Here is a 55,558-nt window from a genome sequence, read left to right as displayed (position 1 = left end):
GTCAGTTCGGCGACGTCGACCTCGACCCCGTACTTCTCACGCTCGAGCAAGCCGCTGAACAGACCGAGCGCCGCCGCCCGGAAACCGTGGATGGCGTCGTTGTCGTCAATCGTGTTAAAACGGCCTTTCCAGCGCCGCACGCTATCCATCCGCATGACGTTCTCGATGAACGTCGCGACGTCCGTCTCCGTTTCGACTTGCTCATAGAGCCAGCGGACTGACTCGAGCGGATGGTTGCGGAGCACCGCCTTCATCTCTTTGAGCTTCTCGACGAAGTGTGGCGATCCGTGTGCGACTTCACGCCGCACGAACAGCATCGCATCGAACGAATCGATCCCGTCGACAATCCGGCCTTCGAACGAATCATCCTCCGCCTCGACGAGAAAACGATAAAAGTGCGGCCGGAGCGACTGTGACAACAAGTCGACTAACCCAAGGCTCGCCGTCCGTTCCATCCGTTCGATATGTTCTTTGAGCGTCGGCTCTTTTTTCGTCCGGTGCATGATCGGGCCGGTCTGCACCTCGTTCATATCGTGGAACAGCGCCTTGCCGAGCACATCGAGCAAGTTGACGTCCTGTCCATTGTTCTCTTCATAATAGGCCGCGATCAAACTGAAGACGGCGACACGGAAGCTATGGCTCGCCGCGTTATCGTGATAGTGCGGCGCGTATTCGTCCCATCGTTGCACGTTTTGCATACGTGTCATCTTGCGGATAAACGTTCCGTTATGCATCAAATTCCTCCTTGCTTTAGACGTTCCCACGCATCGTCATGACAGACGATGTAGAGCGTGTCGTTCGGCTCAAGCGTTGTGTCGAGCGCCGTCGCGAAATCGAGACGGTCGTTGACGGCAATCAACGTGACGCCCTGGCGCAACAAGTTTTCGACAGCGTCCCGGACCGTCGCCCACTCGGGTCTCGGCGCGAGCGCTTGAATGTTGCCACCGGACTGCTTGCTGAGCAGTTGCCGGAAAATCGATGTCGTGCCCGGCTGTAACGTCGCTTTCGCCATGAGGAGCGACACCGAATCGTTCGCCAATATAAAGTCGTCGATGCGCACGTGTTTGAACTTTGAAATGTTCCGCTCTTCGCATACTTCGACGACCGTATGTAGGTCAACATTTCGTTCCGACGACAGCGCCTCGACGGCTGACGCGATCAATAGCGACTTCCCGTCGGCGAGCAACGTCTCGCTGATCCGCGCATCCGCGAAGATGGCGACCCGGCGTGCTTTCAAAATGTTCGCCTGCAGGAGCACCGCCTCATCGGACGGGTCACCGTGGACGAAATGGACGTTGTCATGATCGTACGGTTCTTCTTTCAATTGGTCGATCAAGACGATCTCCGCCTTCGGCTCATAGCTGAGCACCTCGTCGATCGCTTTCTTCGTCTTCGGCGACCAACCGATATAGACGTAATGCCCTTCTCCTCGATACACTAGCTTTCCCTCCCGTTTTAAACGTTGAAACGTCGCACCGACCTCAACGAGTTTTCCGATCAAAGCCCCGATAATCCCGATCCCGAACAGGAACAGGAAAATGCCGAGCCAACGCCCGGCAACCGTTGACGGGAAGAAATCACCATAACCGACCGTCGTCAGCGTCGTCATCGTCCACCAGAACGAATCGAACATCGACGGGAACGTCTCCGGCTCGAGCCAGTAGCCGAGGACGGTACCGGTCAAAATAATGACGAGCGATGCCAACACGACGTTCAGAAACGATAATTTCGATAACCCGCGCCACACTCGAAAAAAGATATGCACTGAAATCACTCCCTTTCTCCTATATACTAGAGACAACTCAATTGATTTACGAAACTAGTTTGCGTTCGGTTCCGTATAGAAAGAAAAAAAGAAAGGACTGACCTATGGACTCCATCGTTTTAGAATACCGACTCTATAAAAATGAGATCTCGTTCGAGCCACTTTACCATTATACATCGCTCGGGCTTGATGAAGTACTTGCTAGACGCGAATGCGAATTTTTCGTCAAAGACGGCATGACGTACAAACAACGCTCGTCCGCACTCGAAGGCGACCAATATTTCTTGATTTACGTCGACCGGTACACGGAAGGACCTGTTGATAAGAAAGCAACTGACGACATCAAAGTCGAGATTCGTACGCTCGACGACCGGTTCGACAACCCGCTGCTCGAAGCGTACTTCGTCGACCGTCACCTTGACGCGCTCGCCATGCTCGGTAGCGAGTATTTATACGTCGCCGGAAACGAATATGCGCGCGACTCGGCCGAGACGGACGAGGACCGTGGCGTCTACGTCATCTATGTCACCCCGACTGGCTATACACTGGAGGAAACAACATGAAAACAAGCAAGAAGATTTTAAGCGGTCTCTCGGCCGCCGTCTTGACAGCGTCACTCGCGGCGTGTGGTACGGACGAAACGCAACAAGCGACGTTACCGGAAGAGCCGACCGGCTATGAGTGTGACGACTGGGAATGGGACGATGAAACGGAATCATATTACTGCGACGACAGACGGTCCCCGCACTTCGGGAGCTTCTTCTTACTCGGCAGTCTGTTCAATTCAAAGAGTTCGCTAAAAAACTCGTCCGCTTATAAAAACTACCGCTCGAACGGTGGCGCGAGCAGCATCACGCCGAACCGGTCGAATTCAGGGTCAAACTCGGGACTCGGCAGCGGCTCAAAAGGCGGCTTCGGGGGATGAATCGGCATGACTTGTTCGGCCAAATCCCTTACTTTTGGCCCGACTTGAACGATGAAGAATATGCACTCTACGATTGCCTCGTCTACACGCAAGACGAGGTCGATCGCATCCAGGAAGCGACGCGCGCCGTCGACACCATCTTCCGGAAAACGAATCGATTGTTGCGGACGCTCCCAGACGAGACGCTCCGTCTGCTCGGTTATCCGGAGGCGAGCTTGCCGTTCTTGCGTGACAAAGCGCTCCCGCAAGAGACGATCATCGGCCGGTATGACTGGATTGTCAAAGACGGTGTGATCAAACTGATGGAGTTCAACGCCGACACGCCGACGTTCATCAAAGAACTGTTCGATGTGAACCGGTATGTGACGACCGAGTTCGGGCTGAACGACCCGAACGCGGACGCGACAGCCGAGCTGAAGACCGAACTCCGTAAAGCCGTCATCGCGGCGTGGCAACGATTAAATCGCGACGGGACACCAAAAATCGTCTTCACGTCACACGACGACAACATCGAGGACAAATGGACGACCCGCTTCCTCCAAGAGACGCTCGACTTGCCGTCAGAGTTCGTCCCGCTCAATCAGTTGCTCGTCGACGTGGACGGCGTCTATACCCCGTCGGGCGAACGGATCGACGTCTTGTACCGCCAGACGTATCCGATCGAGCACTTGGTCGACGACCGGGCGCCGAACGGCGACTTGATCGGCATCCGGCTGCTCGAGTTGAATCAAGCGAAGCACGTGTCGCTCCTCAACCCGCTGTCCGCGTTTCTCATGCAGTCCAAAGGCGTCCAAGCGCTCATTTGGGAACTGTATGAGACGGATACATATTTTGACGAAGCGGAGCGCGACATCATCCAGACTCACTTGTTACCGACTTATCTCGAGGCGGACCCATTTTTAGGCCAGAGCGCTTACGTGCAAAAACCGGCCTTCGGACGTGAAGGCGACTCGGTCATTTTGTATGCCGAAGACGGCGTCCCGTTCCATAAAGAAGTGCTGCAGACATATGCCGCAGAAACCGCGGTGTATCAACAATTCATCGAGCTGCCGACACGAACGACGAACACGGTCAACGGTCCGCTTGCGACGCACTACATGATCGGCTGCTTTTGTCTGAACGGCCACCCGTCGGCGCTCGGCGCCCGGGCCGGAAGCATGATCACGAACAACCAGTCCTACTACCTAGCCATCGGCACACCAACTCACGAAGGAGATTAACACATGACATTTATCACGCTCGATTCAATCTTGAGCTTCCTGGCTCACCTCGGTACCGGGTTCGGACTTATTTTAGCAGGACTCGTCGTGTTCGCCCTGACGACAAAATATTCAGAACGCAAACTCATCAAAGCTGGCAACGTCGCCGTCGCCCTCAAACTTTGGGGCAAAGCGCTCGGCCTCGCCATCGTCATCTACACAGTGTGGGCGAACAGCGTCAACCTGCTCGACGCCTTCATCTGGGGACTCGTCGGGATCCTCGCCCAAGTGCTCGCCTTTTGGACGTTCGAGTACGTGCTCACGCCTGGCGTGAACTTGGAGAAAGAAGTCGAAAACGGCAACCTCGCCGTCGGTGTCAGCCTGTTCTCGGCCTCGCTCGTCGTCGGCATCATCGTCGCCGCGAGTTTGACGTACTAAAAAAACCGCCGACATCTTATCGGCGGTTGTAAGACGGTTGCTGCGGCAATCGTCTTTTCTTATGCTTTGGCGAGCACGGCCGATGGACCGAAGAACTCGTAACGCGCTTGTGGAATCGTTTGGACGACCGTCTCCATCATCGCGGTCGGGCCGCACGTATAGACGTCATGACCGTCGACATCGAGTGCTGTAAGCTGTGTCGCGCTCATGCAGCCAGACACCTCATCGATGTGTGTGATGAGCTGAAGTCCCTCATTCACGAGTTCGTCGAGCTCTTCACCGAGCGGACGGAGGTTCGTGCTGCGGACGGCGTGTAATAGTGTGACCGAGCGACCTTGACGGAGCGCCGTCTTCGCCATATTGAACAGCGGTGTGATACCGATCCCGCCAGCGACGAGCGTGAGCGGACGGTCCGTGTCTTCCATCGTGAACTCGCCTGCTGGCGCACTCATCGGAATCTCTGTACCGACTATTTGCTCGTGAAGCCAGTTCGAGACGAGCCCTTCCGCTTTCGGCGCAATCCAGTAGCCGTCTTCTGTCGTCTCGACGACGCTGTATTGACGGTGGTGTAGAATATCTTCACCCTCGATGCGGGCTTGGACTGAGATGTACTGGCCCGGGATGGCCACACCAACGACACCGTCGTTCGCGACAAGACGGAACCGTTTCACTTCCGGCGTGTCTTCGATGACTTCAGCGACCGTGAACGGCTTGAAGCCGACCCATGGTGCATCGGCGTACATTTGTTTCTCGAGCGAGATGAAGACGTCGGCGATGACACCGTACGCTTTTGCCCAAGCTTCGATGATCTCAGGCGTCGCCGCCTCTCCGAGAACGTCTTGAATTGCGCCGAGCAAGTTAGCGCCGACGATCGGATAGTGTTCCGGGCGGATGTTCAAGCTTTTATGTTTATGAAGCGCCGGTTGGATCGCCGGTAAGATCGCTTCGAGACGGTCGATATGGACGGCGGCCGCGTAGACGGCGTTGGCGAGCGCTTCTGGCTGGCGGCCGCGTTGTTGGTTCGTATGGTTAAAGAACTGACGAACTTCTGGATTGTTTGCGAACATGCGCTTATAGAAATGACTTGTGATGGCGACACCGTGGTCTTTCAAGACCGGTGCCGTCGCTTTGACAATTTCAATCGTTTGTTGATCTAACATAAATAGTTCCCCCTTTTTGAAAGTACACATTTATTATGTGAGTTTCATCACGCCAAAAGCAATATATAAAATACTTGTTTAAAACGAAGTTCAACTTTTCGCCTCGATTTCGCCACGTTTTTTTCACATCTCCGGACATCGCGCTTTCGAGGAATGTCCTGTACAATGGACGGATAAGAGGTGAACGATCATGCGGCTCACGCAAACGTGCGACTACGCACTCCGAACATTAATGTACAGCGCCACCTTCTCCCATCGTCTCGTGACGATCCAAGAAGTGGCTGACCAATATCAAATCTCAAAGAACCACGTCATGAAAGTCGTCTATGAGCTCGGCAAACACGGCTATCTTGAATCGGTCCGCGGCCGCGGCGGCGGTTTCCGGCTCGCCCGCCCAATGGAAGACATCAACGTCGGTGACGTCGTCCGGACGATGGAGCCGCTCGAGCTCGTCGAATGCTTCGGCGAAGGTCGCTGTGTCATCGCACCGGCGTGTGACCTCCGGAGCGTCTTGAACGAGGCGATGCTCGCTTTCCTGCACGTGCTCGACCGCTACACGATCGCCGACCTTATGGCGAACCGGACGAATGAACTCGCACTGCTACTTGGCGTACAAAAGCCGACGGACATTTAGTCCGCCGGCTTTTGTTGTACAGGTGACTCTCAAACGTGACTGCGCTTTGTATAGTGGTTACCACCATCGCTTCAAGATTTTTTGGGCATATAGCTCATGTGACGTCATCTTGATAATCTATCCGCTGTTCGAAGACGCGTTCCCTACCTACCCGATTTACGCGCTCGCCTCGACGCTCGTTTACATGGCGACTTGAATCCGTGTCTACACGACGTAAGGAATTCACCTCGAATCCCTTTTTTTGTGTCGATTTTTCGTCGAGTCGGGCGTCTTGATTGCCAATTTTGTCTCGTCGTGCTTATATATAACTAAATGGTTATATACTAATTTGTTGAAGGAGTCTTGTCTTGTGAAAACCGTCGATTTGACGACCGGACGTGTGCAGAGCGTCATCTTGGCGCTCGCTCTTCCGCTCGTCGGCAGTTCGCTCTTACAGTTCACGTATAGTCTCGTCGATATGTTTTGGGTCGGTGCGCTCGGTAGCGACGCCGTCGCCAGTATCGGTGCGGCCAGTTTTTATATTATGCTTGGCCAGGCGATTCAGTCGTTACTTGTCGTCGGCGCCGGCATCAAAGTGTCGCAAGCCGTCGGCAGGCGGGACCAACAGTTGATCCAACGCTACGTCAAGGCCGGAAAACGAGGTAACCTCGTCCTCGGCCTGTTCTTCTTGACGCTCCTCGTCGCCTTTGGTCAGACGCTGATCGGCTTTTTGAATATGAACGCCCCTGACGTCGAGCGGCTCGCTTACAGCTACTTGCTCGTCAGCGCACCGATGCTATTGTTCTCGTTCTTCAACTTGCTGTACGCCCGCATATTCAGCGGTTTCGGCAATACGACGACGGCGATGCGGATCAACGCGACCGGGGTCACGCTCAACATGATCTTGTCGCCGCTCTTCATCTATCCGCTCGGTCTCGGCGTGCTCGGGGCCGGTCTGGCGACACTCGTCGCCAACGCCGTCATGTTCGGCTTCTTCTGGCATCGGGCTCGCGCGCTCTTTGACTGGGACGAGACGGTCGAACCCGTTCGCGCGGACTATACAGAGATCGTTCGCCTCGGCTTCCCGATGGCGACACAACGCGTCCTCTTTACCGTCATCAGCATTCTTCTCGCCCGCATGATCGGATCCTACGGGACGGAAGCGATCGCCGCCCAGCGCATCGGCCTACAGATCGAGTCGATCGCCTACATGATGATCGGTGGACTGAACGGGGCGATCGCGAGCTATACCGGCCAAAATATCGGCGCCCGACAGATTGAACGGGTGCACGAAGGGTATCGCGTGACGACGCACCTCGGTATGCTCTATACCGGGCTGATCACGCTCGTATTTCTCTTCTTCCCGGACGTGCTCATCCGCGCCTTCGTCGATGATCCGACTACGATCGAAATCGGGGCCAGCTATTTACGTATCATCAGCGTCTCCCTCATCTTCGCCTCGCTCGAGATGATCGGGAACGGTTATTTCTCAGGACTCGGGCTACCGAAGATCCCGGCGATGATCTCTATCGTCTTCACCGTCGCTAGGATCCCGCTCGCCATCCTCCTCGAGCCGTATCTCGGCATCGACGCCATCTGGTGGAGCATCGCCATCTCGAGCATCGTTAAAGGGCTCGTCTCGGCACTATTTGTTCGACTAAAGAAAAAGGAAGTGACTTCACTTGCAGAAGCGATTTAAGCAATTATCCAAGCAACTTCTCACGAGCGGACGGTTCGCCATCGAACGCGAAATGCTACGTGTGACAACAGACGGGACGCTCGCCGTGACGAAACATCCGTCACGTCTCGGTGACAAAGCGACGCACCCGTATATTACGACCGATTTTTCCGAGAGCCAGATCGAACTGATCACGCCGACGTTCCCGACCGTCGAAGCGGCACATAACTTTTTAGAGACGCTGTATGACATCACGGCGCTAAATATCGGCGACGAGCGGCTTTGGCCACAGTCGATGCCGTGCCCGTTGCCGGACGGCGGCGTCATCCCGCTCGCCGACTTCGGCAGTTCCGGTATTGAGGCCGGCCGTTACCGTGAACATCTGCTTCAAAAGTACGGGGCGAAAAAACAGCTCATCTCCGGCATCCATTTCAACTTCTCGTTCTCGGACGAGTTGATCGCCGCGTTATATGAAGGGTCGCCCAAGCAATATGACCGCTTCAAAAACGAGCTCTATTTGAAGCTCGTCCGCAACTATTTGCGCCTGCGCTGGCTCGCCGTCTACTTGCTCGGCGGAACGCCCGCCGTCCATACGAGCTACGAGGAACGTTGCGTCAGCCAAATGCAGGCGTTGAACGAGGACGTCTACTCGAATACGACGGCACTGTCGTACCGGAATAGTGACTGCGGTTATACGAACGTCGAACCGCTCTATCCGAACTATGCGACGCTCCCAGACTATGCGAGTAGCGTCCGCCGTATGATCGCCAAGGGCGACATCGCCAACCCGAACGAGCTGTACTCGCCGATTCGACTGAAGACGTCCCGCGGCGGAAATGACCTCGACCGGCTCGAGAAGAACGGCATCGATTATATCGAGATTCGCAACATCGACCTCAATCCGTTCGAGAAGACCGGTATCGCACTCGATGATTTGCGATTCCTGCACGTCTTCTTGCTCTATTTAGCGTTGAAAGACGAGACTGACTTTGCGGACTGGCAAGCTGAGGCGTTCCGTAACCAACAGCTTGTCGCCAAAGAGGGCCTATCGCCGTCACTCGTCCTCGAACGTGATGGCGAGCCGGTCGCGCTGCAAACGTTCGCCCGTGACCTCGTCGCTGACATCGAGTCGTTCAACGCGCAACACGACCTCGGTTTTTCTGACGTCTTCGCGTCCGTCCGGGAACGGATTGACAACGTCGAAGCGACCTACTCGGCCCGTTTGACAAAAGTCATGACCGACGAAGGCTACACGACCTGGTCACTCCGCCAAGCCGAGACGTATTATGAAGATGCGTTCGCCAACCGGTTCCGGATGCACGGCTATACGGACATGGAACTGTCGACGCAAGTTTTGATGAAGTCGGCCTTAAAACGAGGTTACGCGGTCGATGTCGTCGACCGGGACGACCAATTTATCCGTCTTCGACACGGCAATCGGGTCGAGTACGTCAGACAAGCGACGAAAACGTCGAAAGATAACTACGTGTCGGTGCTGATGATGGAAAACAAGACGGTGACAAAACATGTGCTCGCCGAACACGGCATCCACGTCCCTGGGGGTGTCGAGTTGCGCAGTGAAGACGACTTGCGTAACGTCTGGTCCGCGTTTTCCGCTCAGCCGATCGTCCTGAAGCCGAAATCGACGAACTTTGGGATCGGCATCCACATCTTCAAAGACGGGACGACGCTCGACGAGGCGCTCGAGGCGTTCCGTCATGCCAACACGTTCGACGACGTCGTCTTGCTCGAGACGTTTTTACCGGGGAAAGAATATCGTTTCCTCGTCATCGGTGATAAGGTCGCCGGCATCTTGCACCGCGTCCCGGCGAATGTGACCGGGGACGGTGTCTCGACGATCCGCGAGCTCGTTGCGAAGAAAAATGAGGACCCGCTCCGCGGCAAAGGCTATAAGACACCGCTCGAGAAGATCGAGATCGACGACATCGTCGTGTCGTTCCTGCGTCCGCAAGGCAAAACTCCTGACAGCGTCCTCGCTGACGGCGAACGCGTCTTCTTGCGCGAGAACTCGAACATTAGCACAGGTGGCGACAGTATCGACTATACGGACCAAATCTCTGACTTTTATAAACAGGTCGCGGTCGATTCGGCGAAAGCGATCGGTGCCACGATTTGCGGCGTCGATATGATGATCCCGTCGCTTGACGCAGAAAATGACTACGGCATCATCGAATTGAACTTCAACCCGGCCATCCATATCCATTCCTTCCCGTACGAAGGGAAAGAACGTCCCATCGGCGAGACGGTGCTCGATTTGTTGTTTGACTAACCAGGTTGGAAGGATGCTCAATTCGGGAATAAGGACTACATCGTTTCAAGTCGGTGTACCGTACTTTCTCTAGAGAGGGGTCTGTCAAATGGGAACGGTCAAATCGCACATCGAAGGCTTCACGTCACAACTCGATCGTCTCAACGCCCTCGTCTCGAGATAACCAAAACCGCCCGCACCTCGGTTGAGATGCGGACGGTTTTTTGTTAAAACAGAAAATAACTGACGATCAAGATGAGTGTGAAGATGAACACCATCCCGATGGCGAGCGCGACGAGGCTCATCTTCGCCGACTTGAACTGCTGCGAGTTGATCGTGTGTACTTTCTTCAAGTACGACCGTGTCCCGACGAGGATCGTCGCGATACCGAAGATGATCGACAAGATGCCGATCGCCGTGATCAGTTGATGCTCGGCCCCGCTCAAGTTCTCACTTCGATAGTAATGAAAGTTCGTCACGAGGAAGCCGATCCCGATGACGGTGATGGCCGTCCGGATCCAGGCGAGGAACGTCCGCTCGTTGGCGAGGTGTTGTTGAATGTACTGTGAATCGACCGTCTTCTCTAAATCTAGTTTCATAACTTCCCCTCTTTCTAGCCGTCGTAGTCGATCAACCGATTTTTCAACGCGAACTGGACGAGCTCGTGTCGATGCTTGATTTGAAGTTTCTGCATGACGCGTCCTTTATGGTTCTCGACCGTCTTCGGACTGATGCCGAGTTTCTCTCCAATCTCGATATTTCCGTAACCGAGCGTTGTCAAACGTACAATTTCCGACTCACGCCGCGTCAGCACCGACTCTGTCTTTTGCGATGCTGCTTTCTCGATAAACGCTTCCGACAGAGACGTCGCATAGTAACGCTTCCCTTCCATCACTTGCTTGATGCCGTCGACGAGCTGGGCCGGATCACTATTTTTGGATAAATAGCCGGGCACACCGAGCTCGAGCGCGCGTTTGATGTAAAGCTCCTCATCGTGCATCGTGAGCAGGATGACTTTGGCGGTCGGTACTTCTTGCGCTAACGCTTTTGCCGTCATAAATCCGTCGAGTCCGTTCGGCATCGTGATGTCGAGCAAGATCACGTCCGGTATCGTCCGCATCGCTTCCTGGATGGCCGTCGTCCCTTCGGCCGCTTCCCCGACAACGTTGATGTCTTTATAGGGACGAAACATCAACTTCAATCCACGCCGGACGAGTTCGTGGTCATCGACAATCAGCACATCAATCGGTGTCATAGCGACCTCGCTCAATCGGAACGGACACTGAAATTTCAGTGCCTTGTCCGATGACTGATTCGAGTGTAAACGTACCGTGAATCGTTTTCGCCCGTTCTTCCATATGACGAAGCCCTAATCCTTTCGCCACTCGTTGTTGATCGAACCCGTTCCCGTCATCTTTAAACAGCACATCGATTTGTCCGTCATGCTCGACGATGCGGCAGTCGATCGTACTCGCCTGTGCATACTTCATGCTATTGACGAGCGCCTCTTGGACGATGCGATACACGTTGATTTCGATGACGCGCTCATAGCGGTCAGCTAAACGAATGTCGGTCCGAAACGTGACGAGCGGGTATCTGGTGGCAAAACTGTCAACTAACACGTTCAACGCCGAACCGAGCCCGAATTGATCCAGCTCGATCGGGCGCAGTTGTTTCGAATAGCCGCGCACGTTGTCGATCAGTCGGCCCACTTCGGCGAGTACGGATTCGATGTAGTCTTTCTTGTCTGGGTCGGATACATCGGACTGGAGCGCACCGAGGGCGAGGGCGATGCTGAACAACGATTGACCGACCCCGTCGTGGAGTTCTTGGGCGAGCCTTTCGTGCTCTTCCTCCCGGGCTCGAATCAATTCCCGCACCATCTGTTCGCGGAGCGCATGCGCTTCCCGGCGCTTGCGTTCCGTAAAATCGCGAAGCACGAGCAAATAGTACGTCGCACCCGATAGCGGATCGTTCAAGATTCGCGCCGTATTCATCTCCACGTCGACCATCTTTCCCGAATATGTCGGCATCTCTGACGTGAAGTACGGGGAACGCTCATGTTGAATCAAGTAGCATCGATCTTCGTCCAGACCGATTTCACGTCGTTGACAAAATGAACAGTACGGGACAGGTTCTCCTAGCCGCCACCCGGTCAATTGTTCGGCCGCCTCGTTCATCGTGATGATGTTTCGATCATGGTCCATCACGATGACCGCGTCTTTTAAGACATTTAAAATCTGGCGTTCAAAATCTTGAAGTGCCAATCCGCCCCCTCCTTTCTGTCTGCTTTCTCATTTCCTCCATCATACCCCCGTGGGTAATCATTGCCAACTATTTGATCATACAAAAACCGGACGTGATGCATTCACGTCCGGACCGGTTCATTATTTTTTTGTTTGTTCGGACAATACTTCGACCGTCGCCTGCATATACTTGAGGCCGTGCTGGACCGATGGCTCTTTCAGCCAACGAACGAGCGAGAACAACGTGATGTTGCGGTCGTCGCGTTCGGCCCGTGCCCGGATTTCGGTGAGCATCGTGCGCGTGGCGTCGGCTTTCTCTTTTACCGGTGCGACATATTCATCGACCCGTTGACCGATCAGTTCTCGTGTCTGCTCGTCCCCGTAGACGTCTTGTGCGAAAGCGAGCACTTGTTCAAGCTGGTTCGTCACCTGGAGCAACATCGGCAACTTCTCGGCGAGCTTGACCGCCGCCTCGAGCGTCTCGACCTGTAAATTCGATGAGTCGAGGAGCGTATCGACTTTTTGTCTCACTTGCTGGTCATTCATCGTCGCCATCCCGAAATCGACGGCATCTTCGAGGCGGCGAAGCGACTTCTCAATCTCGGGCAATCGTTCGACGAGGGAGACGAGCGCTTGCTCGACGTCCGGCCGCGTCAACACAGATTCTAATGTCTGTTCTTTCGTTGTTGTACGTTCCATCGTCTTCTCCCCCTTTCTCACATCGTCCCTTTCAACATCCCGTTCCAATACATGACTGGAAGAAAGTCTTTTTTCAAGATGTACATGCTGTGGCGTTCTTTCGCCTGATTGAACGGCATCGACTCTTGTGGTACTTTCTCGTAATCGAACTCGGCCAAGATGAGCTTATTGTAGCCTGTGACGATCGGGCAAGACGAGTAGCCGTCATACGACGCGACCGGAACTTGGCCATACATGAGGTCACCCACATTTTTAGCGACGACGGGTGCTTGTTTCCGAATCGCGGCCCCGGTCTTCGATGTCGGTACATTCGTGCAGTCACCGAGTCCGAAGACGTTTTTATACTGTTTATGTTGAAGCGTGTACATATCGACATCGACCCATCCGCCCGCATCGGCAAGCTTGCTTTCTCGAATGAATGTCGGTGCTTGCATCGGTGGCGTGACGTGAATCATGTCATAGCCTACCTCGAACGTTTCACCGCTATCTAACTGTTCAAAGACAGCGACTTTGTCGTCTGCTTTAATCTCAATTAAATTGACACGGAAATGTGTGTCAATCCGTTTTCGTTCGAGTACTTTTTCGAGCGCCGTCCGATATTTGGCAACGTCAAAGATAGCCGGATTGGCCGATCCGAAGACGATTTTACTATTATCGCGGACACCTGTTTTCACAAAGTAGTCTTCCGCCATATACATAATTTTTTGCGGGGCCCCGCCACACTTCACAGGTGATGCTGGGTGCGTGAACAACGCGGTACCGCCCTCAAAACCCCTAAGGGTATCCCACGTGTAGTCGACGTGTTGATACGAGTAGTTGCTACATACTTGTTTCGTCCCAAGCGCTGCTTCCAACCCTTTGATCCGACCCCAATCGATCTCAATCCCCGACGCGACGACCAAGTAGTCGTAATAAATCGTCCCGTTGACAGCCGTCTCGACTTGATTGGCTTCCGGATCGAAGCTGACTACCTTGTCCTGAAGCCATTTCGCACCTTTTGGGATGAGTGTCGCCATGTCTCGCTCCGACTCTTCTTTTTTCGCGGCACCGGCTCCGACAAGCGTCCAAAGTGGTTGATAGTAGTGTTTCTCTTCAGGGTCGATCAGCAAAACCTCATCGGCTAAATGATGTTTTTCACGAAGCAGGCGAGCAGCGACGCTAATCCCTCCGGTGCCGGCTCCGACGATGACAACTCGATAATGAGTACGCATAAAGCAATTCCCCTTTCGTTTCCGTAGATGACCGACAAAATTATGTCAATTAAGTGAACTTACCCACGCCTTCAGCATAGTTGAAAGCGCATACAACTTATATAGGGGAAGTCCCTCAATTTCTCCCGGACTATAGGACGCAACTATGATCGTCGTCATCTAGTCATGAAGTCCCCCAGTTGTTTTCCCAGGCCAACCTGTGAGTTAAATCACTTCGCCCGACATGATTTCCTCATCAAAACGGCATAGGGGATTCCCCTCATTTGACGAGGAAAGTATTGACTCCATTATACCATAGGGGGTATAAATTGGTTATCTGATTTTTTTAGGAGGACTTTTTCACAATGACACAACGACCTTATCATCCGCTCTACTTCTTATCAGCACTCGGTAACGGCGGGCTCGCCGTCTCGTTCTTTATGTATTTCATGTTTTTGATTCCGCATCCGGATTCACCACTCCCCCATTTCGATCATTTGCGGGCCACGTTTGAGAAAGGAGGAACTGCGCAAATTCTCGTTGTCGCTGTCTCCTTCATCATCTTGGCGCTCGCGGTGAACCATTTCCGCCTGCTCATTTGGAACGTCCGCTCGTTCCACACGTACAAGCGAACGTCGGCTTATCAGGCTCTCAAAGGCACTCCGGGTGAAGTGGCGGTCATGGCCGAACCGCTTACATACGCGATGAGCGTCAATGTCGTGTTCATTCTCGGCGCCTTGTTCGTCCCTGGACTATGGGCCAACGTCCAATCACTCTTCCCGTTCGCCTTGCTCGCATTCTTGGCAATCGGCGTCTACGCGCTCGTGCTTTATGTTCAGTACATCTCCAACGTTATGGCGCACGGTAAATTTCCGGTCGACAACTTAAATCAATTCGGACAATTTTTAGGAGCGTTCGCGTTTGTCATGGTCGCTGTCGGTTTAGCGAGCCCTGCCGCGATGTCGACGACACCATGGGTCTATGTCACATCGACGGTCGCCTCCCTCTTGTTCTTAGCGCTCGTCAGCGGTATCCTCCTCTTCTTCGGCGGTATGAGTTTACGTGCCGTATTGGCGAAAGGTCTGGCCAAACCTGGCGCACCGACCGTCTGGTTACTGATTCCGATCTTCACGCTCACTGGAATCACGTTCGTTCGAATCTATTCGATGGTGTCGCACCGGCTACTCGAGACACATGTCAACACGGCGCTACTGTTCGTCGTACTCGGCTTCCTGTTCATGGCGAGCACTGCCGTCGGCTTGATCGGATTCCGTGTATTGCGTCGTCTAGACTATTTCAACGAACAGCCTGATGGCGCGGCGAGCTTCGGCCTCATCTGCCCAGGTGTCGCCTACGTCGTCCTCGGCATGTTCTTCGTCCACTGGGGACTCGTTCAAAACGACTTCATCACAGCGCACAGTCTGATGCACTACGTCATCTTGTCACCGCTCGTATTCGTCCAAGCGAAGACGATCCAATGGCTCATCACACTGTCGGTCAAACACCTTTCACTACGAAAAAACGCATCCAAACTTGAGGCTGCATAAGCATCGTTCCTCAACAAAAGCCCTGTCGAAACGATTGTTTCTTCAGGGCTTTTGTTATTGTTGATGGGAGAGTACCTCGAACAACTTGTCGAGCCGAGACGTATCGATGTCTAAAAATGCATCCCCGACACTGATCTCGGTCGAACAATAGCCGTCATGTGGCACGACGTACCCAGTGATGCCGATGCCTGTCTCCGTTTGAACACGTTTAATCCAATTCGAGACGGTTTCTGCGTCCCCGTTCATGTGAAGATGGAACATGTTCGTCACCGGCACATCCGGCGTCGTCCAGACGCCGTCGAGCGCATTGAACCGGGTTGCGAGCGCTTTGGCATGTTCGTAGTACGTTCCCATTCGGTCTTTCCTGAGCTCATAGTAGTAGTCGGCCGGGATGATGTACGGGTATAAGCCGATCAAGTCGCCGCCATAGCGCCGTTTCCAGATTCTTGCCTCGTCACAGAACGCTTTCGGTCCGGCTAAAATCGCCCCGGCGACACCGCCGATCCCTTTGTAGAACGAGACGTAGACGCTATCGAACAAGGCGCACACTTCTTCGGCCGTCTTCTCATAATATGGCAACGTCTCGAACAGGCGGGCCCCATCGAGATGCAGATGAACCCCCCGCTCCCGGCAGTGCCGGCTGATCGCTTCAAGCTCATCAAACGGCGGCAAATAGCCGCCGAGCTCACGTTGCGGCAACTCGACCAACAGGCAAGCGACGTCCGGCAACGCCTCCACTTCTTCAAGCGTCATCAAGCGGTCCGCGCCCCCAATCAAAAGCGGCTCGAGGTGATGCAGCTGTCTCAGTCCGTCTTGTTCATGAATCTCCAAGTGACAGAGCGGGTGATAGGCGACGCTTCGATTCCCTGTCTCGTCCGACCAGATGCGTAAGGCGATCTGTTGTGCCATCGTGCCGCTCGGAAAGAAAACGGCGGCTTCCGTCCCGAGCCGCGTGGCGAGCTTTTGTTCGAATTGTTCGATGACCTCGCCCGTCCCATAATGGTCGCTCGTTTGCTCCGGGTCGGCTTGCTCAAACGCGCGCTGTAAGACGCCGACGTTCCGTTTCCCGTGCCCGCTCAGTTGATGCGTCGTCTGTTGATACGACGTCCGTAAATCCATGCCATCCCCTCCAAAAGAAGCCCCTTGCCACGAGACAAGAGGCCAAGATTTAGTCGCGTACGCGGACAATCAACTTGCCGCGTACTTTCCGCGTCTGGAGCTGTTCGAGTCCGTCTTTCAAGCGGTCGAACGGCAACACGTCGGTGACGAGGTCGTTCAGTTCACCCGTTTCGAGCAGTTTCATCAATTCCTCGGCCATATACGCCAAGTTGCGAATCGCGCGCTCGTCTTCGCTCGCATGGGCCGCACCGAGGGCGACTTCATGGATCGATGGTGACAGCGTGAACCCTTTCATGTTCGACATGTCAGGCGGACCGGCGATATGAGCGAGCTGTCCGCTGAAGGCGAGGCGATCGAGATCGGCTGTCGCCACGTCGCGGCCGACCGTGTTCAAAATTAGATCGACACCACGGCCGTCCGTCAGTTCCATGATTCGTTCCGTCACGTCCTCGACGTTGTAGTCGATTGCGACGTCGGCACCGAGTGATGTGACCCAATCAAAGTTTTCCGGCGATGCCGTCGTGAATACTTTGAGACCGAGCTTTTTCGCGAGCTGAATCGCGTAGCCGCCGACCCCGCCCGCTCCGGCGTGGACGAGAATCGTCTCTTTGTCGCGCGTGTTCAGCTTCTGCATGACCGCTTCATACGCCGTCATGCCAGCACAGAGGATGGCTGCTGCCGCTTCGTCGCTAACGTCTTGCGGTACGACGGCACAAGCACGGGCGTCGACGACAGCGTACTCGGCGAAGCCTCCGTTGTTCGCGAGACTCGTATGGACGGCGACGCGTGAGCCGGTGATGATGTTGGCGATGCTCGAGCCGACTTCGACGACTTCGCCGACGAGGTCGACGCCGAGGATGTGCGGGTATGCCCAGTTCGGGTTGCCGTTCGTGCCGACTTTATAGTCGACCGGGTTCAAGGCGACCGCTTCGACTTTGATGAGCAGTTCGCCCGCTCCCGGGGTCGGTCGTTCGATGTCCCCGAGGTTCATATTATCTAGGCCAGGTTGTTCAAGTAGCCATGCTTTCATGATTAGTACGCTCCTTCCGAATATGTCAGTTCATACGAATGCGAGTAGATCTCGACGAGGTTGCCGAACGGATCTTCACAGTACACCATCCGGTACGGCTTATCGCCCGGGTAATACTCGCGGATCGGCATCCGTTGTTTGCCACCGTGGGCGACAATCTTCTCGACGAGCCCTTCGATGTCTGGGTCTTGGACGCAATAGTGGAAGATGCCTGTTTTCCAAAACTCGAAATTATTCTCCGGTTTCTCGTTGTTCGGGAACTCGAACAGCTCGATGCCGATCTTGTCACCGGTCGACATGTGGGCGATGCGGAACTTGCCCCAGCCCGGGCCGAACACGTCGGTGCACATGACGCCGATCGGTGAGTCATCCTCAACGACGTCCGACGGTTGCATGATCGTATACCAGCCCATCACGTCTTCATAAAACTTCACTGCTTCCGTCACACTGGGGACTGATAGCCCGATATGTGAGAATGTACGTGGATAAGTCAAATTGATCCGCTCCTTTTTGGTTGCTCATTTGGGTCGATAACGATAAGATACCTTCATCGTAGCAAGAAAAAAAGTACGCACATTGAAGTAACTACCCGAAAGCGAGGCGAACTGAACATGACGACCCCGTTCCCCGTCAACAAGGCGCTCGACATCATCGGCGGTAAATGGCGTCCACAAGTGTACTGCACGCTCGAGACCGGCCCGCGCCGCTTCTCGGAGATTCAGCGCGCCATCCCCGACGTCAGCCGCAAAGTGTTGACCGACCAACTGCGCGAACTCGAACAGCTCGGCATGGTCCGACGCGACGACTATTCGACCGACAAACAGCTCCACGTCGAATACTCCCTCACCGAGGAGGCGTTTAGCCTGCAACCAGCGATGAAGGCGCTCTGCTCTTGGGGCGAAACCCGAGACGAATAAACCCTCGCCAAGTTTTCCGGCGAGGGTTTTGTCATGACGCGAATAGGCTGATGAGGTTCCCGTCCGGATCGACGACGATGGCGTAACGTTGTCCCCAAAACGCGTCCCACGGCTCACGATGAATCACGTATCCTTGTTTGAAGATAGCTTCAAACAGTGTATCGAGCGCTTCACGGCTGTCGCACAGGAAAGCGAGCTCGACCCGATGCCCCGATGCCGGTTTCCATTCCCCATACACCGACTCCGCCACCTCGACTGTGTCAAAGACGAGCCGGACGCCGCCTTCGTCAACTTCAACGTGCGCTTCCCCGTTCATTGATGCTGGAATCGACAGTCCGAGCAGCCGATAGAAGTCGAGCGCTCGCTTCATATCCTCGACGACGATGCCGACCATATCTAGTTTGATTCCCATGTGGTCACCTCACTTCTTGAATTGATGGTACTATCGAAAGTGTAGCACCTATCCATCCTTTTGAAACGAGGAAATCACTATGACATATAAGTTCGCTTTGATGACACAAGCGCAGGCCGAAATGATCGCCTTCAGTTGGCATTACGAAGGAAAGTATGCTTTTTACGATATGGAGGCTGACGAAGACGACTTGGCCGAGTTTTTAGACACCGAACAACGAGGGCAATCGGTATTCGCCATCACGAACGATGGCGAACTGGTCGGTTTTGTTAGCGTGCATCAAACAGACGCCGATACGATTGACCTCGGTTTAGGCATGAAGCCAGGTCTGACCGGAAATGGGACCGGACGAGCGTTCGTCACCTCGATTCTTGATTTCATCGAATCTACGTTCGACCCAAATCGTATCACCTTGTCGGTTGCCACGTTCAACGCGCGGGCGATTCGCGTGTATGAAGCTTGCGGGTTTCGACAAGTGGCTTCGTTTCAACAAGACACGAACGGGAGTACGTTCGACTTCATCGCATTAGAACGCAAAAAGCGCCCTCAGGATAGATTCTGAGGGCTTTTCTGCTGCCCGGTGCCTTTGTCGACCAAGAAGATATGGCCATTTCCCGTCTCATACCAAGACGGTCACACTTCATCGTTCGGGCAAGCACGGAGCTGCTGTTTCACACGTGAATCGTTCCCCCTACATGGTGTGTGATGTCCGTCTCCGTCGGTTCGAACACGCCCGCTTCGGTGATGAGTCCGGTGATCAGTTCAGGCGGTGTGACGTCAAACGCCGGGTTAAAGACGGTGATCCCGACCGGCGCCGTCGGTTGTCCGCCGATATGGGTCACTTCTAGCGCGCTCCGCTCCTCGATTTGAATCACATCGTCCGCCGTTAAATCAAACGTCGAGTGCGGGGCCGCGACGTAAAACGGGATCCCGTAATGTTTAGCCAGGACGGCGAGCTGGAGCGTGCCGATCTTATTGGCGACGTGACCCGTCCGTGTGATGCGGTCAGCGCCGACGATGATGGCGTCGACTCCTTTCGCCTGAATCGTCCAAGCGGCCATATTGTCGGTGATGAGCGTGACGTCGATGTCGGCCCGGTCGAGCTCCCAGACGGTCAGGCGTGCCCCTTGGAGGAGCGGCCGCGTCTCACAAGCGAAGACGTTAAACGCGATACCTCGCTCTTTCCCGACGTAAAACGGCGCGAGCGCAGTCCCGTAACGCGACGTCGCGATCGCCCCGGCGTTACAGATCGTCAAGACGTTCCCCCCTGCCGGCAGCACCGTGAGCGCATGCTCCCCGATGGCCCGATACGTGTCGACGTCTCGCTCGAACAGCGCGATGGCCCGATGTTTGATGTCAGTCGCGATTCTTTCAAAGTCGTCTCCGACGTTGAATCCGAGAAGCGACTCGATCACGTTTTGCAGATTGACCGCCGTCGGACGGGTCGCGATCAATCGACGGCCGACGAGGTCGAGCCGGCGTGTGAAGTCCGGGTCATCCTGGAGGCGGACCGCTTCTTTCGCGAGCACGAATGCGCCGAAATAGGCGATGGCCGGCGCGCCTCGGACTTGTAACGTCTCGATGGCGTGCTCCGCCTGTTCGAGCGTCGCGATCGTCACGTACCGCTCTTCATGGGGCAGTAACGTTTGGTCTAAAATGACGAGCTCGTCCCGGTTCGGGTCGAAGCGAATGTTTTGGACTGTCATACGCGTACCCCCGCTAACAGCGTCACTAATTCATCGATTGTCCGGACATCGTGGCGCTGTTTAATGAGCGTCGTGCCGAGCGTGAGCGCTTCCCGTTTCCGCTCGAGCCGGACCGTTTCCGGTAACGTCTCGAGGTCAGCGACTCCGGCGAGACCGATGGCGCGGCGAATCAGTTCGCATCCGGCATAGCCGATCGTGTCGCTAAAGATGGTTTGAAGTAGCTCATCGACGAATCCGTCCGTGTTGAACGGTTCGACCGCCGTCTCAAACTTCGTCCGGAACGTCTTCTCAAACGTCTCCCATACCGTCAATACGTCCGTGAACCGTTCGAACCGTTTGAGTGGGTCATGGAACGTCGATAGCGTCAAATGGGCGACGATTTGCCCGATGTCAAAGCCGAACGGTCCGTAAAAAGCGAACTCCGGATCGATGACTTTCGTCTCTTGTTGCGTCGCGAAGATACTGCCTGTATGTAAGTCTCCGTGCAAGAGCGCGTCGTGTTTCGTGACGAAACCGACTTTCAGTTTCGTGACCTCCACTTTCAATTTCTGGTCACGCCAAAGCGCTTCGACGTCCTGACGGAGCGCGGTTTCGATGTTGTTCGATTCGGCATCTTTGTACGGATCGGTGAAGATCAGTTTTTCAGTGATGTCGCACAGTTCCGGGTTGTAGTAATCCCGTTCTTTCCGCTTCTTCTCAATCGGGCCGGCCGTATAGTCTGACGTCTCAAACAACGTCTGTCCTAAAAACTCACCGATGTGACGGGCGAGTTCAGGATACGTTTTCCCTTCCAAATAGCCCGTCCGGACGATATCAAAGTCGGACAAGTCCTCTAAAATCGTGTAGGCGAGCGTCCGGTCACTGCCGAGAACGACCGGGACGAAACGCGGGACGACGCTAGCGAATTCGCGCAACGCGAGCTGCTCGATCCACGCCCGTTCAAGTGTGAGCGGCCAACTCTCTCCGACGACTTTCGCATACGGTAGCGCCTGCTTGACGATGAGGCTCGTTTCGCCTTGACGGATGCGGAAGACGAGGTTCAAGTTGCCGTCCCCGATCTCCTCGCAATGCGCGATGCCCCCATCTTCGAGTAACCCTAACGTTCTGACGTGCTCGACGACTGTCTGTTCTGTAAATGGTTGATAAGCCATGTCTGTTTCCCCTTTCGGTATATTCCCCACAAAAAAAGCCCCTTTCTCCGCGAGAAAGAGGCACAGCCGTAACGGTTGTTCCTCTCATCTGTCAGACGTATGTCTGGTGGATGTAGCACCGTGCCTACTGGTCGGTTGCTGCGGCGTCATCGGGCCAATTCCCTCTGCCAACTCGCGATAAGAGTGTCATATTCGATTGTGTGAACTTGTTGTGATGAATGTTACTTACTCGAGCACCAAGTTGTCAACGTCAATTTTCGGACCCGGTGTTGTCTTTTCCCGGGCATATATAGAAACAATGAATTCAACTATTTTTTCTCAAAAAAAGGAATTGACGAACCGGATATTGTGTGACAAAATTCAATTAAATTTCACAACTTCAAAATACATTCTTATCAAGAGCAGACGGAGGGGACAAGCCCGATGATGTCGCAGCAACCGACCCGATTGGGCACGGTGCTAATTCTTGCAGCGTAAGCTGAGAGATAAGAGTTCATTTTTTTATGATGACCTCTTGCCTCGGCATGGGGTCATTTTTTGTTTGACCGGAAGGAGGAACGAACATGAGTATTACTGCCACATATGAAATCAGCCGGACGAACCGCGTCGCGACTGTCGCCGAGAAAATCGCCCTTGAACTGACCGTCGGCACATGGACGGAACTGCCCCACCTAGAGCAAGAACAATTAAAGGCGTATCGGGGCGAGGTCGTCTCAACGACGCACACGGAAACGACGAGTCGCTTCACAATCCGTTATCCGCTCCATAACGTCACGCCCGACTTCTCATCCATCTTGACGACGACGTTCGGGAAATTATCGCTCGATGACTCGGTACGCTTGATCGACTTGACGTTACCCGAAACGCTTGCGTCTGAATTCCCCGGAGCAAAGTTCGGTGTTCAAGGCGTTCGTGAGTTGCTCGACGTCCATGATCGCCCGCTCGTCATGAGCATCTTTAAAGGGATCATCGGCCGTGATTTACGCTTCTTAGAACAGCAACTTCGAGACCAGCTCGCCGGCGGCATCGACATCGTCAAAGATGATGAAATCCTATACGATAATCCGCTCACTCCGTCGCTTGAACGAGCTAAAATCGGGGCGGCCGTCATCCAAGAACAGTTCGAAACGACCGGGAAACGTTCGCTCTATGCCATCACGCTCAGCGGTCCGGTGTTCGGGCTACGTGACCAAGCGCTCCGCTTGATCGAGGCGGGCGCGACGGCACTGTTGTTCAACGTCTATACATACGGGCTCGACACACTCCGCGAACTCGCGAGCGATCCAACAATTAACGTCCCGATTTTGGCGCATCCGGCGTTCGCCGGCGCCTTGACCGGCTCGATCAGCCACTCGCTCTTGCTCGGGAAATTGTTCCGCCTCGCGGGGGCCGACTTGACGCTGTTCCCGTCCCCATACGGTTCACTCGCGACACCGTCCGATGAGGCGTTCGCGATTCGGGATAGCAGTGCTCGGCCGCACTGGGCGAAGCCGATTCTACCGGTCCCGTCGGCCGGCATCCATCCGGGGCTCGTCCCGGACATCATCCGTGATTTCGGCACAGACGTCGTCATCAACGCCGGCGGCGGCATCCACGGTCACCCAGACGGCGCGGCTGCCGGGGCCCGGGCGTTCCGACAAGCGATTGAGCAAGTAGTGGGCGTGGCGAGCCAGACGAACGAGCTCGAGGCCGCGCTAAAGGCGTGGTCAAAACAATGACGATTCACATCTTGTGTGACTTCGACGGGACGATCACGGCCGAGGACAACATCATCGCTTTGATGCGGGCGTTCGCACCGCCCGAATGGCACGCGCTCAAAGACGACGTGCTCGCTCAAGACATCTCGATCCGCTCCGGGGTCGGACAGATGTTCCAGCTGTTGCCGAGCGCTGACGCTTCGGCGTACCGTGACTACTTGCTGGACCGCATCACCTTGCGCCAAGGTTTCTCGACGTTTTTGGCAGAAGTCCGGCAACAAGTTTGGAAGTTCGACGTCGTCAGCGGCGGCATGGACTTTTTCGTGTACCCGATCTTGCAAGACCACGTCGCGCCGGACCACATCTACTGTAACGTCGCCGACTTCTCGGGCGAGACGGTACGCGTCGACTGGCCCTACGCCTGTGACGCGCATTGCACGAATGATTGTGGTTGCTGCAAACCGACAATCGCCCGGACGATCGTCGATCCCGTTGATCGCTTGATCGTCATCGGTGACTCGGTGACCGACTTCGAGATCGCCAAACGGGCCGATTTCGTCTACGCCCGTGGGCAACTCATCACGCTCTGTGAAGCAGAAGGCATCGCCTACGCCCCGTTCGAGACGTTCGACGACATCACCCATCACATGAAGGAGGTGCACGTATGAGCGTGACCGCACGTTGGCTTGAACTCGCCGACATTAAAGACGAACTCGCCGCGCGCGACTGGTTCCCCGGAACGAGTGGCAATTTGGCGATTCGTGTCTCCGACGACCCGCTGACCTTCCTCGTCACGGCGAGCGGACGCGATAAACGAAAACGGACCGCGGACGATTTCGTCCTCGTCGACGCGGCCGGCAGGTTACTTGGCGAACAAACTGGCAAACCGTCCGCTGAGACGTTGCTACACGTCGAGGTGTTCAACAAGACTGCGGCGACGTGTTCACTCCATGTGCACACGGTCGACAACAACGTCATCTCCGAGCTCCATGCCGTGAACGGTGAGGTCGTCTTCACGGGGCAAGAGATCATCAAGGCACTCGGGTATTGGGAAGAGGACGCGGTCGTCCGGGTCCCGATCATCGACAATCATGCCGACATCCCGACGCTCGCGGCCGCCTTCGCGCCTCACGTCCATTCAAGCACCGGTGCCGTCCTCATCCGTAATCACGGCATCACGGTCTGGGGCGAGACGCCGGCTGCGGCGAAACGTTATTTAGAAGCATACGAATTTTTGTTCAGCTACACGTTAAAACTACGCGCCTTAGGCGTCCATTCATAAGGAGGAACTATCTATGGCAACTGTCTATTTCCAACAAACCGAAGAACGTCTCGTCGACCAATCTGAAGTGAACGTATTTTTAGAATCGCGCGGTATTCTGTATGAGCAGTGGGACATCGCTAAACTTCCGGTCGCGCTTCAAGAAAACTACGAACTGACGGACGACGACAAGCAAGCCATCCTCGCAACGTTCCGTGACGAGATTCAAGACGTGTCGGAGCGCCGCGGCTATCAAACGGCCGACGTCATCTCGCTGTCTGACGCGACACCGAACTTGGACGAACTGCTCGTCAACTTCCAAAAGGAACACCATCATACGGACGACGAGGTCCGCTTCATCGTCAGCGGGCACGGCATCTTCGCCATCGACGACGCCGAACGTGGCTACTTCAACATCGAACTCAATCCCGGCGATTTGATTTCGGTCCCGGTGAACACGCGCCACTACTTCACGCTCCAAGACGACCGCCAAGTCGTCGCCGTCCGCATCTTCGTGACGACAGAAGGCTGGGTGCCGATCTACGAGAAGCAAGACGTGACTGCCTAACAAAAAATCCTGCCTTCCGCATACGCGAAAGACAGGATTTTTTTAATGCTTGACCGCTGTCGGTTTGGAAGAGAACCAACCCCAAACAGCAATCCCGACCATGACCGACCAGAAGAACAGTGTCCAACCTAACGAGTGGACAAAACCGTCTGGAAGACCCATGAACGCGAACGGTGTACCGGCAATCAGTTCCTTGAAGCCAGGGTGTTCGAGGACGAGTACCGTCAACTTCACACCGACCCAGCCGACGATGAGGAAGGCGGCCGTCTCAAGTGTCGGACGTTGATGCAGCAGCTTCACGAAGACGCGGGCCGCGAATCGCATCAAGATGACCCCGATGAGTCCACCCGTCAAGACGACGAAGAATTGACCTGAGTCGATTCCACCGATCTCTCCAAGACCGAGCGGCGGCAAGCTGACTGCGAGTGCGACCGCTGCCAAGATCGAGTCGACCGCGAAAGCGATGTCGGCGAACTCGACTTTTACGACCGTCCACCAAAACTCTTTTTTCGTGACCGGCTTCTCGGTAATTGCCGTCTCTTCTTTCGCCTCAGCGGCGAGGTCTTGTCTTGGATCCATCTTGCGCGCCTTGTACGTCATATATAGATGTCGCGCGCTCATCCCGATCAAGTAAAGGGCACCGAGTGCTTGGACTTGCCAGACGTTGATTAAGAACGAGATTAAGAATAATGCGATGAAGCGGAAGACGAACGCTCCTAATAAACCGTAGAATAGCGCTTTCTTCTGTTCTGTCCGCGGCAAGTGCTTGACCATGACGGCCAACACGAGCGCGTTGTCTGCAGATAGTAGCCCTTCAAGACCGACGAGTACGACGATGATCCAGGCGTACTGCAGGATTAACTGCCAATCCATTTAAAAACATCCCCTTTTTTTGTGTGTTCTTTCATATTTAACAGTGATCTATTTTTAAGTTCACAGGAATATTTTATTTCTGTGCGTAAATTAAATCAATCTTCTTTCGTTCAATGTCTGAAGTTTTTTCCGCAGAACAGGTTCAAAGCATGTTCGCGAAGCAAAATGATACCCAGTTTGTATCCATTTCGTGATAAAATCCTAACAAGAACGAGTGGCGGTCATTTGCCCTCTTAAAAAAGGAGAATCCGATTATGTCTACAAGCCATGTCGCTTTACCTACTAAAGCAGAACGACATAAACTATTCGGCTCGGTCCCGCCGGTCAAAGGTACGAAACCGACAGAAAAAGATAAAATGGTCGATCTTCAAAATACACCTAAGAACTTCTTGTTCGCACTCGACAGCGTCGGGATCTCGAACGTCAAACATCCCGTCAACATCGAAACGCCAGACGGCATCCAAGCGACGGTCGCAACGTTTGAATTAACGACATCACTCGTCCAAGATCGTAAAGGCATCAACATGTCACGCTTGACGGAACAGCTCGACGCGTACCATACGCAAGGCTGGACGTTATCAAACCGCTCGCTCATCGAGTTCGCCCAAGAACTCGCCGAGCGTATGGAACAAACGGAAGGTCAATTGACGGTCCGCTACCCATGGTTCTTCAGCCGGAAAGCACCGGCGACGGGCCTCAGCGGTCTTATGAACGCCGACGTCATGCACAACGTGACATACAACCTCGAGACAGGTATGGCGAGCGTGACGGTCGGTCTCGTCATCAACGTGACGACGCTATGCCCATGTTCAAAAGAGATCAGCGAATACAGCGCCCATAACCAGCGCGGCTACATCACAATCGAAGCCGGTCTTGACGAAGCGTCGCTCGACGGCTTCGACTGGAGACTCGCATTGCTCGATGCGGCGGAGTCGAACGCATCGGCACCACTTCACCCGGTCTTGAAACGTCCGGATGAGAAACGGGCTACAGAAATCGCTTACGAAAACCCACGTTTCGTCGAAGATATGGTCCGCTTGATTGCAGCCGACTTGTACGAGATGAAACAAGTCGTCAACTTCTTCGTCGAATGCCGAAACGAAGAGTCGATCCACCAGCACGACGCCATCGCGTCCATCACGTTCGATAAACGTGACAACTAAAAACGAGTGAAGCCAGATACTTGGCTTCACTCGTTTTTTTATACACTTTGTATGAGGCGGATCGTCAACAAAAGGACAATCAGGACGATCCACACCGCCCAGATGGTGCGCCATCTGTTCCAGTCGAGACGCTTCACGAACGCGTATACCGTCAAATAGAGGACGATCAAGAGCGGAATGACGACCCACGGATTGTCGAGCATCACGCTTCGACGTCACCGTCCCAAGCGAGCATGCCGCCCTCGACGTTGACGACTTTGAACCCTTCCGATTCCAAATAGTCGCACGCCGTCTGGCTGCGTCCGCCCGAGCGGCAGATGACGTGATAGACGTTGTCTTGCGCGAGCTTCTCGGTCACGCCCGGGAATTCAGACAGCGGATAGAGCGGCACGTTCGGGATATGGCCCGCGTCGTACTCGTCTTGTTCTCGCACGTCGATGATGTGGAGCGACTCCCCGTTCTCAAGCTTTTCACGTAATTCGGTTGCATGGATGCTTTGCATGCTGTTTCCCCCTTAAATTGTTATCCCCTACTAGTTTACCTCAGTTTCGTGTCGGACAAACTCCAATTGATGGTCGTCTCGTCATCGCAGTAGAAACCTTTCAGACCACAACGTTCGACCATGTCACTTACCCAAGACTGACTGCCGCAAAATAAAGTGAAGTGGCTATCCCATGGCGGTACGATGAGCCAATCATGCTGATAGCCGAAAAACGTGCGATGATTCATGTCCCATGTATCGGCTGCAAGAACTTCTCGAATATTGATAAGATGGCGCTCCGTACAAAATTCGTCGCCGCTCCATATCCATTCTTCTCCCGTCTCCAGAAGCGCCCTTAATACCCGATTCTTTAAGAAATCAGACAGCTCGCCTTCGCCAGGTGGGAGCAAATTCTCGCGCTCGCAAAATTCAATGATTCGATTTGCGCCTTCTTTATCTTCGGCATGCGGTTTCAACGCCCCAATCATCGTTCGGAGTGCGTGATCGATACGTTTGACGTCTTTAAAACCAAGTTGGCGTCGCATGTCTTCCCATGCGACGGCATGAAAATGCTGTTCCACTTCGTTTTTGTTCATCTCGACATATCGGTCAATTGCTTTAGGATCTTCTATCGGTCCGAGAAACGGATGGTACGCGACGAACACTTCTTCAAACACGCCCTCATAGTAAGTTTTAATCGGAAAATCATCTCCACCGCCGAACATGGCGTAGCGATGTCCTTCCGGTAAAGTGATGGCTCCCTCAATCTCCTCCATGTGACCGCCTCCTTTTCCAATAGTTTACAACTACGCATCAAAAAAAGCATCCTCCGCTGTGGGAAGATGCTTCTGACTTACGCTTCGTTGCGCTCGTCAATCGCTTGTGCCGCTGTGATGAGCGTCAATTTATAGACGTCTTCTTCATTACAGCCACGCGACAAGTCGTTGACTGGCTTGTTGAGACCTTGCAAGATCGGTCCGATCGCTTCGAATCCGCCGAAACGTTGAACCATCTTGTAGCCAATGTTCCCGGCTTCGAGGCTCGGGAAGACAAACACGTTGGCGTTACCGGCGACGTCAGAGCCCGGTGCTTTCTTCGCTGCCACGCTCGGGACGAACGCTGCGTCGAACTGAAGCTCACCATCGATTGGAAGGTTTGGCGCTTTCTCTTTGGCGAGACGCGTCGCTTCGATGACTTTCTCGGTTTCAGGCGACTTCGCCGAACCTTTCGTCGAGAAGCTGAGGAGCGCGACTTGCGGCTCGATGCCGAACGTCTTCGCCGTCAACGCTGACAAGTAGGCGTTCTCGGCAAGGTCGGCCGCGTCCGGTGCGATGTTGATCGCACAGTCCGAGAAGACGTATTGCTCATCGTCACGTACCATGATGAACACACCTGATGTCTTTTTGATGCCTTCTTGCATCTTGATGATTTGAAGTGCCGGACGGACCGTATCGGCCGTCGCATGCATCGCACCCGAGACAAGACCTTCCGCTTTGCCCGTGTGGACGAGCATCGTACCGAAGTAGTTCACATCTGACGACAACAATTCACGAGCTTGTTCAGCCGTCGCTTTGCCTTTACGGCGCTCGACGAACGATTCGACGAGCGTGTCGATATCTTCGTATGTCGCTGGGTCATACTGCGTCAAGTTCGAGATATCAAAGCCGTGTTTCGCTGCGACTGCATCGATGTCCGCTTTCGGACCGACGACGATCGGGTTGACCATGCCGTCATTTTTTAAACGGACTGCAGCTCCAAGGACGCGCTCATCGACGCCTTCTGCTAAGACGATGGTCGGACGAATCGGGCTGACTTTTTGCTTCAACGTGTCAAATAATTTCATGGTAAGTGAACTCCTTTTCGATTGGAAGATATCTATGTTTTCTCTTTAGGACACATTTGTCCGTATGCGTGTTTTATTATACACAGTCCTTTTTTTAAAATAAACTATTCTGCCCATATCGTCATAAATCGCTTGAAATCAGTCATTATATGAATAGAACAGTTATGTATTTATGACTGATACAGGTTGCTGTGAAGCCGTTTACATTTCTGCGTCCGCTTTTCCCCTTTCCTCGTCTCGATTGTGATTAGCCTCACAGACAGCGCCAAATTTGCCAGGCTGTAAAGTGTCTGTGGTAAAATAAACAGCGAAGCCAAGTCTTGAAAGGAGTTTTTTCATGTCAGAACGTCCAGCACCGACAACCGAAACACAGCACGCAGCCGCCACATTAGACGGTTGGTATACGCTCCATGATTTCCGCTCGATCGATTGGACACGTCTAAAAGCAGTCGACAAGGCGGCGCGTCAAGAAATGATTGAGGAGTTCGTCGCCTTCCTCGCCTCGCTTGAAGACGTCGAAACACGCGGAGAAGGCAGTCACGCCTTCTATTCAATCCTCGGTCAAAAAGCGGACGTCGTCCTCATGGTCCTTCGTCCGACGTTCAAAGAGCTCGAGCAAGTCGAACTCGCCCTTCGTAAGACGAAACTGTACGACTTTATGATCCCATCGTACTCTTACGTCTCGGTCATCGAGCTCGGCATGTACCGTGGCTCTGGTGACGGGGATCCGTACGAGAACCCGCACATCCGCTCGCGCTTGTACCCAACGTTGCCAAAAACGGCCCACATCTGCTTCTACCCGATGAGCAAAGCGCGCCGTGACGAGGATAACTGGTATACGCTGTCGATGGACGAGCGGAAAGACCTCATGTACCGCCACAGCATGATCGGCCGCAGCTATGCCGGCAAGATCCAGCAGTTCATCGGCGGATCGACCGGATTTGACGGCTGGGAATGGGGCGTCACGCTCTTCGCGGAAGACTCGCTCCAATTTAAGAAGATTGTTTACGAGATGCGTTTCGATGAAGTCAGCGCCAAATATGGCGAGTTTGGTGACTTCTACGTCGGAAACATCCTTCCAAAAGAAGAACTCGGCACATTCCTCGGTTGATTGAGGTTTACGCATCGACTCCCTCGGGAAACATCGTTGTAGAGGCACTTACAACAATGATCAATGAGGTGAACAACGATGCGCGTGTTCAAGGAATCAGATCGAGACACTGCAAAACGTTTAGATTCGTTCATTGAACGAATGGCCCCGACAGCAGAGCTAGTCCAAATTCGATTTGAACAACAATTACAACATACACAGCGAAAGGGTCAGGCGAAAGCCTGACCCTTATTTTGTCTTCGCGTGAAGCGCGTCGCCAAGGAACGTCGCTAATTCAAGCATGCCGTATTGACCTGCCTGCGCTTCCGCGTCCGAGTTATAGTTCGTGTTCGTGTTGACGTCGTACGCATAGACGTTGCCGTCACGGTCTTCGATGATCTCGATCCCCGCGACCGCGATATTATTTGTTGCTAAGAACGCTTCTAACTGATCGATGATCGGGTCGGCAAACCCGTCGACGATTTCAAATTTGGCCGGCGGCGTCTCGCCGACCGGGCAGAATTGGTCTTCAATCGAGCACGCATCCGCCGGGCATAGTTCGAACCCTTCCGACGTGTCGACCCGTACCGCGTAGAGGAACTTTCCGCCGATAAATTCACAGCGCGTGATGAACGGTTTCGGCGCTTCGATATATTGTTGGATGAGCGTGATGCCATCGACCGAGTCCTCGAACGTCGGTCCGTACACATACCCTTTCAACGCCTCAATCGAATGGAACAGCTGCACGCCAAGCCCTTTACCGGCCCGGTTATGCTTCGTGATGAACGGGCTCATACCAAGCTTCTCGGCCGCCTCGATGATTTGTTTTTTCCCGACGGCAGCGATCGTCCTCGGCACACGGATCCCTGCTTGGCGAAGCGCCGTATATTGGTTGACTTTGCTCACTTCGAGGCGAATCGCCCGTGTCCCGTTGAAGACGGTCCGTCCGTTCGCCTCGAGCCAGGCAAGTACCCCTTCCGTCAGCTCTGGCGCGTAGCGATGCCCGCGCGTATGTGACGAGGCACTCATCCGGTTATAGAACACACCATCCGGCGGCGTCGCTTCGATATCGATGATTCCTTCATCTAAATGCCACAGTTCATATGGAAGCGATAACTCCTCGAGCCGTTGGACGAGATGGTCCGTCCACTCATTGTTTTCATGCAAGACGTGAATTTTAGCCATATGAATCCCCCTTTGATACTCCTAATGTACCACACCGATATCCGACTATTCCAATTAGCATAATTGATGATACGTTCATTCTTATTTCATAACGGTTTCATGGTATAATGAACTTAATAATCTATATGAAAAGTGACAATTTCAAAGGGAAGTGATGTGTTTGACCGCACCTATTTTAAGTACAGACGTTTCAATCCTCTTGTTCGGCCTCCTCCTTGTCGCAGGAGTTTTGGCCACGCGCGTGTCGACCCGTTTTGGCCTGCCCGCCCTGCTTTTGTTCATGGGCATCGGCATAATCATGGGCAGCGACATCACCGGCTTAATTTTCTTCGATGACTCGAACCTCGCCCAGATGATCGGGATTTCCGCTCTGATCGTTATTTTGTTCGAAGGTGGTCTGCAGACGAAATGGGCCTCGTTTCGGAGTGTCCTCGTCCCGTCCGCCTCGCTCGCGACGATCGGCGTCTTATTGACGGCCGGGCTCGTCGCCGTGGCCGTTCGTTTCGTATTCGGTTTCGACTGGATTGAATCTTTCCTGTTCGGTGCCATCATCGGCTCGACCGATGCCGCCGCCGTGTTCGCCGCCTTCAAAGGAAAGAATATCTCGCCGAAAGTCGGCGCGACACTCGAAACCGAGTCCGGCACGAATGATCCGATGGCGATGTTTTTAACAATCCTCGCTCTCGACTTCATGTTGAAACCGGAAACGACGATTTGGGACGGCATCTGGATGTTCATCCTACAGATCATTGTCGGGGCGTTCGCCGGGTACATGCTCGGGAACCTGTCACGGCTCATGCTCAATCACTTGCGCCTTGAATCAAGCAGCCTGCACGCCGTCCTCATGATTTCGATGGCGTTCATGACGTATGGTGTGGCCGCCTACTTCGCTGGCAGCGGCTTGCTCGCCGTCTATCTTGCCGCGATGATTGTCGGGAATGCCCACACCGCCCATGAAGTGACCATCGTCCAATTTTCGGAGGCGCTCGCTTGGATCATGCAAATTATCATGTTCGTCATCCTCGGGCTTCTCGTCTATCCGAAACAACTGTTCGACCCAGAACTCATTTGGAAAGGGCTGTTGATTTCATTTTTCCTCATGTTCGTCGCCCGTCCGATCGCCGTTTACTTATCGACGATCGCGATGCCGTTCACGCATAAGGAAAAGCTGTTCATCTCCTGGGCCGGCTTAAAAGGAGCGGTCCCGATCGTACTAGCGACGTTCCCGCTCATCGCCGGGATCGACAACAGCCAACTCATCTTCAACGCCGTCTTCTTCGTCGTCGTGACGAGCGCGTTGATTCAAGGAACGACGCTCACACCACTCGCGGCCAAACTGAACCTGCTCGGCCCGGATAAGATCCGCTCGCCGTATACGATCGCGCTCGTATCGAGTAAACAGTCACAGCATCAGCTCGTTCCGTACGTGGCGACAGAAGCGTCATCAATGATTGGACGCACGCTCGCCGACATCACGTTACCGCCGAACACGGTCGTCAATGCGATCGTCCGCAAAGACTATCTGATCCCGCCGACCGGACAGACGAAAATTGAGCCGGGCGACTTATTGTACGTCCTCGCCTCGACGTATCGTCACGACCAACTCGATCGCAAGTTCGGCGAAGACGGGCTTGAACGCGTCGAGCTATGAACGAACAAGGACCGTGCCTCAGGGCACGGTCCTTGTTTTATGATTTGACTCGACGCGCCGATGCGATCAATTCGGCGACGTCTTGCTCGCGTCCGGCGTGGAGCGCCTCGACGATGAAACTGCCGACGACGACCCCGTCACACGCCTCACCGAGCGCTTGCACTTGGTCTTCCCGATGGACACCGAATCCGGCGAGTACCGGGACCGGAGACCGTTCTGTCAATGACCGTAAATGGGCGAGCAGTTCGTCCGGGAACGCGTCGACTTTTCCGGTCGTCCCTTTGAGCGTCACCGCGTAGACGAACCCTTCGGCCTGACTTAAGATCGTGTCGATTCGTTGTTTGTTACTCGTCAATGTGACGAGCGGGACGACCGCGACCCCGTTCCGTTCAATCCCCGCGAATAGTTCGAGGCTCTCTTCGAACGGCAAATCGGGGATGATGACACCGCTGACGCCGCATGCGGCCGCACGGTCGAAGAACGGCTGGATTCCGAACCGGAACACCGGATTCAAGTATGTCATCAGGACGATCGGGACTGAGAAACGCTCAGTTCCTTCTATTAAACAATCCAACACACTAGAGAGTGTCACCCCGGCCGCGAGGGCCCGCATCCCGGCCGCCTCGATGATCGGCCCGTCCGCTACCGGATCTGAGAACGGGATCCCGAGCTCGATCGCCGTCGCGCCCATCGCTTCGAGCCGCTCGATCGTCGGAATGAGTTGATCGAGTCCGCCGTCTCCAGCCATGATGTAAGGGACGAACGCTGCCCCGTCTCTATTTCGAATCGCTGTCTCTAAGCTCATTTCCGTCCCACCCTTTCTCGAATCGTATGCACATCTTTATCACCTCGGCCGGACAGACAGATGACGAGCAGATCGTCCTCGTCCATCGTCGCGGCGAGCGTCTCGGCATAGGCGAGTGCATGTGACGACTCGAGTGCCGGGATGATGCCTTCATGTCGACTGAGTGACATACATGCCTCTAACGCCGCCTCATCGGTGACCGCCGCGTAACGGACACGCTCGATGTCTTTCAAGAAACTATGCTCTGGTCCGACCCCAGGATAATCGAGTCCAGCCGAGATCGAGTGCGCTTCTTGGATTTGCCCGGCCCCGTCTTGCAGCACGTACATGAGCGAGCCGTGGAGCACGCCGACTTCCCCTTTGGTGAGCGTCGCCGCATGCTTGTCCGTATCGACGCCGCTTCCTGCTGCCTCGACACCGTACAAGGCGACGTCCTCGTCATTCAAGAACGGGTAGAACATCCCCATGGCGTTGCTGCCACCACCGACGCAAGCGATGACGGCATCCGGCAAGCGTCCGGTCTTGTCTAAAATTTGGCGCCGCGTCTCTGTTCCGATCACACTTTGGAAGTCACGCACCATCGTCGGGAATGGGTGTGGTCCAAGGACAGAGCCCATGACGTAGTGCGTATCGTCAACGTGTTTGACCCAGTAGCGTAACGCTTCGTTGACCGCATCTTTCAACGTTCGGCTGCCTGACTTCACCGGAATGACCGTCGCCCCGAGCAGTTCCATCCGAAACACGTTCAACTCTTGCCGCTCGACATCGACCTCACCCATGAAAATCGTACATTCTAAGTTGAGCAACGCACACACCGTCGCCGTCGCCACACCGTGTTGTCCGGCACCGGTCTCGGCGACGATTTTCTGTTTCCCCATCCGCTTGGCGAGCAGCGCCTGCCCGATCGTGTTGTTGATCTTATGGGCACCGGTATGGTTCAAATCCTCCCGTTTCAAGTAGACGTTCGTCCCGAGGCGTCGGCTCATGTTCTCCGCATAATAAAGCGGGGTCTCCCGTCCGACGTATTCGCTGAGCAACTCGTCGAAGCGTTCTTGAAATTCAGGATCTAACTTCGCTTCCTCATAAGCCACCTCGAGTTCTTCAACGGCCTGCATGAGTGTTTCCGGTATATATTTTCCTCCGTACGGGCCAAACTTCCCGTTCACTGGTTGTGTATACATGGTGTTTCCTCCTTGGCACGTCTGATGAACGTGCGAATTTTATCGATATCTTTCTCTCCATCTGTCTCGACGCCGCTTGAGACGTCGACCCCGTCAGGCCGTACGTCGTGCATCGCTTGTTTCACGTTGTCGGCCGTCAAACCGCCGGCGAGCCAGAACGTTCGCTGCGGACGTTCCAACTGCAACCAGTCGAGCGTCTCCCCGCTCCCGGGCGTCGGCGCATCGAGTAAGACGATATCCGCCTCCGTCTCGCTGCTCGCTTCGATGATCGGCAGATTGAACTGTCGGAACGTCTCAAGCGGCAACGTGCGCCGGTGCAGCTGGATATCCGTCAATCCACAAGTGATTGCCGTCTCGACCTCATCAAGCGTCGGGTCGAGAAACACTCCGACGACACGGACGTGATTCGGGATCAACTGCCGTAGTCGTTTCGCCGTCGTCACATCGACTTGGCGTGAGCTGTTCGCGAACACGAAGCCGATCGCATCGGCCCCGGCTTCAACCGCCGCCGTCACACTTTCTTCTGTTTTCAATCCACATATTTTAACGAACACGTCTTCAACTCCTCAATCAACGCCGTCGGGTCATCCTGTCGCATAAGCGCCTCTCCGACGAGAATCGCTTTGGCTCCCGCGTCTCGCAGTCGGCTCGCTGCTTCGCCGGTGCTGACTCCGCTCTCACTGACGAAAGCCACGTTCGGATAACGCTTCATCAATTCAACCGATGTCTCGAGCGATACGTCGAACGTCTTCAAGTTCCGGTTGTTGATGCCGATCAACACGTCCCCGAGTTCGAGCGCCGTCTGGAGTTCGGATTCATCGTGCACTTCGACGAGCACGTCGAGGCCGATCAGGCGCGCGTGTTGCTTCAACGCGTGCAGGCGAGTCGGATGTAACGCCGCGACGATCAACAACGCCACGCTCGCGCCGGCCGCTTTCGCCCGGTTGAGTTGTCGTTCATCGATGATGAAGTCTTTACACAGGACCGGGATATCGACGGCGTCAGCGACTTGGCGTAAGTCATCGAACGACCCGTTAAAGTACGTCGTATCCGTCAGCACCGAGATCATCGTCGCACCGGCCCGTTCGTAAACCTGAGCCCGTTCGGCCACATCGAGTTCGGCTCGAATCACGCCTTTTGATGGGGACGCCCGCTTAATTTCTGCGATGATATGAAACCCGTCCGCGACTAACCGCTGTAACGAGATCGGCTCCGTCGCCGTGACCGTGACGTCTTGCATCTGGTTGACCTCTTCGATTTTCGTCCCAATAATTTTCGTCAAGTAGCTCATGCGCCCACCTCCGTTTTTTGTAGTTGCTTAAGGACGCGGACGGCGTGGCCCTCGTCGATGCTTCGGCTCGCCTCGGCCACACCTTCACGCAACGTCTTGACGGCACCATATGTGCATAACGCGAGTGCCGCATTCAACAAGACGACGTCCCGCGCCGGTCCGGCCGCGCCGTTCAAGACGGCGACGAGCGTCTTCGCATTCTCTTCGGGTGTACCACCTTGTAGCGCCGACAGCGGCGCCCGCATCAACCCGACGTCTCGCGGGTCGACTTGATATCTCGCCGTCTGCTCTCCGTCAAAGAAGAGTACCTCGTTCGCACCAACGAGGCTCGCCTCGTCGAGCCCACCGGCCCCATGGACGACCATGCCCCGTTCGACTCCGAGATGGCGCATCGCCGTAGCCATCTTCTCGATCAAGTCTGGATGGTAGACGCCGATCAATTGCCGTCTCGGCTTGAGCGGGTTCGTCAGCGGACCGATTTGATTGAAGATCGTCGCCGTCCCGAGCCGTTTTCGCACCGGCATGACATGTTTCATGATCGGATGGACGTGTTGGGCGAACAAGAAGCTCAAGTTCGTCCGCTCAAGTTCAGCTAACACGTCGTCAGCACTTTGGACGATCGGGATATTCAACGCCTCGAGCACGTCGGCGCTACCCGACCGGCTTGACACGCTCCGATTCCCATGTTTCGCGACCGGGATACCAAGTCCGGCGAGAACGAACGCGACGGTCGAACTAATGTTGAACGTGTTCGCTCCGTCACCGCCGGTCCCACAAACGTCGAGCACAGGGAGCGTCGTCTCCGGGAACGTCGCCGCTTCACGGATATAATCGGCCAGCCCCGCCATCTCTTCGGCCGTCTCGCCGCGTGCTTTCAATGCGAGAAGCACCTCGGTGATTTGCGTTTCATCCGCTTGAAACAACTCGGAAGCCGCCTGTTTCATCTCGGTCGTCGTCACTTGGTTCGTCAGTAGTCGTGTTAACATGTCCGTTCCTCCTTAAGCGATTTGGGTATAAAAAAACTCCATACGACGTCTGTCGTATGGAGGACGGTATGGACCGCGGTGCCACCTCTCGTTGGATCAATCGATCCCACTTTCCGATGCTATCACATCGTATCCTGATAACGGTGGAAGCCGTCACGGCCTACTAACATTCAGCCGTGCTCTCATGAGCCCATTCACGTGACGGTCTCGGTCAGGATCCCACCACCCCTGACTCTCTGTACGAGACTTCTTCACGCTACTCTTCTCAATCATCGATTTAAGATTTAATTTGAAAAACAAAAAAGGGTCACTCGGTCCAACTCACAGCTCACGCTATGAGAAGGACGAGTAACCCCGTGGTGCCACCTTCGTTGGTTCATGTCGAACCCACTTCACGGACAATCATCCGCTTCCCCGTGATAACGGTGGGTAACCCGCTAAAGCCTACTAAAAATTTCGGTTTAGAGCTCGGAAGTCCATTCGCGACGTCCCGCATACTGATTCACACCAACCATCAGCTCTCTGTCATGCGGGGACCGTCGTTACTTCTCTTCGTCGACGCCTTTGTTCGTTTCAGTTAAGTTAACTCGTACTATACCGTTCCCGATTCATCCTGTCAAACAAAAGTATGCAAAAAAACTTTGCTTCTATAAGTGCGGACGAATCGACCGCATGTTTCAGAACGTCGCAAGTTGACACGTGATTTTTTTGTCTGCTATAGTCGTCCCCAACAACACTTCACTCAACTAAAGGAGATTTGACTTTGGAAACTAGCAAACTAAAACGTGAGCTGTCGACCCGACAGCTCACGATGATCTCGCTTGGCAGCGCCATCGGAACGGGCCTCTTCCTCGGAAGCGGCCTCGCCATCCAAACGGCAGGACCGAGCGTGCTCGTCAGTTACGCCATCGGGGCGTTTATCGTCCTCTTGCTCATGGGTTGTCTCGCCGAGATGACCGTCGCCCATCCGACTTCGGGCTCGTTCGGCACGATCGCCGAGCGTTATGTCCATCCACTCGCCGGCTTCTTGGTCCGTTATTCGTACTGGATCGCCAACGTCCTCGCTATCGGGGTCGAAGTGAGCGCAATCGCGATTTACATGCGCTACTGGTTCCCGGATGTGAACGGATTCGTCTGGGTCGCCGTGTTCGGCGGATTGCTCATCTACGTCAACGCTCGGCACGTCCATACGTTCGGGACGACCGAATACTGGTTATCATTCATCAAAGTCACTGCCATCATTTTATTCATCGTCCTCGGCGCGGCCGCACTGTTCGGTCAACCGGGCTCACCGATCGAATCGATCACGACCGGAAATGAAGGGTTCTTCGCTTTCGGATTTTACGGCATGTGGGTGACGATCTTCATCTCGCTCTTCAGCTTCCTCGGGACAGAGCTCGTCGCCGTCACGGCTGGCGAAGCGAAAGACCCGGACCGCGCCGTACCAAAGGCGTTGCGGGCGACCGTGTTCCGCTTGACGTTCTTCTATTTGATCACGATCGCCATCATGCTCATGCTCATCCCATGGCAGCAGGCCGGTATCGATCAAAGCCCGTTCGTCCTCGTCATGCAGCAGTTTGATGTGCCTGGCGCGGCTAGCATTTTGAACTTCGTCATCTTGGTCGCCGCCTTGTCGGCGATGAACGCGCAATTGTATGCCTCGACGCGCATGATGTACTCACTCGCCGAAGCCGGCGACGCACCGCGTATCTTCAAAAAAGTAAGCACAAGCGGGATTCCGATGCCTGCCTTGTTCGTTTCGACAGGCGGAATCGTCCTCGCGGCATTGCTTCAAGTGTTCATGGAGACGTCGTATCCGTTCCTCATGGGCATCTCGATGTTCGGGGCGATCTTCACATGGTTCATGGTCTTCGTCTCACACTTATTCTTCCGCAAAAAATGGACGGGGCGTAAACTCCCTGTCCGTATGATTGGCTATCCGTTCTTACCGCTCCTAGGTGCCGGGCTGTTGCTCAGCTTAATGATCACGACATGGTTTACCGATTTCAACATCTTGCTCAAGTTCGGGATCCCATGGTTGGTCGGCTTAACGATCATCTATCTCGTTCGCGAGCGATTCCGTATGACTGACACAAAACAAGACGACATCGAGCAAGCTAAGTGAACTACTCACCACTTATTTGCTTCGCAACTTGAAGTGGGAGCTTCTTGGGAAGACCGTGCTCTTACCAGCCACGGTTGTGGACCAAGCTCGTCGGGCAGTCCCTGCCCTGGAGTGTTTCAGTCGGCGAGACGCAACAGGTTGAGGCTCGCGTTGACGTCGCGGTCATGGTGCGTGCCGCATGCGGCGCATGTCCACTCGCGGACGTGCAGGTCCTTCTTGCCGCCGTTCTCGCCACAGGCCGAACAAACCTGGGTCGAGGCGAACCACGGGTCGGCCTGGATCAGTGTGCGGCCGTGGAACCTGCATTTGTAGGCGAGCTGGCGGACGAACTCGCCCCACCCGGCGTCCCCGATCGACTTTGCCAGGCGGCGGTCCTGCATCATCTCCCTCGGTTTCAGCGTCTCGACGACGACGACTTGGTTCTCGTCGACGATGCGTCGTGACAGCTTGTGGAGGAAGTCATGTCGGCGGTTCCGTACCTTTTCATGCTTTTTGGCCAACAGGAGCCGCGCCTTCTCGCGGTTCCGGCTGCCGGGCTTCTTGCGGGAGAGCGCGCGCTGCGCCCGTCTCAGCCGTTCCTCGGCCTCGCGCAGGTTGCGCGGGTTCGGAATTGTCTCCGTCACCATTGCGTCGTTCGTCATGACGGCGAAGTGCCCGAGGCCGAGGTCGATCCCGATTTTGTGCTCGGCCGGGACCCACGGCTCGTCGGGCTGCTCGACGAGGAGCGACACGAAGAACTTGTCCGTCTTCGTCATCGACACGGTCGCGGAGCGGATCTCGCCGTCGAAGATTCGGTGCTGTGTGAACCGGATGAACCCGACCTTCGGGAGCCGGACCCGGTCCCCCTCGATGCGGATCGTGCCGTGCTGGTTGTTCGTCGTGTAGGAGGCGCGCGCCTTTCGTCTCGACTTGAACACCGGGAAGCCGGCCGTCCCGGCGAAGAACTTCGCGAACGCCGCGTCGAGGTGCAGCTTCGCATTCGCGAGCGCGAGGCTGTCCGCCTCACACAGGAACGGGAACAGGGGCTTGTAGGAGGCCGGTGTCGGCGGCTTCCGCTTCGACCCGCCGCTCGCCTTCGTCTCCTCGTGGATAGCGATGCGGTCCTCGAGCAGCTTGTTGTAGATAAAGCGGGCGCAGCCGATCGTCCTGACGAGGAACTCGGCCTGTGCCGCGGTCGGGTGGAGCCGGTATTTGTAGCCCTTCAGCATGTCTGCGCCTCCTCTCGACCGATGATCGTGATGAACGCCTTCCTCATCCGATACCCGCGGCGGGGGAAGGGAAATCTGACGGAATCACGAACTTCTGTTCGTCATATCTGTCACAGGGATGGCCAAGAGGTTTATGTACGGGCGATTCATCTCCCACCTACGCTGGGCTATGCCCCAGACGCTTAGAGGTGGGAGAATTCTCGCTTAATTATGTTAAAAATAGTGCCTATCCGCAATGGATGGGCACTATTTTTTCGCAAAAACGAGCACCCGTCGCGATTGACGAGTGCTCGTTTGTTTAGGATTAGAAGAACTGACGTGGGTTGACGGTGCTACCGGCGCTCGAAGACGAGTACGAGTAGCTGCCTTGGTGGATTTCAAAGTGAAGGTGCGGGCCTGAAGAGTTTCCAGTGTTCCCGAGCGTTCCAATGTTTGACCCTTGCGTCACACGCTGACCAGCGCTAACTGATACCGAGTTCATGTGCGCATAGACAGTCGTCCAGACTTGACCGCCAATAACGTGGGCGATCATGACGTGGTTCCCATAAGCGCCACCCCATCCAGCCCGGATGACCGTTCCAGTTGCCGAAGCCCGGATCGGTGTACCGACTGGTCCGGCGATATCGACACCGTTATGGAACGAATAGCCGAACTGTCCGCTTGCCGGTCCGAAACCTTGCGAGAAACGACCAGTCGTCGGTTGAATGAATTTCGCGCTCGATGGTGCCGGTGCCGAAGCTGTCGGCGTAGTCGGTACCGGTTTAGGAGCCGGTGCCGGTTTTGGTGCCGGCTTTGGTGCTGGCTTAGGCTTAGGTGCCGGTGGTGCAGCCGGTTTAGAAGCTGTCACATTATTTTGTGTCGTTTGGTTTGAAGACGACGATGACTGGGAATTAGTATTACTGTTCTGCTTTTTCTGAGCAGCAGCTTGTGCAGCCGCAGCTTTAGCCGCTTCTTCTTGACGTGCAGCTTCAGCTCTCGCTTCTTCGGCTTGTTGCGCGGCCGCTGCTTTGGCAGCCTCAGCTTGGCGTGCCTCTTCAGCTTTACGAGCCGCTTCTTGACGTGCTGCCTCTTCCGCACGACGACGCGCTTCTTCTTCTTCACGGCGCTGTGCTTCGATTTCAGCTGCAATCGCCTCTTCTTGAGCGATCAACGTCGCTTCGATTTCTTGTAGGTCGAAGATTTGCGTTTCAAATTCGATATTTTTCTCTTCAAGTTCTTTAATGCGAGCTTCACGCTGTTTCATCTTCTTCTCGAGTTCGGCTTGACGCGCTTCAAGTGCTTTCTGTTGCTCTAGAAGTGAGGCCCGCTCTGCTTTGAGTGCGGCTTGTGCTTCTTGAAGAGATAGACGTGTCGCTTCGTAGTCGTTGAACAACTCTTGGTCGCTACGTTGGATCGTACCAGCCGTGATCATGCGTGTGATCAAGTCAGAGAAGTTTTTTGATCCAAAGATGAATTCTGCCCAGTTGATTGAACCGCCACCGTTCGTTTGCATCGTGGCCATCCGCTCTTTCATCATTTTTTCTTGAGCGATCATCTTTTTCTCGTAACCTTTAATGTCCACTTCGAGATCTTCAATCTTCATCTCTGTACGTTTGATTTCTTGGCGTTTTGCCGCTACGTCGTAGATGATGTCTTGAAGCTGAGCGTCCATTTTGTTGACTTCTTCTTGTACCTTCGAGATTTCTTTAGTGTTCTGTTGAATTTTCGAAGACGTATTCGATTGATTCTGTTTGACGCTATTTCGTTGCTCTTTAACTTTTTTCTGTTGCTCTTGCTTCTCTTTGATTGTCGTCGAGGCATCGGCTACCGAGTGCGTGCCGAGGAGCAAGGCGCTCAGCGTAAGTGCTGAGACAGTACGTTTCCAATTAATCAATGCAGACATCCTTTCTAATTTGACGGGCTAGTTTTACATACTCTATTTAAGTCGGTCGTTTTTCTATGTAACAAAAACGATTAATTTTTTAGTTTCAACACGACTAATTATATCGAAGTGTCGAATGTTTTCCTGTTAAAGTTATATTTCACTTTGATTACGACAAAGAAGAGGGAAAGCCGTTGGCATTCCCTCTTCTTTGTATTTCAACGTTTTTTCGATTTTTTATGGTTTGAAACGTTTCTGTAATAGTAATTGAAAACCGTAAATCATTTACCTTATTTCAAAAAAGCATATTCCAGCATTTTTTCTAAACTCATCCATTCCCAAAAAAAGTAAAAATGGTCAGTCTGACTTCTCGCTCAAGGCGAAGATGACAGGACTGACCGAACGTTCGTTGCGGGTGTGAAATCGAGGGGTCTCACACGTCTAAGGATACAGACGAAGTGTTAACGCTCGATGGATATTTCGTTACAGTTTGAATGCACCGATAATGACGAACACCCATGCCGCGATGAAAAGAACACCGCCGATTGGTGTGACCGCTCCAAGTTTCGTGATACCTGTAAGCGCCATGACATACAAGCTGCCCGAGAAGAATAGGATGCCGGCAAACATGAGCCAACCGGCTGTGTTGAATTGACTGATGCTCACTTTCGTCAAAATACTAGCAAGCGCAATGATTCCGATCGCATGGATCATGTGGTACAAGACCCCCGTCTGCCAGTTCGCGAGCATATTCGGCGCCAGACGCTCTTTCAATGCGTGAGCCCCGAACGCGCCGAGCGCGACACCGAGCGCCATCAAGGCAGCACCGGTAATGAGTAATAATTTCATATGATTTCCCCCTTATCTCACTTTTCGTGCTGGTAAATTCCACTTCCGATAGTAGGATATCACTCGAAGCGTCGCTACGACAATCAATAACGCATACACCGGAAGTCCGCCTTCGAGCCGGAAGTAGTACGTGACGACCGCGATGATGATCGCCCAAATCGCGTACACTTCCGCCTGCAAGACGAGCGGTTTCCGTCCGGCAAGCAAGTCGCGGACGACACCACCGCCGACTCCGGTCAGGACGGCCGCCGCAATCGCTGCCGACAACGGCAAATCCAATTTGATAGCCACTTGCGCCCCTTGGAAAGAGAACGCGACCAAGCCGATCGCGTCGACGATGACGCCCCATCTTTCCCAATGCGGCAAGACGACGCTCGGGAGCAGGAAGATGAGGAGCGCGACGAGAAAACAGAGAATAAATAAATCGTTTTGTTGCCAAATCAAACTGACGGGGTTGCCGAGCAAGACGTTACGGATTGCCCCGCCGCCGAAAGCCGTCGTGAAGGCGAGCAACCAAACTCCAAAAATATCGTACTTTTCGTCCATCGCGATGATGGCTCCACTCGCCGCGAACGCAATTGTTCCAACGACGTTCAATAATTCCCACTCCATAAACATCCCTTGCCCTTTCTCGAAAGCATTATATGGTAAAGTAAAGATACAAAAAAATCAGATCAGTCGAGCGACTGCTTGTAAAGGATGTCGGTATTTTTATGAAACGAATCGCCTTGTTCCGCATATGGATCATCGTCACAATGTTTGCCCGATTCATCATTAAGATTTATGCATTCTCACGCAAACAGCAGCAAGGTCTCGCCTCTCCGGAAGAGTACGAGGCGCTCATGTTGCAGCTCGCCCGCGAGTATAAACGTAACGCGCTCCGCCTAGAGGGACTGTTGATCAAGCTCGGTCAATTCTTGTCGATCCGGGCCGATTTGCTGCCGCCGTCCGTCCTTAATGAGTTGTCCGAGCTCGTCGACCGCGTACCGACGTCAGGTTGGGATAAGTCTCGTGCCATCCTCGAGGCCGAATGGGGCGTACCGTACACCCAAGTCGTGAAAGACGTCGGCATCGACGCCGTCGCCTCCGCCTCGATCGGGGAAGTCTACGGGGCCACGCTCCTTGAAAACGGGAAACGGGTCGCGCTCAAAATCCAGCGTCCGGACATCGAAAAAATCATCCGCACCGACTTCAAAGCGATGCGAATCGTCACGACGATGCTCAAACGGACGCCGCTCGCCAAATCGACCGACTTAGATAGCTTATATCGCCAAATGATTTTTGTCATCGGGGATGAACTAAATTTCCAAACCGAATTAAAAAACGCGCTGTATTTCAAAGCGAAGTATGCTGAAAACCCAAACGTCTACATCCCGGGCTACTACGATCATTTATGTACGAATCGGGTATTGACGATGGATTGGGTCGACTCCCGTCGCATCACAGATATTGCGTTCTTAAAAGAAAACAATATCGACCGCTCCGCTCTCGCCGAACGGCTGTTCACGATGGCCGCGGAACAGCTATTATTCGGCGGACAGTTCCACGCCGACCCCCACCCTGGTAACGTCCAGATCCGGGCCGACGGAACGATCATCCTGCTCGACTTCGGCATGGTCGGATCGTCGACCGCGCAAGACATGGCGACGATCCGAAAGATCTTGCAGGCGTTCATCTCGCTCGATTACGACGGTGTCGTCGATGCCCTCGAAGACTTGCGCTTTTTGTTGCCGACGGCGAATAAACATAACATCCGCCAAGCAATCGAAAAGGCGGTCACATTCTATTTAGAGACCGACATTGATACGGTCGATACAAAATTGATCGAAAAAGTGCTGCAAGATATCCAACTGCTCGTGAAGAACGAGCCGATCCAACTGCCGGCCGAGTTCGCCTTCTTCGGTCGTGCCGCCTCGACGTTGCTCGGGATTTTACAGATTCTCGACCCGAAAATCGATTTGTTCACGCTCGGTAAACCGATCGTGATCCAATGGCTCGAATCAGACGGGACGACGATCCAAAACCGCTACGTCATGACGGCGCTCAACTACGGCAAGAAACTGTTGAACGTGCCGCCGTTGCTCGAGAACTATTTGAAAGAGCCGACCCGGAAACGGTTGTCCGAGCAGGTGATGTTCCAACGCGAGCTCGAATCGAAAGAATTGCTCCATCGCCAGACGTTCAACTCGGGCGTCATCGTTCTCGGATTGTTCGTTGGTCTGTTCGGCTATATCCGGCCTGATGAGTGGCTGTTTTGGTCGGGTGGTGTCGTCGCCGTCGTCGCCTACTTTAATTCAAGACGCCTCGGTCGAAAGATTCGCCATTTGGCCCGTCAAGATTTTCGTGTCTAATCAATCCGTCACTCAAGCGAGTGACGGTTTTTTGTCGTGCCCCGCTGTAAAATTGTGTATGTTTTTTGAAATCGGGTACTTTTACAATGTGACCTAGATGAAAGGGGAGAACACGATGCGAGCTGAGAACAACTTCATTAACGGTGACTGGATCGAGACGAATGAGACGATCGAGGTCCGAAATCCGGCGACCGGTAACGTAATAGCAACCGTGACAAAGAGTGACGAGACCGAGGCCGGCCTCGCTGTCGACGCGGCCCAGGCCGCTTTAAAAGACTGGCAACAGCGGACAGCCGAAGACCGGGGCGCCCTACTGCTCGAATGGCATCGCTTGATCGATGAAGAGACGGAAGCGCTCGCGCGAACGATGGTCGAAGAACAAGGCAAACCGCTGAAAGAAGCGATCGGCGAAATTCGTTACGCCAACGGATTCATCGAGTGGTATGCCGCGGAAGGACGACGCGTCTATGGTGAGACGATCCCTGCTTCTTCAAACGAGAAACGCATTTTCGCGATCAAACAACCGGTCGGCGTCATCGCTGCCATCACGCCATGGAACTTCCCGGCAGCGATGATCACCCGCAAATTGGCACCGGCTCTAGCAGCCGGTTGCACCGTCGTCTTGAAACCGGCCTCGGCGACACCGCTCACAGCGATTGAACTCGTCAAATTGGCCGAGAAGGCCGGTTTCCCGAAAGGTGTCATCAATCTCGTGACCGGCAGTGCCGCTCGTATCGTCAACGTTTGGCAGCACGATTCACGTGTGCGCAAGCTGACGTTCACCGGGTCGACCGAAGTCGGCAAGACGCTCATGCGCGGTGCCGCCGACACGATGAAGAAGATCTCGCTCGAGCTCGGTGGCCATGCCCCGCTCATCGTCACGGCGAAAGCGGACCTCGACAAGGCCGTCCCGCAAGCAATCGCGACCAAGTTCCGTAACGGTGGACAGACATGCGTCTGCGCCAATCGGATTTACGTCGAGAGTTCGATCGTCGACGAATTCTCGGAGCGGTTCATCGAGGCCGTGCAAGCGCTCAAGGTCGGGAACGGGCTCGACGACGGCATCGACATCGGTCCGCTCATCGACGAGGCTGCGGTCGAGAAAGTGATGAAGCACCTCGAGGACGCCCAAATCCGTGGGGGTGAGATCACGGGCGGCGAACAGCTTGACGGCTTGTTCGTCCGGCCGGCCGTCGTCCGCTATGCGAACGAAGATATGCTCTGCATGAACGAGGAGACGTTCGGGCCCGTCGCCCCGATCGCTTCGTTCAACACGCTCGACGAAGTCATCGAGCGGGCGAACGCCACGCCGTTCGGCCTCGCGTCTTATATCTTCACACAAGATATTAACGAGGCCCTTTACTTGGCGGAATCGCTCGAATACGGGATTGTCGGCGTCAACGATGGCCTGCCTTCGACCCCGCAAGCGCCGTTCGGCGGATGGAAACAGAGCGGTCTCGGCCGTGAAGGCGGTCATCACGGCATCGAAGAGTTTTTAGAAGTGAAATATATTTCGCTCGGACTATAAAAAAACGCCTGTTGAATTTTTTCAACAGGCGTTTTTTCAGTTGTCGAGCCACGTCACCAAATCGTTTGGCGTCGCGATCACATAATCGGCGAGCGCCCACTCGTCCTCGTTCCCGAAGCCGAATCCGGTCAAGACGACCGGGAAATCATGGGCCCGGCCCGCTTCGACGTCCGACTTGCGGTCACCGACCATGACATAATGTGCATCCCCGTGGCGCAGGCGGTGCGCCGTCAAAATATCGGCCTTCTTCTCGCCACCAACCGATTCGAGACATTCAGGTGCCGTCATGAACTGACGGATGCCTTGCGTATCGAGGATCAAGTTCATATAGTGAACGCCACAGTTGCTTGCCGTCGTCAACGTATGCCCGTTCGCGCGAAGCGTCTCAAGCATGTCGTAGATGCCGTCAAACAAGACGTTTTGCCCCGCCATCGCCTGCTCGAGCGTCTCGTGACGAAGTTTACGGATTTGACGGATCTCTTCGCGCGTCGCCTCCGGGATGACGTGCTCCCAAAAGGCGTCCCCAGCCAAACCGTAGCCAGACCGGACCGCGTCCTCGCTCGGCTTTTCAAGATGCGGAAGCTGTTCGAGTGCCTCGTGAATCGCTTTCGTCATCGGAACGGTCGTGTCGACGAGCGTCCCATCGATATCGAATAAAATGACTGCCATGTCGGTATCCCCTCTCTCTTTCCTATTCTCCTACCGTAGCAGACTCGCTTCCAAATCAAAAGTAGAAACATCAGCCCACAAAAAAACGGCTGAACGAAATCGTTCAACCGGTTGTTGCTCAGCCGCGCCAGAAGCTCATGCCGCCTTTGACCGAGTAGACGTCTGTATAGCCCGCACTCTTCAGCATCGCCGCTGCCCGCTGGCTCCGCATCCCGCTTTGACAGATGACGTAAACGGGACGTTCTTTATCTTTTGGGTATTGTGCTGCCGCGTTACCGAACCCTGAGAGCGGTACGTTTTTCGCTTGTTTAATGTGTCCGCCTTTATATTCGTGCGGCTCCCGCACATCGAGCAGTTGAATGTTGCGCTCTTCCGCAATCTTTCGCTTCAACTCGTCCGTCGATACTGTTTTCGTGCTGTTTCGCTTCGTCCACCAAAAATAAATCAATCCGATCACCACTGCGACAAACAAAAAATCAAGCATGGGCACGCCTCCGTTGTTTAAAAGTTTTAGTATCTCCATTATACCCCCTATGGTATATAAGTCAATGTGGACGCCTCATAAAAAAAGCCATGCCACGAGGGCACAGCTTAGAAATCGAGCAGCGAATCGGTTTTAGGTTCGTCTTCATCCTCTAGAGGGATGCCGAGGAATGCGGCCATTTGCCGGTCTAACGGTTGCTTCGGCTCCGCCGAGACGACAGGTGCCTGCGCGACCGGTGCGGCGGGTGTCGTCTCCGCCAACATGAGCTCACAGTAACCCATCAACTTGGCCAGATGGCGCTTTTGCGTCTCTCCGCTCGACTGTTCGATTTGACTCATCACGTGTTTCATTTGCGCGATGACTTGTTGCTCAGTGATCATAGGTCGAACACATCCTTTTCCCTCTCATTTTGAAACAAACCCGTCCCTCACCGCAAGTGTCTTGCTCGGTTCAGTCGGATTCAGACCGTATTTCGACCCATGATGTGAACGCCTCGAAATCGAAACGAACTTGATTGGCGTAAAAATGGGCCCAGCGTGAGATTTGACGAACGAACAACGGCAGCGCCTCTCCGATGGCTTCCGCAATCCGCTCGCTCGCCTCATACTCGAGAACGTTCGCGTCCGCATCGGCCCGGGCATGGATTTTCGCCGTGATCTCGGCTTGGACTTTTAACGTTTCGATCAGCGACGATTCGTTCTTGATGTGCTTCGCTTTCACTTTCCGTTTGTAGGGCGAACGTTGCCGCACGTAATACTCGTTGCCGTCGATCGTGAAGTAACCGAGATACGGGTCTTGGCTATGCACCATGGCACGCTGGGCAGCGATGACCCGCGCACCTTCATGGGACAGACCGTCCTCGAACAACGGATGGGTCGGCAAAAACAAGGACGGGACGGCCGATTGCGCTTGCTTCATCTCTAAGATGACATCCTCGTCATGTTCCTCGTCGGCCCCTTCGATCAAGATATAGTACCGTTCGAGCCCGATCGAGGCCGTCCCGCTCTCGCGTTTAATGGCGATGTCTTTGATGTCGTAATGATCGGCGTGATGGCGATGCTCTCCCGACAACGAGTTCAAATACTCAGGCCACGCCTGTTTGATTTTCGTCGCCGTCTTCTCGCTGACCGGGATTAAGTCATCGCTCGTCGCGAAGTAACGTTCTTCGTCCCGGACTTCGGTCCGTTCCGACATGAACGCGTCTTGCTTCTTCTCTGCCTTCTTGATCACTTTTTTGATGGCTTTAGACGTATTCGCTTTCGTAAACTGCACGTCTCCGTCTTTCCCTTTCGCGTACCGTCTGATGGCGAGCGCATACGTCTCGGCGTACACTTCAATCGCTTCGTTGGAATCGAAGCCCGATTCGGCGGCGAACAAGTCGACAGAAATGGCCATTCTGAGCACATCGAACAAATACGAACCGAGGTATGCCTCATCAAAGTCGTTCACATCATAAATGATCGTCCCGGCCCCGTCCCCGAACACCCCAAAGTTTTCAAAGTGAAGATCTCCTTGGATGAACGTCGGATAGGCCTCGCTCGTATCGAAAGCGAGCGGTACTTTCGCAAAATCGTAATAGAACAAATGCGAGCTTCCACGAAAGAACGAGAACGGACTCGTACTCATCTTGTCGTACTTTTCCCGCCGTGCCGCTTCGGTCAGGTTCCGGATCGAATGATCGTAATAATCTAGAACCGTCGCGATCGTATCACGGCGAATTTGTTGTTTGACGGATGTGAACATGGCTGTCTCCCCTTCATGCGTCGAATAGATGTTTGTATTCCCCGTATCCCGCAGACTCGAGCTCTTCTTTCGGGATGAATCGGAGCGAAGCCGAATTGATACAGTAGCGTAAGCCGCCGAGTTCTTTCGGACCATCGTCAAATAGATGACCGAGGTGACTGTCGGCATGCTTCGAACGCACTTCCGTCCGGACCATGTGGTGCGTCGTGTCCATGTTCACATCGAGCCGCTTCTCTTCGATCGGTCGCGCGAAGCTTGGCCAGCCACAGTTCGACTGGAACTTGTCGCGAGAAGTGAACAGCGGCGTGCCATCGATCACATCGACGTACAACCCTTCCCGTTCCTCATCCCAATACTCGTTTTGGAACGGCGGTTCAGTCCCGTTCTCTTGCGTGACTTTGAACTGCATCGGCGTCAAACGGTCTTTCAGTTCTTGTTTTTGTTTCTTATCGCTCCACGCTTCTTTCACGAACTTGGCGCGACCCGAGCCGACCCGGTACATCTCGTAGCGGAACGGATTTTTCTTATAGTAGTCTTGATGATAGTCCTCGGCTTCCCAAAACGTCTTGGCCGGACGGATCTCGACTTCGATCGGACGTTCGAACCGTCCCGAATTCTCGACTTCTTGCTTCGAGCGTTCGGCCGCGTCCCGTTGTTCTTCCGAATGATAGAAGATGGCCGGTCGATACGATTCGCCGCGGTCGTTGAACTGTCCGCCCCCGTCTGTCGGATCGATTTGTCGCCAGTAAATCCGAAGCAGCTCCTCGTATGAGATGACCTCCGGGTCGAACGTCACTTCGATCGCCTCTAGATGACCCGTCGTCTCCGAACAGACTTGTTGGTATGTCGGATTGTCGACGTGTCCGCCTGTGTAACCGGACACGACTCGTTCGACACCTTCGTATTTATGAAACGGTTTGACCATGCACCAAAAACAGCCTCCCGCAAATGTAGCTTTTGCCATAATGAATCCCTCCTTACTATGTAGTGTACCCAAAAAAGCACGCTGACAACAAAAAACGAGAACCCCAAACGTGTTCTCGTCTTCAGTCTTCGACCCGGTTCATATGGCGCATCACTAAAAATAAAATCACACCGACGATCGCTGCCCCAAGTATGGTCAACACCAGGTTGTTTCGTGCCGATAATGTGTAAAAGATGGCTAAACCGATTAAGATGAGCGCGATCGGAATGAACGCTCGTTTAAAATGATCCCAATAACGCACGGACAGTCCCCCTTTTCATCTATCATACCAAACTTTTTTGCTATTATAGAGAGGAAGATACAATCACGGCCAGAAGGAGGATCCATCCATGGATTTTGACCAGTTGTGGGCGAACCGCCCAACCTTGTTGTGGGAAGACCGGCTGAACGAAGGCGACGACGTCTATACGCTGTCGGCGATCCTCGCTGTCGACGCCGCGCTCCGGCGTTATACGAGCGCTTTGACCCATTCCGACGGCTCTGAAGCAGCGATCCTCTGGGCAGTCCGCGATGTCGTCCTGCGTTTGAACGGCCTCGACGAAGAGCACGACCATTTTATCGAGACGCTCGAACGTGAGGAGCTGTACGACTTCATCCGAGCCGGTGCAGCCATCGCCGGGTATGAAACCGATGAAGACATCACGGAGGAATGGCGTGAGTGGTAACAGCTTGACGATTCATCGCGATCCAGAGTTGTCATACTTGAATTAATGATTTCTATCTCGCACAAGGGGACACGTGTATGCTCACCATCATCAACTCTTTTTTCATCAACCTTTGTATTCTGTTCACCCTGTTCACCATCTCGTTCTTGCCGTTTCGTAACCGGCCTCGAATTACGCCCCAGTCACCTTTTAAGTTGCGTATCCTGCTCGGTATCCAGAGCGGTCTCATCGCCTTGATTTTGCTCGCGAACGCGCTTCATCTCGAAAAAATATTGATCGACCTTCGTTCCATCCCGATTATGCTCGCCGTTTTGTTCGGCGGTTGGGTGAGCGGTGTCGTCGCCGGTATGTTGTTTCTCATCGGTCGTTTTTTCATGATAACGGATGGCGAATACGTCGGATTTTACTTAGCTATCGCGACGATGGTCGCACTCGTCCTGCCGACAAGTCTGTTGCGGCTCAAGCTCGACAACACCCGTAACACGCTCCTTGTCTTCACGACGATCAGCGTCGCTGCGTTCGGGTCGGCGCTCTACTATGCCCTCCCGCTCGAACTGTTCTATCCCATTTTATTCGTCTATATCGTTGTGATCTACGCCGGGGCATGTGCCGCTTATCGCTTGCTCCAAGAGCTGAGACGCCACTTTGAGAACGTTCAACATCAGCAGCAACTGGCCCGTACCGACGCTTTGACTGGTATCGCCAACCGCCGTCTGTTGAATGAGGCGATGGCCAACTTGACCGTCGAGGCGGAAGCGTACGCCCTCATCCTCGTCGATATCGATCACTTCAAACGCGTCAACGACACGTACGGTCATGATGTCGGGGACGACGTACTACGCGAGCTCGGCATGTTGCTCGTCACCGAAAGTGACGACCGACATCTCGTCGGCCGTTTCGGTGGTGAAGAATTTCTGATCATCATGCCGAACGCTCAAAAGGACGAAGTGTCCCGTCTCGCCGAATCTATACGAGAAAAAGTCTCGACGTTCCCATTCGAGACGAGTGCAGGCACGCTTCACATCACCGTCTCGCTCGGGGCCTGTCATTCGAACGATATCGAAGTTGATAGCGTCTTGAAGCATGCCGACGAAGCGTTATACCACGCAAAAGAATCTGGACGAAACCGTTTCATTTTGGCTTTATAAAGCCGATAACGTTCTCAAAACTTTACTAACTTTGACAGTTTTCCCGCTTTACTTTCAACTAGCGAATCGGTACACTAGGCTAGACTTTGGTTAGGATAAACATAATTAATCATAGATTTGACTAGAAAAAGGGGAAACACATTTCATGACAATATTGTTATCGCTATTCGGATTGATGTTCGTGGGATCGTTCGTCCTCGACTATCAACGTGGCAAGACGTTCCGACAGTCGCTCTTTGGGGGAGTCGACACAATCAAACAGAACTTACTCATCTTTTTACGCACGTCCCTTTCGATGATGATTTTCATCGGGCCGCTCTTGCTTATGTCCATGTTTGCCTTCTCAAAACTTGTGACGTTCGAGACGGTAGCCGCCTTTATGATCGCCGTGCTTAGCATCGGCTTCGCCGAGCGCATCATCGGAATGATCGTCGCCCCGCTCGTCCGGACGTTTTGGCATCAACGCGGCAAGCTGATGCCGCTCTATCTCGATGCTGGACTCTACGTCTTCTTGCTATCGATTCTCATCTTGGAGTTTCTCATGAACATTCCGGGTGTCGAATTGAACGCACCGGCAGTCGCTGTATTTTACGCGTTCGCCTTGTTCTACATCCGTTATTTGTTCAGCTTGATCCGCTTTACACTCAGTAAAGGCGTTCCGTCAAACTGACTCGACTCGTACGACCTCGACCGCAGACATCCCGTCTGCGGTTTATTTTTATTTTTCTAATTGACAATGAGAATCGTTATCACTTATACTCGAGTTGTAGCTGCCACAGCTGGACGTAACCGTTCCCCAAAACTTGTTACGGCCCGTGGATTCCCCTCCACGACACTCTTTTTGAAAGCATTGCGACAACCCCCATTTGTTGCACCCAGATTTGCCATATAAAAACGAGCGGCTCTCCGACGGAGCCGCTCGTTTTTTTCGTTCAGGCGAACACATCTTGTTCGATTTGTTTCAACTCATAAAACATGCCGCGGGCGCGCATCAAATCGTCGTATGACCCTGACTCGATGATGCGACCTGCTTCCATGACGATGATTTGGTCGAACCGTTCGAGCCCGGTCAGACGATGGCTGACCATGACGAGTGTCGCCTCGTCCGCCTTCCGGAAGATTTCAGCGAACACATCGGATTCGGTGCGCGCGTCTAACGCCGACGTCGCTTCATCTAAAATCCAGAGCAACCCGTTCTTCAACAACGCCCGGGCGATGGCGAGCCGTTGCCGTTCCCCTCCGGACAAGTTCGCCCCTTTCTCGAGCATTGGCTCATCGAGCGCGAAACCGAGGCGGACGCTTCGCAGCGCCAGCTCCATCTCGTCATCGGAGAAGTCTCCGGCAAGGGCCAAGTTGTCTCGGACGGTACCGAAAAAGAAGTGGTTCTCTTGCATGACGACACTCGCTTGAGACCAGACCGATGTTTGTGTGACCTCATTCAAGCGCTGACCGTCGATTCGTACTTCGCCTGTCTCTGGCCTTACAAACGCGAGCAACAGTTGCAGGAGCGTCGACTTGCCAGACCCGCTCGGGCCGACGATCACGGTCTTCGATCCGCGCGGTAACGTCACATCAACTGTGTCTAGGACGGCACGGAACGTATCCGGATAGCGGTAACTTACACGTTCAAACGAAATGTCAGGCGCCGTCTGAAGCGCTATGTCGTCACGTGCCGCTTCTGCCGCCACGAGGTGATCACTCGGTTCGACGACCTCAAGTAAGCGGTTTGCCGCTTGTTTACTATCGGCGTAGTGACCCGGGAAGACCGCCATCGGTGTCACGTTCTCAAACGCGGTCAATGAC

At 54.2% G+C, this 55,558-nt stretch carries 60 protein-coding genes, 2 riboswitches and 2 other annotated features (2 of these 64 running past the window's edge); of the genes, 24 read left to right on the top strand and 36 right to left on the bottom strand.

Annotated features, from left to right (window positions below):
• Together EVJ26_RS05285 and EVJ26_RS05280 are read right to left on the bottom strand one after the other, a co-directional pair.
• Nucleotides 1-734, bottom strand: partial view of a YfbR-like 5'-deoxynucleotidase gene (locus tag EVJ26_RS05285; RefSeq protein WP_131469980.1) — the 5' portion only. 394 nt of this gene lie to the left of the window's left edge; only the first 734 of its 1,128 coding nucleotides appear in the window; its start codon is at nucleotides 732-734; the stop codon falls past the left edge of the window.
• Nucleotides 734-1,774 carry an ion channel gene (locus EVJ26_RS05280; RefSeq protein WP_236634098.1) on the bottom strand — a complete coding sequence of 347 codons (1,041 nt, stop codon included), beginning with the start codon at nucleotides 1,772-1,774 and terminating at the stop codon, nucleotides 734-736. The genes EVJ26_RS05285 and EVJ26_RS05280 overlap by 1 nt, the downstream gene beginning before the upstream one ends.
• Before the next feature lie 95 nt (nucleotides 1,775-1,869).
• Between EVJ26_RS05280 and EVJ26_RS05275 the strand changes: the two genes are divergently transcribed.
• From EVJ26_RS05275 to EVJ26_RS05260, 4 genes are read left to right on the top strand one after another with little or no spacing between them, the layout of a single operon-like run.
• A complete protein-coding gene (locus EVJ26_RS05275; RefSeq protein ID WP_016508356.1) occupies nucleotides 1,870-2,328 on the top strand; it encodes a hypothetical protein in 459 nt (152 codons plus the stop codon).
• Nucleotides 2,325-2,690 carry a hypothetical protein gene (locus EVJ26_RS05270; RefSeq protein ID WP_070328267.1) on the top strand — a complete coding sequence of 122 codons (366 nt, stop codon included), beginning with the start codon at nucleotides 2,325-2,327 and terminating at the stop codon, nucleotides 2,688-2,690. The genes EVJ26_RS05275 and EVJ26_RS05270 overlap by 4 nt, the downstream gene beginning before the upstream one ends.
• Nucleotides 2,687-3,910, top strand: coding sequence for a glutathionylspermidine synthase family protein (locus tag EVJ26_RS05265; protein WP_131468462.1), 1,224 nt, complete (start codon nucleotides 2,687-2,689; stop codon nucleotides 3,908-3,910). The genes EVJ26_RS05270 and EVJ26_RS05265 overlap by 4 nt, the downstream gene beginning before the upstream one ends.
• A 3-nt stretch (nucleotides 3,911-3,913) precedes the next feature.
• Nucleotides 3,914-4,327 carry a DUF350 domain-containing protein gene (locus EVJ26_RS05260; protein WP_016508299.1) on the top strand — a complete coding sequence of 138 codons (414 nt, stop codon included), beginning with the start codon at nucleotides 3,914-3,916 and terminating at the stop codon, nucleotides 4,325-4,327.
• 59 nt (nucleotides 4,328-4,386) lie between these two features.
• Here the strand turns inward: EVJ26_RS05260 and EVJ26_RS05255 are convergent, their stop codons facing one another.
• Nucleotides 4,387-5,487: a globin domain-containing protein gene (locus tag EVJ26_RS05255; protein ID WP_131458773.1), complete on the bottom strand. Its 1,101-nt coding sequence runs from the start codon at nucleotides 5,485-5,487 to the stop codon at nucleotides 4,387-4,389.
• A 190-nt stretch (nucleotides 5,488-5,677) separates the two neighbouring features.
• On the opposite strand from EVJ26_RS05255, the gene EVJ26_RS05250 reads away from it, so the two are divergent.
• The 4 genes from EVJ26_RS05250 to gshAB all read left to right on the top strand — a co-directional run bounded on the left by EVJ26_RS05250 (nucleotide 5,678) and on the right by gshAB (nucleotide 10,068).
• Nucleotides 5,678-6,121, top strand: coding sequence for an RrF2 family transcriptional regulator (locus tag EVJ26_RS05250; RefSeq protein WP_131458772.1), 444 nt, complete (start codon nucleotides 5,678-5,680; stop codon nucleotides 6,119-6,121).
• A gap of 46 nt (nucleotides 6,122-6,167) precedes the next feature.
• Nucleotides 6,168-6,317: a hypothetical protein gene (locus EVJ26_RS14400; protein ID WP_161567378.1), complete on the top strand. Its 150-nt coding sequence runs from the start codon at nucleotides 6,168-6,170 to the stop codon at nucleotides 6,315-6,317.
• Nucleotides 6,318-6,470: 153 nt separating this feature from the next.
• The gene (locus EVJ26_RS05245; protein WP_131458771.1) at nucleotides 6,471-7,799 is read left to right on the top strand and encodes an MATE family efflux transporter; all 1,329 of its coding nucleotides are present in this window, start codon (nucleotides 6,471-6,473) and stop codon (nucleotides 7,797-7,799) included.
• Nucleotides 7,783-10,068 (top strand): bifunctional glutamate--cysteine ligase GshA/glutathione synthetase GshB, encoded by a 2,286-nt coding sequence (gshAB, locus tag EVJ26_RS05240; protein WP_131469978.1) that lies wholly within the window; start codon nucleotides 7,783-7,785, stop codon nucleotides 10,066-10,068. Before EVJ26_RS05245 ends, gshAB begins: the two co-directional genes overlap by 17 nt.
• Before the next feature lie 206 nt (nucleotides 10,069-10,274).
• Here the strand turns inward: gshAB and EVJ26_RS05235 are convergent, their stop codons facing one another.
• From EVJ26_RS05235 to EVJ26_RS05215, 5 genes are all read right to left on the bottom strand, one after another.
• Nucleotides 10,275-10,646 carry a YidH family protein gene (locus tag EVJ26_RS05235; protein ID WP_021066029.1) on the bottom strand — a complete coding sequence of 124 codons (372 nt, stop codon included), beginning with the start codon at nucleotides 10,644-10,646 and terminating at the stop codon, nucleotides 10,275-10,277.
• Between the two features lie 14 nt (nucleotides 10,647-10,660).
• On the bottom strand, nucleotides 10,661-11,302 hold the full coding sequence (locus EVJ26_RS05230; RefSeq protein WP_236635501.1) for a response regulator: 642 nt from the start codon (nucleotides 11,300-11,302) through the stop codon (nucleotides 10,661-10,663).
• A complete protein-coding gene (locus EVJ26_RS05225; RefSeq protein WP_131469976.1) occupies nucleotides 11,289-12,314 on the bottom strand; it encodes a sensor histidine kinase in 1,026 nt (341 codons plus the stop codon). The genes EVJ26_RS05230 and EVJ26_RS05225 overlap by 14 nt, the downstream gene beginning before the upstream one ends.
• 120 nt (nucleotides 12,315-12,434) lie before the next feature.
• Nucleotides 12,435-12,992 (bottom strand): hypothetical protein, encoded by a 558-nt coding sequence (locus EVJ26_RS05220; RefSeq protein ID WP_131458768.1) that lies wholly within the window; start codon nucleotides 12,990-12,992, stop codon nucleotides 12,435-12,437.
• 17 nt (nucleotides 12,993-13,009) lie between these two features.
• On the bottom strand, nucleotides 13,010-14,203 hold the full coding sequence (locus EVJ26_RS05215; RefSeq protein ID WP_131469974.1) for an FAD/NAD(P)-binding oxidoreductase: 1,194 nt from the start codon (nucleotides 14,201-14,203) through the stop codon (nucleotides 13,010-13,012).
• A 344-nt stretch (nucleotides 14,204-14,547) separates the two neighbouring features.
• Here EVJ26_RS05215 and EVJ26_RS05210 point away from each other — a divergent pair, with 344 nt between their 5' ends.
• Complete coding sequence (locus EVJ26_RS05210) at nucleotides 14,548-15,729, top strand: TsoY family (seleno)protein (protein ID WP_131469972.1); 1,182 nt, start codon at nucleotides 14,548-14,550, stop codon at nucleotides 15,727-15,729.
• Between the two features lie 54 nt (nucleotides 15,730-15,783).
• Here EVJ26_RS05210 and EVJ26_RS05205 read toward each other — a convergent pair whose 3' ends face one another.
• The 3 genes from EVJ26_RS05205 to EVJ26_RS05195 are packed head-to-tail and all read right to left on the bottom strand — an operon-like array spanning nucleotide 15,784 to nucleotide 18,372.
• A complete protein-coding gene (locus EVJ26_RS05205) occupies nucleotides 15,784-16,848 on the bottom strand; it encodes a threonine aldolase family protein (protein WP_131469970.1) in 1,065 nt (354 codons plus the stop codon).
• A 49-nt stretch (nucleotides 16,849-16,897) separates the two neighbouring features.
• Entirely contained in the window at nucleotides 16,898-17,878 is a 981-nt protein-coding gene (locus EVJ26_RS05200; RefSeq protein WP_070328287.1) for a zinc-binding dehydrogenase, read from the bottom strand.
• A 2-nt stretch (nucleotides 17,879-17,880) separates the two neighbouring features.
• Complete coding sequence (locus EVJ26_RS05195) at nucleotides 17,881-18,372, bottom strand: lactoylglutathione lyase family protein (RefSeq protein WP_070328288.1); 492 nt, start codon at nucleotides 18,370-18,372, stop codon at nucleotides 17,881-17,883.
• 117 nt (nucleotides 18,373-18,489) lie between these two features.
• On the opposite strand from EVJ26_RS05195, the gene EVJ26_RS05190 reads away from it, so the two are divergent.
• Complete coding sequence (locus EVJ26_RS05190; protein WP_070328289.1) at nucleotides 18,490-18,795, top strand: winged helix-turn-helix transcriptional regulator; 306 nt, start codon at nucleotides 18,490-18,492, stop codon at nucleotides 18,793-18,795.
• Nucleotides 18,796-18,826: 31 nt separating this feature from the next.
• On the opposite strand, the gene EVJ26_RS05185 is transcribed toward EVJ26_RS05190, so the two are convergent.
• A complete protein-coding gene (locus EVJ26_RS05185; RefSeq protein ID WP_131458762.1) occupies nucleotides 18,827-19,207 on the bottom strand; it encodes a VOC family protein in 381 nt (126 codons plus the stop codon).
• Between the two features lie 79 nt (nucleotides 19,208-19,286).
• Between EVJ26_RS05185 and EVJ26_RS05180 the strand changes: the two genes are divergently transcribed.
• Nucleotides 19,287-19,769 (top strand): GNAT family N-acetyltransferase, encoded by a 483-nt coding sequence (locus EVJ26_RS05180; protein WP_131469968.1) that lies wholly within the window; start codon nucleotides 19,287-19,289, stop codon nucleotides 19,767-19,769.
• A 109-nt stretch (nucleotides 19,770-19,878) separates the two neighbouring features.
• Here EVJ26_RS05180 and mtnA read toward each other — a convergent pair whose 3' ends face one another.
• Entirely contained in the window at nucleotides 19,879-20,913 is a 1,035-nt protein-coding gene (mtnA, locus tag EVJ26_RS05175) for an S-methyl-5-thioribose-1-phosphate isomerase (RefSeq protein WP_131458852.1), read from the bottom strand.
• Entirely contained in the window at nucleotides 20,910-22,064 is a 1,155-nt protein-coding gene (mtnK, locus tag EVJ26_RS05170) for an S-methyl-5-thioribose kinase (RefSeq protein WP_131469966.1), read from the bottom strand. Before mtnK ends, mtnA begins: the two co-directional genes overlap by 4 nt.
• Nucleotides 22,065-22,145: 81 nt before the next feature.
• A riboswitch (SAM riboswitch) is annotated at nucleotides 22,146-22,248 on the bottom strand.
• Nucleotides 22,249-22,453: 205 nt separating this feature from the next.
• Nucleotides 22,454-22,556, top strand: a riboswitch (SAM riboswitch).
• 71 nt (nucleotides 22,557-22,627) lie between these two features.
• On the opposite strand from mtnK, the gene EVJ26_RS05165 reads away from it, so the two are divergent.
• Genes EVJ26_RS05165 through EVJ26_RS05150 form a run of 4 tightly spaced genes read left to right on the top strand, consistent with a single transcriptional unit; the run spans nucleotide 22,628 to nucleotide 25,590 of the window.
• On the top strand, nucleotides 22,628-23,782 hold the full coding sequence (locus EVJ26_RS05165; RefSeq protein ID WP_131458850.1) for a 2,3-diketo-5-methylthiopentyl-1-phosphate enolase: 1,155 nt from the start codon (nucleotides 22,628-22,630) through the stop codon (nucleotides 23,780-23,782).
• A complete protein-coding gene (locus EVJ26_RS05160) occupies nucleotides 23,779-24,429 on the top strand; it encodes a 2-hydroxy-3-keto-5-methylthiopentenyl-1-phosphate phosphatase (protein WP_131458849.1) in 651 nt (216 codons plus the stop codon). Before EVJ26_RS05165 ends, EVJ26_RS05160 begins: the two co-directional genes overlap by 4 nt.
• Nucleotides 24,426-25,043 carry a methylthioribulose 1-phosphate dehydratase gene (locus tag EVJ26_RS05155; RefSeq protein WP_131469964.1) on the top strand — a complete coding sequence of 206 codons (618 nt, stop codon included), beginning with the start codon at nucleotides 24,426-24,428 and terminating at the stop codon, nucleotides 25,041-25,043. Before EVJ26_RS05160 ends, EVJ26_RS05155 begins: the two co-directional genes overlap by 4 nt.
• A gap of 13 nt (nucleotides 25,044-25,056) precedes the next feature.
• Nucleotides 25,057-25,590 (top strand): cupin domain-containing protein, encoded by a 534-nt coding sequence (locus tag EVJ26_RS05150; protein ID WP_131458847.1) that lies wholly within the window; start codon nucleotides 25,057-25,059, stop codon nucleotides 25,588-25,590.
• 42 nt (nucleotides 25,591-25,632) lie between these two features.
• Here EVJ26_RS05150 and EVJ26_RS05145 read toward each other — a convergent pair whose 3' ends face one another.
• On the bottom strand, nucleotides 25,633-26,463 hold the full coding sequence (locus tag EVJ26_RS05145; RefSeq protein ID WP_131458846.1) for a TerC family protein: 831 nt from the start codon (nucleotides 26,461-26,463) through the stop codon (nucleotides 25,633-25,635).
• 254 nt (nucleotides 26,464-26,717) lie between these two features.
• Between EVJ26_RS05145 and folE2 the strand changes: the two genes are divergently transcribed.
• Nucleotides 26,718-27,626: a GTP cyclohydrolase FolE2 gene (gene folE2 / locus EVJ26_RS05140; RefSeq protein WP_016508342.1), complete on the top strand. Its 909-nt coding sequence runs from the start codon at nucleotides 26,718-26,720 to the stop codon at nucleotides 27,624-27,626.
• Nucleotides 27,627-27,664: 38 nt separating this feature from the next.
• Here folE2 and EVJ26_RS14395 read toward each other — a convergent pair whose 3' ends face one another.
• The 4 genes from EVJ26_RS14395 to pta all read right to left on the bottom strand — a co-directional run bounded on the left by EVJ26_RS14395 (nucleotide 27,665) and on the right by pta (nucleotide 29,950).
• Nucleotides 27,665-27,832: a hypothetical protein gene (locus tag EVJ26_RS14395; protein WP_161567604.1), complete on the bottom strand. Its 168-nt coding sequence runs from the start codon at nucleotides 27,830-27,832 to the stop codon at nucleotides 27,665-27,667.
• A complete protein-coding gene (locus EVJ26_RS05135) occupies nucleotides 27,829-28,128 on the bottom strand; it encodes a rhodanese-like domain-containing protein (protein WP_016508292.1) in 300 nt (99 codons plus the stop codon). Before EVJ26_RS05135 ends, EVJ26_RS14395 begins: the two co-directional genes overlap by 4 nt.
• 35 nt (nucleotides 28,129-28,163) lie before the next feature.
• A complete protein-coding gene (locus EVJ26_RS05130) occupies nucleotides 28,164-28,883 on the bottom strand; it encodes a DUF2711 family protein (RefSeq protein WP_131469962.1) in 720 nt (239 codons plus the stop codon).
• 77 nt (nucleotides 28,884-28,960) lie between these two features.
• Complete coding sequence (gene pta / locus EVJ26_RS05125) at nucleotides 28,961-29,950, bottom strand: phosphate acetyltransferase (protein WP_070329128.1); 990 nt, start codon at nucleotides 29,948-29,950, stop codon at nucleotides 28,961-28,963.
• Nucleotides 29,951-30,287: 337 nt separating this feature from the next.
• Here pta and hemQ point away from each other — a divergent pair, with 337 nt between their 5' ends.
• A complete protein-coding gene (gene hemQ, locus EVJ26_RS05120; protein ID WP_131458843.1) occupies nucleotides 30,288-31,061 on the top strand; it encodes a hydrogen peroxide-dependent heme synthase in 774 nt (257 codons plus the stop codon).
• Between the two features lie 228 nt (nucleotides 31,062-31,289).
• Here the strand turns inward: hemQ and EVJ26_RS05115 are convergent, their stop codons facing one another.
• Nucleotides 31,290-32,225, bottom strand: coding sequence for an ATP-grasp domain-containing protein (locus EVJ26_RS05115; protein ID WP_131469960.1), 936 nt, complete (start codon nucleotides 32,223-32,225; stop codon nucleotides 31,290-31,292).
• A gap of 154 nt (nucleotides 32,226-32,379) precedes the next feature.
• Between EVJ26_RS05115 and EVJ26_RS05110 the strand changes: the two genes are divergently transcribed.
• Entirely contained in the window at nucleotides 32,380-33,876 is a 1,497-nt protein-coding gene (locus EVJ26_RS05110) for a potassium/proton antiporter (RefSeq protein ID WP_131458841.1), read from the top strand.
• A gap of 37 nt (nucleotides 33,877-33,913) precedes the next feature.
• Here EVJ26_RS05110 and trpA read toward each other — a convergent pair whose 3' ends face one another.
• From trpA to trpD, 5 genes are read right to left on the bottom strand one after another with little or no spacing between them, the layout of a single operon-like run.
• The gene (gene trpA, locus EVJ26_RS05105) at nucleotides 33,914-34,681 is read right to left on the bottom strand and encodes a tryptophan synthase subunit alpha (protein ID WP_131469958.1); all 768 of its coding nucleotides are present in this window, start codon (nucleotides 34,679-34,681) and stop codon (nucleotides 33,914-33,916) included.
• Nucleotides 34,678-35,862 (bottom strand): tryptophan synthase subunit beta, encoded by a 1,185-nt coding sequence (gene trpB, locus EVJ26_RS05100; RefSeq protein ID WP_016508329.1) that lies wholly within the window; start codon nucleotides 35,860-35,862, stop codon nucleotides 34,678-34,680. The genes trpA and trpB overlap by 4 nt, the downstream gene beginning before the upstream one ends.
• A complete protein-coding gene (locus tag EVJ26_RS05095) occupies nucleotides 35,844-36,416 on the bottom strand; it encodes a phosphoribosylanthranilate isomerase (protein ID WP_131469956.1) in 573 nt (190 codons plus the stop codon). Before EVJ26_RS05095 ends, trpB begins: the two co-directional genes overlap by 19 nt.
• A complete protein-coding gene (gene trpC / locus EVJ26_RS05090; RefSeq protein WP_131469954.1) occupies nucleotides 36,392-37,153 on the bottom strand; it encodes an indole-3-glycerol phosphate synthase TrpC in 762 nt (253 codons plus the stop codon). The genes EVJ26_RS05095 and trpC overlap by 25 nt, the downstream gene beginning before the upstream one ends.
• Complete coding sequence (gene trpD, locus EVJ26_RS05085; protein ID WP_131458837.1) at nucleotides 37,150-38,139, bottom strand: anthranilate phosphoribosyltransferase; 990 nt, start codon at nucleotides 38,137-38,139, stop codon at nucleotides 37,150-37,152. Before trpD ends, trpC begins: the two co-directional genes overlap by 4 nt.
• A 56-nt stretch (nucleotides 38,140-38,195) precedes the next feature.
• Nucleotides 38,196-38,421: a binding site (T-box leader), on the bottom strand.
• Nucleotides 38,422-38,476: 55 nt separating this feature from the next.
• Nucleotides 38,477-38,707 (bottom strand) — a binding site (T-box leader).
• Between the two features lie 189 nt (nucleotides 38,708-38,896).
• Between trpD and EVJ26_RS05080 the strand changes: the two genes are divergently transcribed.
• Nucleotides 38,897-40,264: an amino acid permease gene (locus EVJ26_RS05080; RefSeq protein WP_370250913.1), complete on the top strand. Its 1,368-nt coding sequence runs from the start codon at nucleotides 38,897-38,899 to the stop codon at nucleotides 40,262-40,264.
• A 116-nt stretch (nucleotides 40,265-40,380) separates the two neighbouring features.
• Here EVJ26_RS05080 and EVJ26_RS05075 read toward each other — a convergent pair whose 3' ends face one another.
• The 4 genes from EVJ26_RS05075 to EVJ26_RS05060 form a co-directional block, all read right to left on the bottom strand.
• Nucleotides 40,381-41,472 (bottom strand): RNA-guided endonuclease TnpB family protein, encoded by a 1,092-nt coding sequence (locus EVJ26_RS05075; protein ID WP_131469952.1) that lies wholly within the window; start codon nucleotides 41,470-41,472, stop codon nucleotides 40,381-40,383.
• A gap of 304 nt (nucleotides 41,473-41,776) precedes the next feature.
• Nucleotides 41,777-43,354: a murein hydrolase activator EnvC family protein gene (locus EVJ26_RS05070; protein ID WP_131458833.1), complete on the bottom strand. Its 1,578-nt coding sequence runs from the start codon at nucleotides 43,352-43,354 to the stop codon at nucleotides 41,777-41,779.
• Nucleotides 43,355-43,816: 462 nt separating this feature from the next.
• Entirely contained in the window at nucleotides 43,817-44,182 is a 366-nt protein-coding gene (locus EVJ26_RS05065; protein ID WP_016510107.1) for a DUF423 domain-containing protein, read from the bottom strand.
• Nucleotides 44,183-44,194: 12 nt separating this feature from the next.
• Nucleotides 44,195-44,800: a trimeric intracellular cation channel family protein gene (locus EVJ26_RS05060; protein ID WP_070329139.1), complete on the bottom strand. Its 606-nt coding sequence runs from the start codon at nucleotides 44,798-44,800 to the stop codon at nucleotides 44,195-44,197.
• Between the two features lie 95 nt (nucleotides 44,801-44,895).
• Between EVJ26_RS05060 and EVJ26_RS05055 the strand changes: the two genes are divergently transcribed.
• Nucleotides 44,896-46,533, top strand: coding sequence for an ABC1 kinase family protein (locus EVJ26_RS05055; protein WP_131469948.1), 1,638 nt, complete (start codon nucleotides 44,896-44,898; stop codon nucleotides 46,531-46,533).
• 115 nt (nucleotides 46,534-46,648) lie between these two features.
• Nucleotides 46,649-48,061, top strand: coding sequence for an NAD-dependent succinate-semialdehyde dehydrogenase (locus tag EVJ26_RS05050; protein ID WP_131464738.1), 1,413 nt, complete (start codon nucleotides 46,649-46,651; stop codon nucleotides 48,059-48,061).
• 36 nt (nucleotides 48,062-48,097) lie between these two features.
• On the opposite strand, the gene EVJ26_RS05045 is transcribed toward EVJ26_RS05050, so the two are convergent.
• The 6 genes from EVJ26_RS05045 to EVJ26_RS05020 all read right to left on the bottom strand — a co-directional run bounded on the left by EVJ26_RS05045 (nucleotide 48,098) and on the right by EVJ26_RS05020 (nucleotide 52,183).
• Nucleotides 48,098-48,730 (bottom strand): HAD family hydrolase, encoded by a 633-nt coding sequence (locus EVJ26_RS05045; RefSeq protein ID WP_070329142.1) that lies wholly within the window; start codon nucleotides 48,728-48,730, stop codon nucleotides 48,098-48,100.
• Between the two features lie 118 nt (nucleotides 48,731-48,848).
• On the bottom strand, nucleotides 48,849-49,214 hold the full coding sequence (locus tag EVJ26_RS05040) for a rhodanese-like domain-containing protein (protein WP_070329175.1): 366 nt from the start codon (nucleotides 49,212-49,214) through the stop codon (nucleotides 48,849-48,851).
• 107 nt (nucleotides 49,215-49,321) lie between these two features.
• Nucleotides 49,322-49,594, bottom strand: a complete 273-nt coding sequence (locus EVJ26_RS05035) for a DUF5327 family protein (RefSeq protein WP_131439374.1) — start codon at nucleotides 49,592-49,594, stop codon at nucleotides 49,322-49,324.
• A 70-nt stretch (nucleotides 49,595-49,664) separates the two neighbouring features.
• Nucleotides 49,665-50,957 (bottom strand): DUF2252 domain-containing protein, encoded by a 1,293-nt coding sequence (locus tag EVJ26_RS05030; RefSeq protein WP_131458987.1) that lies wholly within the window; start codon nucleotides 50,955-50,957, stop codon nucleotides 49,665-49,667.
• A 13-nt stretch (nucleotides 50,958-50,970) separates the two neighbouring features.
• On the bottom strand, nucleotides 50,971-51,921 hold the full coding sequence (msrA, locus tag EVJ26_RS05025) for a peptide-methionine (S)-S-oxide reductase MsrA (RefSeq protein WP_131458988.1): 951 nt from the start codon (nucleotides 51,919-51,921) through the stop codon (nucleotides 50,971-50,973).
• 82 nt (nucleotides 51,922-52,003) lie between these two features.
• Nucleotides 52,004-52,183, bottom strand: a complete 180-nt coding sequence (locus EVJ26_RS05020; RefSeq protein WP_016510109.1) for a hypothetical protein — start codon at nucleotides 52,181-52,183, stop codon at nucleotides 52,004-52,006.
• A gap of 88 nt (nucleotides 52,184-52,271) precedes the next feature.
• Here EVJ26_RS05020 and EVJ26_RS05015 point away from each other — a divergent pair, with 88 nt between their 5' ends.
• From EVJ26_RS05015 to EVJ26_RS05005, 3 genes are all read left to right on the top strand, one after another.
• Entirely contained in the window at nucleotides 52,272-52,607 is a 336-nt protein-coding gene (locus tag EVJ26_RS05015; protein ID WP_131458989.1) for a hypothetical protein, read from the top strand.
• Nucleotides 52,608-52,684: 77 nt separating this feature from the next.
• Entirely contained in the window at nucleotides 52,685-53,755 is a 1,071-nt protein-coding gene (locus EVJ26_RS05010; RefSeq protein WP_131469946.1) for a diguanylate cyclase, read from the top strand.
• Nucleotides 53,756-53,900: 145 nt separating this feature from the next.
• A complete protein-coding gene (locus EVJ26_RS05005) occupies nucleotides 53,901-54,425 on the top strand; it encodes a hypothetical protein (protein WP_070329148.1) in 525 nt (174 codons plus the stop codon).
• A 262-nt stretch (nucleotides 54,426-54,687) separates the two neighbouring features.
• Here EVJ26_RS05005 and cydC read toward each other — a convergent pair whose 3' ends face one another.
• Nucleotides 54,688-55,558, bottom strand: partial view of a thiol reductant ABC exporter subunit CydC gene (gene cydC / locus EVJ26_RS05000; protein WP_070329149.1) — the 3' portion only. 845 nt of this gene lie beyond the right edge of the window; the window shows 871 of its 1,716 coding nt (coding positions 846-1,716); the start codon falls outside the window, past its right edge; it ends in the stop codon at nucleotides 54,688-54,690.

Source organism: Exiguobacterium sp. SH3S1, assembly GCF_004337105.1.
Classification (GTDB): Bacteria; Bacillota; Bacilli; order Exiguobacteriales; family Exiguobacteriaceae; genus Exiguobacterium; species Exiguobacterium aurantiacum_A.
The sequence above is the reverse complement of the archived record's forward strand: the minus strand, read 5'-3'. Positions and strand labels throughout refer to the sequence as shown.

Coding starts and splice junctions, on each gene's coding strand:
- EVJ26_RS05045 (WP_070329142.1), bottom strand. CDS start 48,730: ATGGCAGTCATTTTATTCGATATCGATGGGACGCTCGTCGACACGACC.
- EVJ26_RS05215 (WP_131469974.1), bottom strand. CDS start 14,203: ATGCGTACTCATTATCGAGTTGTCATCGTCGGAGCCGGCACCGGAGGG.
- trpA (WP_131469958.1), bottom strand. CDS start 34,681: ATGAGCTTAGAGACAGCGATTCGAAATAGAGACGGGGCAGCGTTCGTC.
- EVJ26_RS05115 (WP_131469960.1), bottom strand. CDS start 32,225: ATGGCTAAAATTCACGTCTTGCATGAAAACAATGAGTGGACGGACCAT.
- EVJ26_RS05070 (WP_131458833.1), bottom strand. CDS start 43,354: ATGTCTGCATTGATTAATTGGAAACGTACTGTCTCAGCACTTACGCTG.
- mtnA (WP_131458852.1), bottom strand. CDS start 20,913: ATGACAGTCCAAAACATTCGCTTCGACCCGAACCGGGACGAGCTCGTC.
- trpB (WP_016508329.1), bottom strand. CDS start 35,862: ATGTATACACAACCAGTGAACGGGAAGTTTGGCCCGTACGGAGGAAAA.
- EVJ26_RS05150 (WP_131458847.1), top strand. CDS start 25,057: ATGGCAACTGTCTATTTCCAACAAACCGAAGAACGTCTCGTCGACCAA.
- EVJ26_RS05275 (WP_016508356.1), top strand. CDS start 1,870: ATGGACTCCATCGTTTTAGAATACCGACTCTATAAAAATGAGATCTCG.
- pta (WP_070329128.1), bottom strand. CDS start 29,950: ATGAAATTATTTGACACGTTGAAGCAAAAAGTCAGCCCGATTCGTCCG.
- folE2 (WP_016508342.1), top strand. CDS start 26,718: ATGTCTACAAGCCATGTCGCTTTACCTACTAAAGCAGAACGACATAAA.
- msrA (WP_131458988.1), bottom strand. CDS start 51,921: ATGGCAAAAGCTACATTTGCGGGAGGCTGTTTTTGGTGCATGGTCAAA.
- EVJ26_RS05155 (WP_131469964.1), top strand. CDS start 24,426: ATGAGCGTGACCGCACGTTGGCTTGAACTCGCCGACATTAAAGACGAA.
- EVJ26_RS05210 (WP_131469972.1), top strand. CDS start 14,548: ATGACACAACGACCTTATCATCCGCTCTACTTCTTATCAGCACTCGGT.
- EVJ26_RS05075 (WP_131469952.1), bottom strand. CDS start 41,472: ATGCTGAAGGGCTACAAATACCGGCTCCACCCGACCGCGGCACAGGCC.
- EVJ26_RS05130 (WP_131469962.1), bottom strand. CDS start 28,883: ATGGAGGAGATTGAGGGAGCCATCACTTTACCGGAAGGACATCGCTAC.
- EVJ26_RS05160 (WP_131458849.1), top strand. CDS start 23,779: ATGACGATTCACATCTTGTGTGACTTCGACGGGACGATCACGGCCGAG.
- EVJ26_RS05145 (WP_131458846.1), bottom strand. CDS start 26,463: ATGGATTGGCAGTTAATCCTGCAGTACGCCTGGATCATCGTCGTACTC.
- EVJ26_RS05180 (WP_131469968.1), top strand. CDS start 19,287: ATGACATATAAGTTCGCTTTGATGACACAAGCGCAGGCCGAAATGATC.
- EVJ26_RS05165 (WP_131458850.1), top strand. CDS start 22,628: ATGAGTATTACTGCCACATATGAAATCAGCCGGACGAACCGCGTCGCG.
- EVJ26_RS05005 (WP_070329148.1), top strand. CDS start 53,901: ATGACAATATTGTTATCGCTATTCGGATTGATGTTCGTGGGATCGTTC.
- EVJ26_RS05015 (WP_131458989.1), top strand. CDS start 52,272: ATGGATTTTGACCAGTTGTGGGCGAACCGCCCAACCTTGTTGTGGGAA.
- EVJ26_RS05235 (WP_021066029.1), bottom strand. CDS start 10,646: ATGAAACTAGATTTAGAGAAGACGGTCGATTCACAGTACATTCAACAA.
- EVJ26_RS05055 (WP_131469948.1), top strand. CDS start 44,896: ATGAAACGAATCGCCTTGTTCCGCATATGGATCATCGTCACAATGTTT.
- EVJ26_RS05010 (WP_131469946.1), top strand. CDS start 52,685: ATGCTCACCATCATCAACTCTTTTTTCATCAACCTTTGTATTCTGTTC.
- EVJ26_RS05135 (WP_016508292.1), bottom strand. CDS start 28,128: ATGCAAAGCATCCATGCAACCGAATTACGTGAAAAGCTTGAGAACGGG.
- EVJ26_RS05230 (WP_236635501.1), bottom strand. CDS start 11,302: ATGACACCGATTGATGTGCTGATTGTCGATGACCACGAACTCGTCCGG.
- EVJ26_RS05220 (WP_131458768.1), bottom strand. CDS start 12,992: ATGGAACGTACAACAACGAAAGAACAGACATTAGAATCTGTGTTGACG.
- EVJ26_RS05250 (WP_131458772.1), top strand. CDS start 5,678: ATGCGGCTCACGCAAACGTGCGACTACGCACTCCGAACATTAATGTAC.
- EVJ26_RS05050 (WP_131464738.1), top strand. CDS start 46,649: ATGCGAGCTGAGAACAACTTCATTAACGGTGACTGGATCGAGACGAAT.
- hemQ (WP_131458843.1), top strand. CDS start 30,288: ATGTCAGAACGTCCAGCACCGACAACCGAAACACAGCACGCAGCCGCC.
- EVJ26_RS05060 (WP_070329139.1), bottom strand. CDS start 44,800: ATGTTTATGGAGTGGGAATTATTGAACGTCGTTGGAACAATTGCGTTC.
- EVJ26_RS05200 (WP_070328287.1), bottom strand. CDS start 17,878: ATGAAAGCATGGCTACTTGAACAACCTGGCCTAGATAATATGAACCTC.
- EVJ26_RS05190 (WP_070328289.1), top strand. CDS start 18,490: ATGACGACCCCGTTCCCCGTCAACAAGGCGCTCGACATCATCGGCGGT.
- mtnK (WP_131469966.1), bottom strand. CDS start 22,064: ATGGCTTATCAACCATTTACAGAACAGACAGTCGTCGAGCACGTCAGA.
- trpD (WP_131458837.1), bottom strand. CDS start 38,139: ATGTTAACACGACTACTGACGAACCAAGTGACGACGACCGAGATGAAA.
- trpC (WP_131469954.1), bottom strand. CDS start 37,153: ATGAGCTACTTGACGAAAATTATTGGGACGAAAATCGAAGAGGTCAAC.
- EVJ26_RS05065 (WP_016510107.1), bottom strand. CDS start 44,182: ATGAAATTATTACTCATTACCGGTGCTGCCTTGATGGCGCTCGGTGTC.
- EVJ26_RS05040 (WP_070329175.1), bottom strand. CDS start 49,214: ATGCTTGATTTTTTGTTTGTCGCAGTGGTGATCGGATTGATTTATTTT.
- EVJ26_RS05260 (WP_016508299.1), top strand. CDS start 3,914: ATGACATTTATCACGCTCGATTCAATCTTGAGCTTCCTGGCTCACCTC.
- EVJ26_RS05265 (WP_131468462.1), top strand. CDS start 2,687: ATGAATCGGCATGACTTGTTCGGCCAAATCCCTTACTTTTGGCCCGAC.
- EVJ26_RS05270 (WP_070328267.1), top strand. CDS start 2,325: ATGAAAACAAGCAAGAAGATTTTAAGCGGTCTCTCGGCCGCCGTCTTG.
- EVJ26_RS05110 (WP_131458841.1), top strand. CDS start 32,380: ATGTGTTTGACCGCACCTATTTTAAGTACAGACGTTTCAATCCTCTTG.
- EVJ26_RS05255 (WP_131458773.1), bottom strand. CDS start 5,487: ATGTTAGATCAACAAACGATTGAAATTGTCAAAGCGACGGCACCGGTC.
- EVJ26_RS05205 (WP_131469970.1), bottom strand. CDS start 16,848: ATGGATTTACGGACGTCGTATCAACAGACGACGCATCAACTGAGCGGG.
- EVJ26_RS05030 (WP_131458987.1), bottom strand. CDS start 50,957: ATGTTCACATCCGTCAAACAACAAATTCGCCGTGATACGATCGCGACG.
- EVJ26_RS05185 (WP_131458762.1), bottom strand. CDS start 19,207: ATGGGAATCAAACTAGATATGGTCGGCATCGTCGTCGAGGATATGAAG.
- EVJ26_RS05035 (WP_131439374.1), bottom strand. CDS start 49,594: ATGATCACTGAGCAACAAGTCATCGCGCAAATGAAACACGTGATGAGT.